This window comes from Vogesella sp. XCS3 (assembly GCF_020616155.1).
GTDB lineage: Bacteria > Pseudomonadota > Gammaproteobacteria > Burkholderiales > Chromobacteriaceae > Vogesella.
The window spans coordinates 2,362,166-2,417,720 of the sequence record NZ_CP085530.1; the positions used below are offsets into that span (position 1 = coordinate 2,362,166).

Here is a 55,555-nt window from a genome sequence, read left to right on the forward strand (position 1 = left end):
TGCCTGGCCGGAATGGCCAGACGCCCTTTGGCATCGAGAGAGATATGACTTACGCCGCCGAACATTTTGGATATTTCACCGCGCTGGAATTAGGAGCCGTCGCCCCACAATTACCCACTTCACCCCACTTTTCGCCACTATAGGGAATCGGCTCTACCCGGTCAACATCGTCATGAGGCAATTCGCCTTTGCCGACAAAGACTTACCGGAATACAACAAAGCAGAAAGCAAGGGAAATCAGCGGCTTACAAAATGATCTGCAGAAAGGATGTGAACTGCGGTCAATATCCGCATTTCGCTACAGAAAAAAACAGCGGCACGCCGCAGGGCGTGCCGCTTTTAGCAAGCTTTATCGAAATTACGCTTGAGTAAGTTTCTGCTTGAGGATGTCTTGCACCTGCGCCGGGTTGGCCTTGCCCTTGGAGGCCTTCATCACCTGACCCGCCAGCGCATTCAACGCCTTTTCCTTGCCGGCACGGAACTCTTCTACCGCCTTGGGGTTGGCCGCAATGGCTTCTTCTACCATTTTTTCGATGGCACCCACATCGGAAACCTGCTTCAAGCCGTCACGCTCGATAATGGCGTCAGCACCCAGATCAGACTCCCACAGCGCATCGAACACCTGCTTGGCCAGCTTGTTGGACAGCGTGCCGTCGGCAATGCGCACGATCAGGCCAGCCAGGCGCTCGGTACCAATAGGGCAGCCAGCGATATCCAGACCATCACGGTTCAGGCGAGCGGCGATTTCGCCATTCACCCAGTTGGCCGCCAGCTTGCCTTGGCCTGTGGCAGCCGCCACGGCTTCGAAGTACTGCGCTTGGGCCAGGCTGCTAGTCAGCAGCGCCGCATCGTAGGCAGACACGCCAAAGGCCTCGACAAAACGGGCTTTCATCTGGCCTGGCAGTTCCGGCATGTCGGCGCGGGTGGCGTCGATCTGCGCCTGGCTGATGCGCACCGGCAGCAAGTCCGGGTCGGGGAAGTAGCGGTAATCGTGCGCGTCTTCCTTGCTGCGCATCATGCGGGTTTCGCCGCTATCGGGGTCGAACAGCACGGTAGCCTGCTGGATCTTGCCGCCATCTTCGATGGTATCGATCTGCCACTGGATCTCGTACTTGATGGCCTGCTCCAGGAAGCGGAACGAGTTCAGGTTCTTGATCTCGCGGCGGGTGCCAAACTCGGCCTGACCAAACGGGCGCACCGATACGTTGGCATCTACACGGAAGCTGCCTTCCTGCATATTACCGTCGCAGATACCCAGCCAGGTCACCAGCGTGTGCAGCGCCTTGGCGTAGGCTACCGCCTCTTCCGGCGAGCGCATATCCGGCTCGGACACCACTTCCAGCAGCGGGGTGCCGGCGCGGTTCAGGTCGATACCGGACAGACCGTGGAAGTCTTCGTGCAGCGATTTGCCGGCATCTTCTTCCATATGCGCACGGGTAACGCGAATAACCTTCTCTTCTTCACCCACCAGAATGGTCAGCTTGCCATGCTCGATGATGGGCAGCTCCATCTGGCTAATCTGGTAGCCCTTGGGCAAGTCGGGGTAGAAGTAGTTTTTACGGGCAAAAATGTTCTTCTGGTTGATGGTGGCGTCCAGCGCCAGGCCCAGGCGGATGGATTTATCCACCACGGCCTTGTTCATTACCGGCAACACGCCCGGCAGCGCCAGCTCTACCAGCGAGGCCTGGGTGTTCGGCTCGGCGCCAAAAGCGGTGCTGGCGCCGGAAAAAATCTTGGAGACAGTGTTGAGCTGCACATGCACCTCAAGACCGATGACGACTTCCCATTTCATGGTCGGAAAATCCTTCTGTTTTTAGCCACGAAATCCACTAGCAGACACGAAAATTGAAGACAGGATCAAGCTGATTCATGTCGCAGGTCATTAAAAAACAAACTGATTTCGTATTTTTCGCGGATTCCGTGGCCAATTGATCGTTTTACAGAGCCGGCGCTTTGCTGTGCCAGTCGGTGACCTGCTGGAACTGGTGCGCCACGTTCAGCATTTTGGCTTCGCCAAAGTAGTTGCCGATGATCTGCAGGCCTACCGGGCGGCCGTTGTCGGCAAAACCGGCCGGCACGCTCATGGCCGGCAAGCCAGCCAGATTCACCGACAGCGTGTAAATGTCGGACAGGTACATCTGCACCGGGTCGCCGGATTTTTCACCCAGGTTAAACGCGGCGGTCGGCGCTACCGGGCCCAGGATCACGTCGCAGCCGGCAAAGGCAGCGGCAAAATCATTAGCGATCAGGCGGCGGATTTTCTGCGCCTTGATGTAGTAAGCGTCGTAGTAGCCATGGCTCAGTACGTAGGTACCCACCATGATGCGGCGCTTCACTTCGCTGCCAAAGCCCTCGGCACGAGACTTCTCGTACATGTCCACCAGGTCTTTGTACTCGTCGGCGCGGTGGCCGTAGCGCACGCCGTCAAAGCGCGACAGGTTGGCCGAAGCCTCTGCCGGGGCGATCACGTAATAGGCCGGGATGGACAGCTGGGTATTGGGCAGGCTCACTTCCACCACCTCTGCACCCAGCTTTTTCAGCTCGGCCACGGCGTTGTCGATGATGCGGCCAACGTCGGCCGCCAGGCCGTCGGCAAAGTACTCGCGCGGCAGGCCCACACGCAGGCCGGCCAGCGGCTGCGCCAGGTCGCGGGCGTAGTCTTCGCGGGCACGCTCCAGGCTGGTGGAGTCACGCTCGTCAAAGCCGGCCATCACGTTCAGCATCAGCGCGCAGTCTTCGGCAGTCTGCGCCATCACGCCACCCTGATCCAGCGAGCTGGCGTAGGCCACCATGCCAAAACGCGATACCACGCCGTAGGTAGGTTTGATGCCGGTCACGCCGCAGTGGCTGGCCGGCTGACGAATGGAACCACCGGTATCGGTGGCAGTGGCTACCGGTGCCAGACGCGCAGCGACGGCGGCAGCAGAACCACCGGACGAGCCGCCCGGAATGGCGTTCACATCCCACGGGTTTTTCACGGCGCCGTAGAAGCTGTTCTCGTTGGAAGAGCCCATGGCGAACTCGTCCATATTGGCGCGGCCCAGTGTTACCAGGCCGGCGGCCTGACACTGTTCGATCACGTGCGCGTTGTACGGCGAAATGAAGTTATCCAGCATTTTCGAGCCGCAGCTGGTCTTCCAGCCTTGCTGGCAGAAGATGTCCTTGTGCGCGATCGGCACGCCGGTCAGCAGGCCGGCCTGGCCGGCAGCGCGGCGCGCGTCGGCAGCCAGCGCTTCGGCCAGGGTTTTTTCACGGTCTACGGTGATAAAAGCATTCAGCGCCGGGTTCAGCGCCTCGATGCGGTCCAGATAGGCAGTGGCCAGCTCCACGGCAGAAACCTGCCCGGCTGTCAGCTGCTGCGATAATTGTTTGAGCGTGGCGTTAATCATCTTGTCTTGATGTCCGTCCAGAATGGCCACCCGTTGCGGGTAGCTGCGACCAACGTTGGCCGCGTTATTCGATGACCTTGGGAACCAGGAACAGGCCTTTTTCCACCTGCGGCGCCACCGCCTGACAGGCGTCGCGGCGGTTGGGTTCGGTCACCGCGTCCTCGCGCAGGCGCAGGGAAACATCCTGCGGGTGCGCCATCGGTTCGATACCGTCGGTATTTACTGCCTGCATCTGTTCGATAAGGCCAAGAATATTATTGAGCTGGCTGCCGACCGCCTCGATTTCAGCGTCGGTCACGGCGATGCGGGAGAGTCGCGCAATTCGCGCAACATCCTGATGGGTCAGCGACATGGCGTCCTCGTCAAAACCTTTAATAATTCAAGCGTTGTAGGGTATCATAACTGGTTTGTTTCGCCCAAGAATACAAGGGCATCGCGCTATAAAAATGCCAGCGGTTTTACTGAAAAATATAGTGAACCTTTTGCCTGCGCGGTGTCCAAAACCGCCACCATTGCGATGCGGTAAACTCATACCGCCGCACAAATACCATTCTCAGGACTGCCATATGTTTCGCTCGCTCACCGGCTACTTTTCCAATGATCTGGCCATCGACCTTGGCACGGCCAACACCCTGATTTACATGCGCGGCAAGGGCATCGTCCTTGACGAGCCTTCGGTAGTAGCCATCCACAGCGATGCGCCAACCAACAAGAAGTCCATCCTGGCCGTGGGCCTGGAAGCCAAAAAAATGCTGGGCCGCACCCCGGGCAGCATTCAAGCCATCCGCCCGATGAAAGACGGCGTCATCGCCGATTTCACCGTAACCGAGCAGATGCTGAAGCAGTTCATCAAGAAAGTGACCCCCAGCCGTTTCTTCTCGGCCAGCCCGCGCATCGTTATCTGCGTACCATGCGGTTCTACCCAGGTAGAACGCCGTGCGATCAAGGATTCGGCTCTGGCTGCCGGTGCCCGTCGTGTCGAGCTGATCGAAGAGCCGATGGCTGCGGCCATCGGTGCCGGCCTGCCGGTAGAAGAGCCGACCGGCTCCATGGTGGTGGATATCGGTGGCGGCACCACCGAAGTCGGCGTGATTTCGCTGGGTGGCGTGGTGTATTCCAACTCGGTACGCGTAGGTGGCGACAAGTTTGACGAAGCCATCATCAACTACATCCGCCGCAACTACGGCATGCTGATCGGCGAGACCACCGCCGAAGAAATCAAGAAGACCATCGGCTCTGCCTTCCCTGGGGCAGAAGTGCGCGAGATGGAAGTAAAAGGCCGCAACCTGGCCGAGGGCATTCCGCGCGCCTTCACGGTGTCCAGCAACGAGATCCTGGAAGCGCTGACCGAGCCGCTGAACCAGATCGTGTCTGCGGTAAAAATCGCGCTGGAACAAACCCCGCCAGAGCTGGGCGCCGACATTGCCGACAAGGGCATGGTACTGACCGGTGGCGGCGCACTGCTGAAGGACATCGACCGCCTGCTGGCCGAAGAAACCGGCCTGCCGGTATTCGTAGCCGAAGAGCCGCTGACCTGCGTGGTACGCGGCTCCGGCAAGGCGCTGGACAAGATGGACAAGACTGGCACCATCTTCACCAACGTACCGTAATTCACCGCTTCTTCAGGCGCCACTCTGCAAGGGGGGGCGCACGGCTGCATGAACTTCGCCAATACCCCCAGATTTTCCAACCAGGGCCTGCGCCCCGGCTCGCAGTTGCTGCTGTGCACGCTTACCTCGCTGGCCTTGCTGGTGGGAGACAGCCAGTTCGGCCTGATGGATCGTACCCGTGACGCCCTGTCGGTGGTGCTTTACCCGATACAGCGTGCGGTGAACATGCCCATGGCGGCCGCAGCGCATATTGGCGAATTTTTTATTACCCAAACCGCGCTCAAGCAGGAAAACGCCGAGCTGCGCAGCCGCGAGCTGGCGCAGTCTGCCAGGCTGGCGCGGCTGACTTCGCTGGAGCAGGAAGTCCAGCAGCTCAAGGCATTGAATGGCCTGCGCACCAATAGCCTGCAGGCCGGGCAGCTGGGCGAAGTACTGTATACCGCACGCGACCCTTTTTCTTACAAAATCATCATCGATAAAGGCCTGGACGCCAAGTTGGCCGCAGGTCTGCCGGTAGTGGACGAGCGAGGCCTGGTGGGCCAGGTCACCCGCGTGCAGCCACTCACCGCCGAAGTCACGCTGATTATCGACAAGAACCAGATGGTGCCGGTAGTCAACCAGCGTACCGGCCAGCGCTCGCTGCTATACGGCTATGGTGGTGGTGTGGAAGTGCGCTACCTGCCTGCTGCCGCCGACATCCAGCAAGGCGACCTGCTGGTGACATCGGGCATAGATGGCTTGTACAGCGAAGGTATCCCCGTAGCACGCGTTACCCGGGTAGACCGCCCGGCGGGTGCCTCGTTTGCCCGCGTGCTGTGCCAGAGTATTGCCGGTGTGCAGTCCAGCCGCTACGTACTGGTGCTGCCACCCCGCGCGGCCATGCCACCACGCCCGGCACCCGCACCACAGCCCGCCAAGCCCAAAAAGAAAAAAGACACCGAGGATGAAGGCTGATTCATGAGCTACGACCGCCCGCAAGAGCTGCTCAAACCGGTGAAGCGCCGCTTCATCACCCTGACCTTCGCCCTGGCACTGATGATGGAGCTGTTACCCCTACCGGTAGGCTCTACCCGCTGGCTGCCGGACTTCGTCGGCCTGCTTATCTTGTACTGGGCCATCAACCAGCCGCGCCGCATCGGCATCGGCATGGGTTTCCTGATTGGCCTCGTCGTGGATGTCAGCACCAATAGCCTGTTTGGCCAGCACGCGCTGGCCTATTCGGTAACCACCTATCTGGTGATGCTGCGCCAGCGCCAGCTGGTGATGTTCAATCTGGGCCAGCAAGCCCTGGTGGTGCTGACCCTGATGGTGGCCAACCAGCTGATCATGGCGCTGGTTCGCCTGGCGCTGGGCTCGGCCTTTGTCGGCGCCGGCTACTTCCTGCCCCCGCTGATGGGCGCACTGCTGTGGCCGCTGCTAACCAAGCTGCTGCTGCTGCCTTACCGCCACCACACCCTCTAAGCATGCACCGCCCTACCCGACTGAAAGACGCACAGGCCGAAGAAAGCCAGTTCCAGCTGCGCCTGGTAATTGCTTACGGCTTTATGGTGCTGATGCTGCTGACCCTGGCCGCCCGCTTTATCTGGCTGCAGGTCATGCAGTACGAGCACTTTGCCACCCTAGCGCAAAACAACAGTATTTCGCTGGTGCCGGTGCAGCCTAACCGTGGCCTGATCATGGACCGCAACGGCGTAGTACTGGCGCAGAACCACGCCGCCTATACGCTGGAAATCACCCCGGCCAAAATGGACGACATGGAGGCCACCATCAAGGCGCTGGGCGGCCTGGTGGAGATTACGCCGCGCGATGACCGCCGTTTCCGCAAGTTTCTTGCCGAAAGCAAGGAGTTCGAGCCGGTACCGCTCAAACTGAAGCTATCCGAGGATGAAGCAGCCCGCATTGCGGCCAACGCCTGGCGCTTTCCCGGCGTAGAAGTCAAAGCCAGGCTGTTTCGCGATTACCCGTACAAAGAGCTCACCAGCCATGTGCTGGGCTATATCGGCCGCATCAACCAGCGCGACCAGCAAAAGCTGGAAGAAGACGACAAGCTAGCCAACTACCGCGGTGCCACCCATATCGGCAAGCTGGGGCTGGAGGCAGTCTACGAGGCCGAACTGCACGGCACCAACGGCTTTGAAGAAGTGGAAACCGATGCCGGCGGGCGCGCCGTGCGTAGCCTGCGCCGTACGCCGCCGGTACACGGCAATAACCTGAAGCTGGCACTGGATATCCGCCTGCAAGAAGTGGCCGACAAACTGTTTGGCCAGCGTCGTGGCGCGCTGGTGGCCATCGACCCGCAAACTGGTGGCGTGCTGGCCTTTGTGTCCAAACCCGGCTTCGACCCCAACCTGTTTATCGATGGCATCGACAGCGCCACCTGGAAAAGCCTGAACGAAGACTGGCAGAAACCGCTGGTCAACCGTGCCGTGCGCGGCTTGTACCCGCCGGGCTCCACCTTTAAACCCTTCATGGCCATGGCTGCACTGCAGTCTGGCGCCATCGGCCCCTACGATCTGCGCCCGGCGCCAGGCTTCTTTACCCTGCCAGGCTCCAGCCACCAGTTCCGCGACTCCAACCCGCGCGGCAACGGCATGGTCAACATCAGCAAGGCCATCGCCGTTTCCAGTGACACCTTCTTTTACCGCGTGGCCTGGGATATGGGCATAGACCGCATCCACCCGCTGGTGGGGCAGTTTGGCCTGGGGCAGAAAACCGGCATTGACCTGGATGGCGAAGCCAGCGGCGTACTGCCCTCGAAAGAGTGGAAAGAAAAACGCTTTGCCCGCTTCAAACCCGAGGTTCGCCGCTGGTACCCCGCCGACGTGGTGAGTGTAGGTATCGGCCAGGGTTTTAACGCCTATACCCCGCTGCAAATGGCCAACGCCACCGCCATTCTGGCGGCCGACGGCAAGGTGTTCAAACCGCACCTGGTACAAGAAATCACCCAGGCCGGCAGCGGCAAGGTAAGACTGGTAGAGCCGCGCCCGGTACGCACCCTGGCCTTCCGCCCCGAGCTGTACGCCCACGTGAAAGACGGCATGCAGGCGGTGATGCGCCCAGGTGGCACCGCAGCGCGCATCGCCACCGGCCTGACTTATAACATGGCCGGCAAAACCGGCACCGCCCAGGTGGTACAGATCAAGCAGGGCGCCAAGTACAACGCGGCGGCGCTGGCAGAGCAGTACCGTGACCACTCCTGGTTTATTGCTTTTGCCCCGGTAGAAGCGCCACGCATTGCCATTGCCGTGATTGTGGAAAACGCCGGTTTCGGTGCTGCTAGCGCTGCGCCGATTGCCCGTGCGGTCAGCGACTTTGCCCTCACCGGCAAAGTACCGGCCGAGCTGCAAGGCAAACTGATTACCATGCCGCAGCCGGCACAGGCAGGAGACAAGCAAGATGCAAGCGCCGCTCGCTAAACGAATCTGGGATGCCATTGCCGCCCCGTTTGACGGCTGGCTGATGGCGTTCCTGGCCGGCATTTTCGTGATGAGCATGCTGGTGCTGTTCTCGGCGTCCAACCAGAGCTGGCACAAGATAGACAACAAGCTGGTTTATACCGTGATGGCGCTTACCGTGATGTGGATCATGGCCAATGCCCGCCCGCAAACGGTGATGAACTTTGCCCCGCCGCTATACGCAGCCGGCGTGTTGCTACTGGTAGGCGTGGAGCTATTCGGCATTACCGTCAACGGTTCTACCCGCTGGCTGAACCTGGGCATTGTGCGCATCCAGCCATCCGAGATCATGAAAACCGCGCTGCCGATGATGGTGGCCTGGTATTTCCAGAAGTATGAAAGCACGCTGAACTGGCGGCATTATCTGGTGGCGGTAGCGCTGATTGCCGTCCCTGGCGCGCTGGTGCTGAAGCAGCCGGATTTGGGGACCGCCGTGCTCATCATGGGCGCAGGCTTCTTTGTGCTGTTCTTTGCCGGCCTGTCGTGGAGGATCATCATCGGCGGCCTGGTAGCTTTTCTGGCCAGCCTGCCGGTGGTGTGGAACCTGCTGCACGACTACCAGCGCCGCCGTGTGCTGACGCTGATCGACCCCATGCAAGACCCGCTGGGCGACGGCTACCACATTATCCAGTCCATGATCGCCATCGGCTCCGGCGGGCCGTGGGGCAAGGGCTGGCTGAACGGCAGCCAGACGCACCTGGACTACATCCCCGAGCGCACCACAGACTTTATCTTTGCCGTGTATTCGGAAGAATTCGGCCTGGCCGGCAACCTGCTGCTGCTGGTCCTGTATCTGGGGGTGATTACCCGCGGCATGCTGATTACGGCCCGTGCCCAGACGCTGTACGGCCGCCTGCTGGCCGGTGCCATCACGCTGTCGTTCTTCGTCTACGTGTTCGTCAACATGGGCATGGTGGCCGGCATCCTGCCGGTGGTAGGCGTACCACTGCCGTTCATGTCCTACGGCGGTACCGCCACGGTGTCGCTGGCGGTGGCGCTGGGCATGCTGATGAGCATCGGCAATACCAAGCGCTGAACCGGCTCAATAGCGCCGTGGCTGGGCGCCGGCGATCTCCTCGATACGCCAGCCTTCGCCACGGCCATCCACAAAGTGGATGATCGAATCAACCGACACGGTACGGATACGGTTGCCGTAACGCAGTGCATCCGGGTGATCGTCAAACGCGATATTGGCTTTGAACATGCGCCCGCCCAGGCGCGTAAGCGGGCCCAGATCCAGCTCGCTGGGCTGGTAGCCCTGCTGTTGCAACCAGGCTTGTGACTGTTCGCGGGTATACAACTGGCGGCCATCTGCCATGGCGGCGGCCATGTTTTCCAGCACCCAGGTATTGGAATTCTGGTAACGCGTATTAAACGGGTAAGCCACCATGTTGTAACGGGTACTAAACAGCGTATGCAGTAGTGGGCCATCCTGCAGCCTGGCATGCAGCTTGGCGGCGACCGCCGGCGGCGGCACCACGGCCACGGCATCGTAAGAGAACATGTCGTCCAGGAAGAAATTGCCCAGCCCCTCGTACCACAAGTCCGACTCCGCCGAACCGCAACGGTTCAGCAGATGGGCCACCCGCCAGTGGCCATCCGGCTGCCGGTAAACCAGGCCTGCATGGGTATAGCGCAAACCGTATTTGCCCAGATCCTGCCCCATGCGCCCCAGCACCACCACCGGGCTTGCGATTTCGTTCAGCAGCTGCTGCACCTTGGCAGCCGTCGCCAACGCCAGGCGATAGGTTTCTACTGTCAGCGTCTTCTCGCTACAGCCCTGCCCGGCCATCGCCAAGGCTGGCAGGCATGACAGCAGTAGCGGCCACAGCCAGTCAGGACGGGACACGGCTATGCTCCAGCAGCGCCTTGCCCAGGGTATCCGGGATAAAGGCCAGCACCTTGCCGGACAACACCAGCAGGCGGCCCCCCGTCACCGCACTGACTTGCAGCGTCTGGCCCACCGCAGCACCCGAAGCGCGGAACGCGCCGCTGCTCATTTCCAGCGACCATTTGGCCCCCTGGCTAGCCGACTCCAGTATGAGCTTGACGGTATCCGCGCTGCCTTCTGCCACACCGGTAATGACCAGGCCAGAGCCCATCAGCGGCGCCAGCATCATCTCGCCGTTGCCTTCGGCACTGCCGGCCACGCTGATGGCAGGCGACAGCACAATGGACAAGGTACCCACCACCACTTGGTCGGACGGGGTCAGCTTCGACTCGGCGTAAACCGGCTGGCCGCCCAGCAGGGTGGCGCTCAGTAACAGTGCAGGCAGCAATTTCATAGTGTGCTTTCAGATGGCAATGCCATACAGATTGCCAGTTTCACGCGCACTTGCCAAATTACCGCAAGCCACAGCGGCACACTGCGGCCAACCTGGCCAGCGCGCCGCATTCTATACGTGGTGCTTTGGTCACAATACGGTGGCTTGATATGGCCTTCATTCAAACGGTCGTTGCAAAAACAAGCCCACCCTCCGCAATATAGAGCCTCGACTCTAGAATGAGTCATAACACGGACCGCACCGCCACGACGGCGCGGCCATGACACGAGGAGGCATGATGGATTTCAATATCGAGCTGCTGCTACTGGCGCTGGCACCCGTTTTTCTGGGCTGCGTGGCGTGGGAGGCATGGTACTGGGCCAAACGCGGGCGGGCCGACGTCTACAGCTGGCGCGACACACTGTGCAACGCAGCATTGGCCCTGCTGCACCAGGGCGCGGATAAATTGGCCTGGCTGGCAGTGATTCCGCTATACCAGTACCTATACCAGCAGCACCGGCTGTTCGACCTGGGCCACAACTGGAGCCATTTTGTGCTGCTGTTTCTGGCACAGGACTTTCTGTACTACTGGTTCCACCGCGCCAGCCACCGCGTACGCTGGCTGTGGGCTGCCCACAGTGTGCACCACAGCTCCACCCGCATGAACCTGTCCACCGCCTTTCGCCAGAGCCTGATGTACCCGCTGGCCGGCATGTGGGCATTCTGGCTGCCGCTGGCCTGGCTGGGTTTTGCCCCGCAGCTGGTGGTGGGCGTGGTACTGCTGAACCTGGCGTTCCAGTTTTTCGTCCACACCCAGGCCATCCCCAAGCTGGGCTGGCTGGAGTACATGTTCAACACACCGTCCATCCACCGCAGCCACCACGCGCGCAACCCCTGCTATGTCGACCGCAATTATGCTGGCGTGCTGGTGATCTGGGACCGCCTGTTCGGCAGCTACGTGGCCGAGCGCGACGACACCCCATGCGACTACGGCACCATCAAGCCGGTAAACAGCTACAACCCGCTTTGGGTCAGCGTGGTGGAGTGGCGCGACATGCTGCGCGAAACCTTGGCCGCACGCAGCTGGCGCCAGCGGCTGACACTGTTGTTTGGCCCGCCCGAAATGGCCGAGCGCGTGGCCGCGCAACTAACCACTCAGAACAGCCAGCGCCACACGCCGTAAGCCACAAACCCCAGCACGATGGCCGGCAGCGTCTGCCGGCTGAAAAAAGCTACCGCCGCAGCTACCAGCGTACCCGGCAGGTAAGCATTGGCCAGGCTCAGGTCGATGTCGCCCTGTGGTGCCAGCGCCATCGGCACGATCAGCGCGGTCAGCACCGCCGCCGGCACGTAGCGCAGCGCCCGCTGCAAAGCCGGCGGAAACGCCAGCTTGTGGCCGAATACCAGAAAGCTCAGCCGGATCCCGTACGTCACCACCACCATCCCAAGGATGGCCAACCACAATGACTGCGTCATGCTGGCTCCCCCTGCGTAGCGCCTGCGGCCATCCTTTCGGCCAACATCCCCGCCCCTACCCCGGCCAACGCCGCCAGCATCAGCCCCAGCTTGTAGGGCAGATGGCGCGCCAACAGCGCCACCGCACCCGCCGCCAGCGCAGCCGCCAGCACCGGGTATTGCCGCAGTTGCGGCGCCACGATGGCGGCAAACGTGGCCACCATGGCAAAGTCCAGCCCCAGGCTAGCCAGGCCCGGCACACTCTGCCCCAGCAACACCCCGGCTACCGTCCACAGCTGCCAGTTCAGGTACATCGCCAGCGACGAGCCCAGCCAGTACCACACGCCGCCTTGCGCGGTGCCGTGCTCGCGCAAATGGTGCTCCACCACGGCGTAGGTTTCGTCAGTGAGCCAGAACGCCAGCGGCCAGCGCCAGCGCGCCGGCAAGTCGCGCACGTAGGGCAGCAGGCTGGCGCTGTATAGCGCGTGGCGCAGGTTCACCACAAAGGTGGTGAACCAGATCACCGGCAGCGCGGCGGCGCCGCCAATCAGGCTGACCGCCACAAACTGCGACGAGCCGGCAAACACCAGCGCCGACAGCGCCAGCACCGCCCAGGCAGGGATGCCGCTGGCAATGGCCAGCGTGCCGAAGATCACGCCAAACGGCGCCGCGCCCACCAGCATGGGTACCGTGTCGCGCACGCCCGCCAGCAAGGCGGAACGGGTAGGGTTCATGTCACACTCCACAAGTTTCAGGGTTGGCCGCAGTATCGCTGTGATAGCGCCTGCTGTTTGGTGACTACTTTGCAGTAGCGGCGGTGTACTGGCTTGAACGATCTTGCGCAGCGGGCGGCTAAGGGCCGCGTACCGTGCGCTGGTAGGCGGCGGGGGTGATGCCCAGCGCGGCGCGGAAAGCCCGCGTCAGCTGCGGCTGGTCGGCAAAACCCAGCTGCGCCGCCACCTGTACCGGTGCCATACCTTGCGCCAGCAGGCTGCGGGCCCGCGCCACGCGCAGCTGGTTGCGCCAGGCCACCGGCGGCAGGCCGAACTGCTGGCGAAAGCGGCGGTTGAGGTGCCACGGCGACAGTCCGGCCTCGTCGGCAAGCGCCTGCAGCGACAGGTTGTCGGCCAGCCGGTCGGCGAGCAGGCTGCGTACCCGCAGCAAGGCCGGCGCGGCGTCGGGCAAGGCCGCCTCGCGCACGCCCATGTGGCGGGTCAGCACGTCGGCAAAAATGCCCTGCTGTACGCTCTCGCGCAGCAGGCGGTCGTGACTGTCGCGCAGCAAGGGCTGCAGCTGCCACAGGCGCTGCCATAGCTCGGGGTCGTACACCACGGTATCGCGGAAATAAGGCTGTACCGCGCGGCCAGCCATCTGGCTGGCCAGTCCCTGTATCAGTTGTGCCGACGGGTAGTAACCGTGGTAGCCCCAGCCGGCGTCGTGCGCCGAGCGGCCGGTGTGTACCTCGCCGGGGTTGATCAGGATCAGCGCCCCCGGCCCGGCCACGTGGGTACCACCGCGCCAGTGATAAGACTGCGCGCCCCAGTGCAGGGTGTTCACCACGTACTCCTCGTGGAAGTGCGGGGCAAATACCTGACGGGTGTAGAAGGCGTCCAGCAGCTCCAGCGGCGCGATATCGTCGGCGCGGAAGAAGCGGGCGTGTTCGGGGCGGGCGGCGGTCATGCTGCATTCTGGCACAGCGCTGCCGCGCCGTTTTGAACGATCTTGTCAGGAACCGGCCATGAAGGTGCGGATGCCGGAGCCAATAAACTGCACGCCGACACAAATCAGCAAAAAGCCCATCAGCCGCCCCAGCACCTCGGTACCGGCACGGCCGATGCGCTGCGCGATCCAGCCAGCGGAACGCAGCAGCAGGAAAATACCGGCGCAGGTGGCAAAAATGGCCAGCGTGGTCATGCCCAGCGCCAGCAGGCGCGCGGTATGGTTATCCAGCTCGGCGATTTCGGTGGCCATGCCGATCACCACCGCGATAGTGCCCGGCCCGCTAATGCCCGGCATCGCCAGCGGAAAGAAGGAGTAATCCTCGCGCCGCTTGGTACTGGGCGCCATGCCGGGGTCTTGCGACAAAAACAGCATGCGGTAACCCAGCGTGGCCACCACGAAACCGCCGGCAATACGCAGCGCACCGTAGCTGATGCCAAACGCGCCCAGGATGACGTTACCGGCCAGCAGCGACACCAGCATGATGGCCGCCGCGTACACGCAGGCCATGCGCGCCTGGTGCGCACGGCGCAGCTCGCTCATGCCCTGGGTCAGGCTGACGAACAGCGGAATCTTGGACAAGGGGTTGGTAATCACCAGCAGGCTCACCAGCCCGCCAAAGAAGAACTGCAGATACAGCGCCTTGATCATGATGCTCTTCAGCAATAGGTTGGCCGCCATTGTAGCCAGCTGGCGCCCCGCTGCACGCCCATGCGACCAAAGACAATAAAATTGCGGCGCTTGTCCGACATGGCGCACATGTCTGCTACGGGAGCAGGCCTGGCGGGTGCGGCATTTTGCCGCAGGGCAATGTGCCGCAGGCGTGGCAGTGGTAGCCTTGCGGCCAACCTGTCCGCTTTACATTTTGCAAAGGAATCCGTATGCGCAAACTCGCCGTTCTGGCCCTGGCCTCCCTGCTGTCCCTGCCTGCCCTGGCCCACGAATACACCGCCGGTGCGCTGAAAATCGGCCACCCTTGGAGCCGCGCCATGCCGGCCACCAGCCCGACTGCCGGCGTGTTCATGACCATCAACAACACCGGCAAAGACGCCGACAAGCTGGTTTCTGCCACCAGCCCGCAGGCTGGCAAGATCGAGATGCACACCCACGTTAACGACAATGGTGTCATGCGCATGCGCGAAGTGGCTGGCGGTATCGCCGTACCGGCTGGCGACACCACCAAGCTGGCCCCGGGCGGCCTGCACGTGATGCTGTTCGACATCAAACAACAAGCCAAGGTGGGCGATAAATTCCCGCTGGTGCTGAAGTTCGAGAAAGCCGGCGAAGTGAAGGTAGACGTGAAAGTGGAAGACGGCGCCCCGGCTGCCCATGCGCACTAAGCTGCTGCACGGTCAGTAAAAAAAGGCTGCCAGCAGGCAGCCTTTTTTGTTACCCGCCGCACTGCTTATTTTTGCAGCAGGCGACGCGCGGCCACAGCGGTGTCGGTGTAGTCGGTAAACACACCGTCCACGCCCAGGGCAAAGTAGGCGCGGTACTCTTCCAGCGGGCTATCCTGGAAGTTGGCCGCCAGGTGCTTGGACTCGTTGCGGAAAGTGTACGGGTGTACCAGCAGGCCCAGTTTGTGCGCGTTTTTCACTACGTCGCTCGGCTCGGTCAGCGTCATATCGCGCTGGTCGACCACCTTGTCGCCGTCCACGTCGGCAGCCTTGCCGGTTTTCGGGTCTACCATCGCCTGCCAGCTGATCAGGTACGGTTTCCACGGGCCGATACCGTCTGCAAACGATTTGATCTCTTTCAGGCCAGCCGGGGTCAACATGTCGGCGTAGGTGCGCTTGTCGCCGGATACCACGTGGTCGTACGGTACGTTGGCATCGATGGTGCCATCCGGGCGCACATCATTGGCGTCCAGCAGGTACACCAGCTTGTTGGCGGTAAGCTTGCGCAGCTGTTTCAGGTTGGCCGCTTCGAACGACTGGATAAATACCGGCGCATCCTTGCGGTTCAGTTTGTACTTCTGCAGCAGCGCCACCAGCGGTTTTTCCAGGCTCAAACCCAGTTGCTGGTGGTAGGTCGGGTGCTTGGTTTCCGGGTAGATGCCGATCTGGCGCCCGGTTTCCTTCGATTTGGCTTCGCGCAGTGCCAGGACTTCTTCGAAAGTCGGCACCTGGAACTGGCCGTCAAAGGCCTTGCTGCGGTCGCCGCGCGGCTGGATGGCGCGCAGGGTCTTGATCTCGGCCAGGGTAAAGTCGCTGGCAAACCAGCCTTCTTCATCGTTGCCGTCTACCTTCATGGTGCGCTTGCGGCTGGCAAACTCGGGGCGCTTGGCCACGTCGGTGGTGTCTTTCAGGTTGGGCTCGTGGCGGGCAATCAACACGCCGTCCTTGGTGGCTACCAGGTCCGGCTCGATGAAGTCGGCGCCCAGCTCGATAGCCTTGGCGTAGCCTTCCAGCGTGTGGTCGGGCATGTAGCCGGACGCGCCACGGTGGGCAATCACCAGCGGGGCCTTGCCATTAAGCGTCGGGAAAACCGGTTTGTCTGCAGCCCAGGCCGGTGCGGCCAACGTAGCGGACACAGCCATGGCGATGATGATTTTCTTGTTCATTGCTACCCCCTGAGTAATACACGTGTCGATGAAAGCCAGCAGTCTGGCACACGCATGTGATGCTTTTTTGACAAGGCCACGGCTTTGCCTGCAAGGGCGGGGTGCAAACTGCTATGCTTTGTCTCTGTCCGATGCTGCCTGCCGCCATGAGCCCGTTCCTGCATAAACCCTTTCGCCCTGCCCTGCTGCTGGTACTGATTTTCCTGTCCGGCACCCTGGGCATCTGGTGGCTGGCGGCCTCTGCTGCCCGTGATGTGGATGACGAAGCCCGGCGTATCAGCCAGCTGGCACTGAGCCAGGAGCTGGCACGCGAGCGCCGCCGGCTGGCCAATACGCTGCAGGACTACGCCAACTGGGACGAGATGAACGACAAGATCAACCGCGCCCAACCAGATCTGGCGTGGCTGAACGAGAACCTTACCGCGTCGGTGTACCACAACCTGAACGTACACCTGGCGCTGCTGGTAGATGCCGGCGAAGGCGTGCTGCAGGCAAGGCAGAACGGCATACTGGTGAACCCGCCAGAACGCGCACTGCCACTACCCGACCACCAATGGCTGGCGCTCTTGCGCCATACCGACCGCTATAGCCAGGCCAGCCCCGGCGCCATGCCCAGCCAGCTGTTGCGCATCGACACAGTGAACCCGTTAAGCGGCCACCCCGAGCCGCGCATCCTGATGCTGTCCATCCAGCGCATTACGCCGGAGCTGAGCAAGACCCCACGCAGCCCGCAGCAGCGCTATCTGGTGTTTGCACGCTATATGGACCAGCCAAGCCTGCAGCAGCTCAGTGCGGACTTTCTGCTGCCGCAGATACGGCTGTATTTCACCCCGCAAAGCCCGCCGGATCTGACGGCCCTGCCGCTGCAGGACAACAACGGCCAGACACTGGCCTGGCTGGCGTGGCCAAACCGTGCGCCAGGCAACAATATGCTGGAGCGCATCCTGCCACAAAGCCTGTTCCTGCTCTGCGTGATACTGCTGCTGGGCGCCGCCATCGTGCGCATGGCCGAGCGTTGGCAGCGCCATAGCCTGCGACAGGCCGAGCGGCTGCAGCAGCAAGGCGAAGCCCTGCAAAACCTGGTCACCAGCCGCCGCGATGACCAGCAAGAACTGCGCGAGTACCTGGAAGAAGTCATACCGCTACTGAGCCAGACCCTGCGCGTTAACCGCATCAGCGTCTGGCAATTCAGCCCGGACGGCAAAGAGCTGCTCTGTCTGGCCAGCCTGAATGCCATCAGCGGGCAGTTCAGCCACGGCGAACAGCTGGAGCAGAGCAGCCACGCAGATTACTTCCAGGCCATGCGCCAACACCGCTATCTGGCCAGCCACCATGCACAGCAGGACGACCGCCTGGCTTCGCTGCGTACCTATCTGGTGGCGCGTGACGTCAGCGCCATGCTGGATGCGGCCATTGTGGTAGGCGGGCTGCATCAGGGCATTTTGTGTGCCGAGTCGCAAACGCCGCACCGTCAATGGCAGCAAGACGAGATCAATTTTGTCTGCTCTGCGGCCGATATCCTAGCGCTGGTGATGGAGTCACGCGCGCGCCTGCACGCCGAAGGCGAGCTATACCGCCAGTTCTACTACGACCGCTTTACCGGCCTGCCCAACCGCAGCCGCCTGCTGATGCAACTGGACGAGTTGATCCAGCAGAAAGAAAGCCAGAGCCCGCAAAACAGCGAGCCGCTAGGCTGCCTGATGCTGGCCGTAGAAGGCCTGACCAATATCAACGAGCTGTACGGCCGCGATAACGGCGACCAGGTCATACGCGAGCTGGGCAAGCGGCTGGAAAGCATCATCGGCCATGGCGAAATGGTGGCGCGCAACGCCGATAACCGTTTTGCCCTGCTCATCCTCAGCCGTGACGAAGAAAGCCTGTGCCAGCGGGTAGACCACCTCAGCACCCTGCTGGCACGGCCGCTGGATATCCAGGGGCAGCAGCTGTACATCCGCCTGAGCATTGGCCTGGCGCTCTACCCGCACGACACCAACGACGCCGAATCACTGCTGGAGCACGCCGAAATGGCACTGCAGATGTCGCGCGAAGGCCCGGGTGACTGGGTACGTTTCCACCCCGACATCAACAGCAACTGGCGGCGGCGTAACCGCCTGCAAACCGAGCTGCGCCAGGCTATTGCCAGAGATGAGCTGGTACTGAACTACCAACCGTACATCTCGCTGAAAAGCGGCAAAGTCGCCGGTGCCGAAGCGCTGGTACGCTGGCAGCACAGCGAAATGGGGCTGGTATCCCCTGCCGACTTTATCCCCATGGCCGAAGAAACCGGTGTCATCCACGCCATTGGCGCCTGGGTGCTGGAAGAAGGCATCCGCCATGCGGCCAGCTGGCGCCTGCGCTTTCTGGAAAACTTCACCATCTCCATCAACGTGTCGCTACTACAGCTGGAAGACCCGCACTTTGCCGAAAGCGTGGCCGCCTTGCTGGCGACCCACCACCTGCCTGGCGAAGCGCTGGAATTAGAGGTAACCGAAGGCCTGGCGCTGCGCAACACGCCGGAAATCGACAGCAATCTGCACAAGCTGCGCGCACAGGGCATTGCCATTGCCATTGATGACTTTGGTACCGGTTACGCCTCGTTCAGCTACTTGCGGCGCTTCCCGGTAGAGAAACTGAAAATCGACAAGCTATTCCTGGACCGCGTGCCCGATAGCGAGGCCGGTAGCAACCTGGTGCGCATGATCGTGTCCATGGGCCACACCCTGGGCGCATCCGTCACCGGTGAAGGCATCGAAAATATCGAACAAGCCCGTTTTCTGGCACACCATGGCTGCGACTACGCCCAGGGCTACCTGATCAGCAAACCGCTACCCGCCGTGGCACTGGAACGTTTCCTGGCCGATGCCCAGCCGCTGCCATTACGGTAATTGCATCGCCCTTGTCATAATCAGGACTTATTGAAACCAAATTGCGAACAATAGCTAACCAAACGTTGCTTGGATGTAACATGATGCAGCGCAATATTGTCCGACAAGCAAGCACTACGCTGGCCTGACATGCCAACTTGATGCACACTGGCCTCCACGTTGCACCCTGCCTCCCAAAGCATTGCGCCAGGTTTCCAAAGAAGACCGGGTGATGGAGGAGAGACGAGCTCCACAGGAGCCACAACACATACAACACAGAAAGTAGCGGATCAAGGCGGCGGTGCAACGTCCCCCACCCTGCAGTTTGCAAGCCCTCGCGTCGGCATTACCATGGCCCTCTTTACCCCTGCGGCCAACCCCAGATGACTACCCCTGCCCTGCCCCGTATTGCCATTCGTTATTGCACCGGTTGCCGCTGGATGTTGCGTGCCGCCTGGATGGCACAAGAGCTGCTCACCACCTTTGAAAAAGACCTGGGCGAAGTCGCGCTGCAACCCGGCAGCGGCGGTGTGTTCACCGTGCACGTCGACGGTGTGCAGATCTGGGACCGCGCCACCGACGGCGGTTTCCCCGACATCAAGCTGCTGAAACAGCGCGTGCGCGACCGCATCGCCCCCGAGCGCCACCTAGGCCACAGCGACCACAGCGCCGCCGACAGCGGGCAGTAAGGCCGCACCTTGAGCGTGCAACGCAAGATCATCCACATCGACTGCGACTGCTTTTTTGCCGCGGTGGAAATGCGCGACCGCCCGGAATGGCGTGGTATCCCGCTGGCGGTAGGCGGCCAGCCCGGCCAGCGCGGCGTGATCGCCACCTGCAACTACGAAGCACGCCGCTTCGGCGTACGCAGCGCCATGCCCTCGTCGCTGGCGCTACGGCAATGCCCGCAGCTGCTGATCGTCCCGCCCGATTTTGCCCGCTACCGCGACGCCAGCCAGGCGGTCAACGCCATCTACCAGCGCTATACAGCGCTGATCGAGCCGCTGTCACTGGACGAAGCCTATCTGGACGTGAGCGGCCAACCCCACTGTCAGGGCAGCGCCAGCCTGATGGCGCAGGCCATCCGTGACGCCATCCGCAACGAGGTGGGCATTACCGCCTCGGCCGGCATCGCGCCCAACAAGTTTCTGGCCAAAATCGCCAGCGACTGGCGCAAGCCGGACGGGCAGTTTCTGGTACGCCCGGATGAAGTCGCCGAGTTTGTGCGCGTGCTGCCGGTAGAAAAAATCTGGGGCGTGGGCGAAGTCACCGCCACCAAACTGCGCCAGCAGGGCTTTTACACCTGTGGCGACCTGCAACAGCTGCCGCTGGCCGACATGCTGCGCCGCTTCGGCAAGCTGGGCAAAACGCTGTACGAGCTGTCACGCGGCCAGGACAGCCGCGCGGTAGAGCCGGAACGCGAGCGCAAATCGGTAAGCGTGGAAGAAACCTACACCCGCGACCTGCCCGACCTGGCCAGCTGCGAAGCCGAGCTGCCGGGCCTGCTAGCCACGCTGGCACAGCGGCTCGAGCGCGTCGGCAGCCCGCGTTTTCGCGGGCTCACCGTCAAGATCAAGTTTGCCGACTTCACCCAGACCACGGTGGAATGCACCGGCCACAGCCTGGATGCGGCCAACTACTGCCAGTTGCTGCACACCGGCTACGCCCGCGGCGGCAAGGCCGTGCGCCTGCTGGGCGTAGGGGTGCGGCTGCAAGAAGCCGACCCCACCATGCTGCAGCTGGAGCTACCGCTGCAGCATGGCCACTCGCCCGGCTAAGGGTGGCCGCTACTGGCCAGCCCCAGGGTTGGCCGCATCGCCATCGCCATCGCTAGCCGCAACAGCCAAGGCATCGGGCTGGTTACCGCCGCCCAGGCTGCACCAGTCGATACCGCGGGTAAAGTACATGGTGAGCGCCAGCAGGGCGAACAGGCTCAGGCTACCCATCAGCAAAGCCATGTCCTGCGACTGCAGAATCATGAACATCAAGCCGTACAGCGCACCCAGCATGGCGGCAAACACGCCGCCGCCACGCCAGCTGCCCAGCACGCTGCTGCCGTAGCTGCCCAGCAAGGCCACCGACGCCAGCGCCGCCAGCCAGTAGGCAGCATTGAAGCCCAGATGCTCGGATAGCGACAGTGTCAGCAGGAAGAACAGCGCCAGCCCCAGCATCAGCAAGGTGTACTGCACCGGGTGCACCGACACGCGGTGCATCACCTCCAGCAGGAACACGCCACCCATCATCAGCAGCACAAACAGCTCGGCGTACTTCATGGTGCGCTCGTTCAGCACGTAGCGGTCTACCGGGTCCAGCAGGCGCAGGCCGACACGATTGGGTTCGCAGCCGCTCTTGGCCTGCAGGCAGGCGTTGCCGCCGGTGGCCAGCTCGGTAGTCTGCCAGCGCGCGCGAAAACCCTGCGCGTCCACGCTACGGCTTTGTGGCGCAAAATTGCCGGCAAAGCTCGGGTGCGGCCAGTTGCCGGCCAGGTTGACGGTGGTGCTGTCGCCGGTCGGCTCTACCAGTAGCGCGCTACTGCCGGCCAGCTGCAAGCCCAGGCGAAAGCCCAGCGTCTGCCCCTGGCTTAGCAGTGGTTCGGCCGCCGCCAGCGCCAGCGGCGCGTGTACGCCACGCGGGCTGTGCGCCAGACGCGCGCCCGGCACAAAGGCCAGCGTCTGGCTGCCGACCTGGCCTTGCAGCTGCTGGATACCGCGCACATCGTCCACCCCCAGCGCCAGATACGGCGTACCCCAGCGCGTGCTGCGCCGCTCGCTATCGCTGCTGGCTTTCTCTTCGTACCCGGCCAGCGCGGGGATGCGGAACTGCCCGGCCAGCTGCAGCTGGCTACGGTACACCGGCGCCTCGAACAAGCCGCGTTTGAGAAGCTCCACCGCCAGCTTGCCGTCCACCGTCAGCTGCGCCGGGCTGAGCAACAGCTGCTTGCTCTGCTGGCTTTCCACCCAGCGCCCGCCCTTGCCGCTGTCAGCCGGTTGCCACTTGCCCACCGTCACGGTGTAGGGCAGCACCAGATAGGGGCCGCCCAGCGCCTGCTCGCCGGCGCTGAACTGGGCAATTTCTTGCTGAACTTCCTGTGCCCGGCTCTGCCGCTCGTCCAGCAGGCTGCGCACCAGGCCCAGCGCCAACAGCATCAACAAGGCTATGCCGGCCAATGCCAGCGCTTTCCATCCCATTTTCATCGTGTTCTCCCTCAAGCCGTCATGGTGTCGCCAGCTTGCCGCCGCCACGTGGAGGGAAAATGGGCGCTATGTGGAGATTGTGTGGAGACGGCCGCTCAGCCCAGCACCCGCGCCAAGGGGTTGGCCGCATCGATGGCAGGCAGGCGCAGCGTGACGCACACGCCTGGCGGCTGGTTGGCCAGCGCAATGTCGCCACCGTGCAGCTGCACGATGGTGCGCGTCAGCGCCAGGCCCAGGCCGCTGCTCTTCGGCCCGTGCGGGCGCGGCAACGAATAGAAACGGTCGAACAACCGCCCCAGCGCGTAGTCCGGCACCGGCGGCCCGTCATTGGCGATCCGCAGCTGCCAGCTATCAGCAACGGGCTGTAACTGCAGGCTGATGCAGCCATCGCCAGCGGTAAAGTCGATGGCGTTCTGCAGGATGTTGCGCAGTGCCTGGCGCAGCAGGAAGGCATCGCCCGCCACCATGGCCTGCGGCAGCGTGGCCACTGGCGTGAGGTGGCGCGCGCCCAGCTGCGGCGCCAGCGCCTGTAGCTCGCCGGCCAGCAGCGCGGTAAGCGACAAGGGCTGTGGCTGCTTCAGGCGGCCGGCGGCTTCCAGCGACGCCAGCTGCAAGAGGTGGTCCACGATCTGCTGCAAACGCACGCTTTCGCTGTCGATGTGCTGCAAAAAGCGCGCGCGGTCGGCCGGCGGCAAGTCGTCCTGCAGCAGCTCGGCCGAGGCGCGCAGGCCGGCCAGCGGCGACTTCAGCTCGTGGGTGAGGTCGTGCACGTAGTGTTCCACGTAGGCCTTGCCGTCCAGCTCGCTGCGCATGCGGCCCAGCGCCTGCGCCAGCGTGTCCAGCTCGCGGTTGGCGGCAAAATGCGGCACCGGCTCGCTGCCCCCGGCGCTGACGCTGTCGGCAAAGCGCGTGAGGCGGGTAATGCCGCGGCTGAGCCACCACGAAAACAGCGCCCCCAGCAGCAGTGCGGCCAACAGCACCACGCCAATCAGCCGCCCCAGCTTGGCCTCGCTGCGCTCGATATGCGGCTGCATCGCCAGATTGGGCCGGCTGACGGTGAGCACGCCGATAATGCGCTGGCCGTCGCGCACCGGCGCCGCCACGTACATCACGGTAGATAAAGGGTTGGCTGCGTCGGCCAGCGTGCTGCGCGCGCCGTACTGGCCGCGCAGCGTCAGCGCCACGTCGCGCCAGCGGCTGTAGTCCTGACCCACAGCCTGGCCGGCGGAATCCAGCAACACCACGCCACGGGCGTCGGTCAGATAGACGCGCAGCTGGGTGTGATCCTGTCGCACGCCCCACACCTCGGCCTGCGGCTGGCGCGCGGCAAAGCGCTGCAGCGTGGCCGCCAGGCGGCCATCGTCCAGCCTACCGGCCACCATGTCCGGCTGCACCATCTCGGCCAGCAGGTTGGCGGTGTCCAGCAGTACCGCTTCGGCCGAGCGCCGCATCGCCGGTTTGATCTCGTCGCGCACCACGCTCACCACGTAGGCGGCCAACAGCCCCAGCAGCAGGAAGTAGCCGGCAAAAATGCGCCAGGAAAAGCGCATCAGCCCTGCTCCAGCGCGTAGCCGAAGCCACGGTGGGTCACAATGGGGTCGAGGTCGGCGCGCACCTGGCGCAGCTTGGCGCGCAGGGTCTTGATGTGGCTGTCGATGGTGCGCTCGAAACTGTCTTCGGCTGCCTCACCCAGCGCGTCCAGCAGCTGGCTGCGGCTGAATACTTGCCCCGGCCGTGCCAGCAGCGTGGCCAGCAAGCGGTATTCGGACGGCGTCAGCGCCAGCACCTGGCCGGCAAAGCGGATGCGGCGCGCCGCCGCCTCGTGGCAAAACAGGCTGCCAGAGTTGGCCGCATGCGCCTGCGGCGGCTGGCTGCGTTTGAGGATGGCACGCACCCGCGCCACCACCTCGCGCGGGCTGAACGGCTTCACCACGTAGTCGTCGGCGCCCAGCTCCAGCCCCAGCACGCGGTCCACTTCGTCGGCGCGGGCAGTCAGCAGCATCACCGGCAGCTCGCTGTGGCGGCGTAAACGGCCCAGCAGCGCCAGGCCGCTATCGTCCGGCAGGCCGATGTCGAGGATCAGCAGCTGCGGCGGCTCGGCCGCCAGCGCCGCTTCGGCGTCGCGCGCCAGCGTGCAGTGCCGCACCTGCCAGCCCTCGCGTTGCAGGGCATACAGCAAAGTATCGGCGATAGCCGGCTCGTCTTCGGCCAGCAGGATGCGGTAAGCAGACATGGTAACGGCATGCAGCAAGGAAAACGGCAGCTTGCCCGAGCACGCTGCCGCCGTAAAGCCCGCGCCTTAACGCTGCCGCTGCAGCCAGGCGGCGATGATGCGGCGGATGGCGGGGATGCCCTGTTTGCCGACGCGCTCGCCTTCGCGGATGGCGCGGCTGCGCTGGTCGAAGTCGGCAGCGCCCAGGCCCAGCACCTGCGGGCGCAGGATGACGTCGGCGCCTTTGAGCTCGTTGGCCAGCGCGGCCTGGGTCATGATGGACAGGCTTTGGTCGAAGGTGCCCAGCACGCCGCTTTTGCGCTGCGCCGGCTTGGCGGTGATATCGACGGCGATCACGATGTCGGCGCCCAGCTCGCGCGCGGCGCTGACCGGTACCGGGCTCACCAGGCCGCCGTCCACGTAGCGGCGGCCACGGATGGTCACAGGCTGGAACACATTGGGAATGGCGGCGGAGGCGCGCACGGCGGTGCCGGTGTCGCCGCTACGGAAGACCACGCGCGCGCCGCTGTCAAAGTCGGTGGCCACCGCGGCGAAGGTGCGCGGCAGCTGTTCGATGCGCTTGCGGCCAACCTCGCGGTTGACCATCGCCGCCAGTTTGTCGCCTTTCAGGAAGCCGCCACCGGACAGGCTAAAGTCTTTCAGCTCGTCTTCGTTCAGCGCCAGCGCGCGGCGGCGCAGCTTGTCAGCGCTCATACCCGTGGCGTAGATAGCCCCCACCACGCTGCCGGCGCTGGTGCCGGTGATGATGTCCGGCACGATGCCCTGCTGCTCCAACACACGGATCACCCCCACGTGGGCAAAACCCTTGGCTGCACCGCCGCCCAGCGCCAGCGCGATACGCGGCTGGCGCACGACTTTTGGCGCGGCGGGCTTGGCCGCAGCGGGTTTGGCCGGTGGCGGCGCAACGGGCACCGGTGCCTCGGCGACCGGCGTGCTGGCCGGGGTAGCGGGCAGCGTTACCGCAGGTGGCTGGGCTGGCGGCGTGACGCTGGTACACGCGGCCAACAGCAGCGGGGCGAGGGCGCGCAGGCTGCGCGGCAGCGGCTTAGGCGGCACGTTTGCGTTTCACCCAGTTATCGATGGCGGCTTTTACTTGCGGCAACATCGCTTTGGCCACTTTCTCGCCTTCGGCGATGGCGCTGGCGCGTTCGTCAAAGTCGGCCGCGCCGATATGCAGCACCGCCGGGCGCAGCACCACGTCGGCCTGCTTCAGCTCCAGATTCAGCGCGGTGAGGTTCATGATGTTCAGGCTGCGGTCCAGCAGGCTCAAAAAGCCGCTGCTGGCTTTGCCGGTGGGCTTGGCCGAGATGTCCACGGCGATCACGATGTCGGCGCCCATTTCACGGGCGGCCATCACCGGCACCGGGCTCACCAGGCCGCCATCTACATAGCGGCGGCCATTGATGGAGACCGGCTGGAACACATTGGGGATGGCGGCCGAGGCGCGGGCGGCGGTGCCGGTATCGCCGCTTTTCAGCACCACGCGGGCGCCGCTATCCAGGTCAGTGACCACCGCGCCGAATTTGCGCGGCAGCTGTTCGATGCGCTTGCCGTCCACCTGCTGGTTCACCAGCGCGGCCAGCTTCTCGCCCTTCAGGAAACCGCTGGTGGAGAAGGTGAAGTCCTTCAGGTCGTCTTCGTTGATGCGCATGGCGCGGTAGCGCAGCGCTTCGCCGTCCACGCCGCTGGCGTAGATGGCACCGACAATACTACCGGCGCTGGTGCCGGTGACGATGTCGGCCTTGATGCCGTTTTGCTCCAGCACGCGAATTACCCCCACGTGGGCAAAGCCCTTGGCGGCACCGCCCCCCAGGGCAAAAGCCAGCTTGGGCTTGGGCAGCGGCTGCTGCACTACCGGGGCAGAGGTGGGGGTGGTGCAGGCGGCCAGGCCTGCCAGCAGGGACAGGGCGGCAAAACGGCGAACAGACAACATAAAGGCTTTTCTCAGCGCTTGGGCGCGTTACGGGTAAATTCGATAACCTGCCTGCCGTCGGGCAGGATGGTCGGTTTTTTCTTCGGCTCGCCTTTCCAGGCGTGGCCGTACAGCACTTCGTAGGTGGCCGGCAGCTGGCCGTTGTGACGGCGCTGCTCGTAGGCGTCTACCACGCGTTGCCAGGCGTGCTTGCCCATCAGGCCGCGGCCACGGCCGGCGGTGGCGTTATGGGCACCGATGGCTTTCAGGTCCTGCATCACTTCGCGGGCGTGCTCGTAGGTAAGCACGATTTTTTCCATATCCATCACCGGCTCGCTGAACTGCGCCGCCATCAGCGCGTCGCCCAGGTCGTGCATGTCGATGAACTGGTTCACGTGGGTGGCGCCGTCGGCGTGGCCAAAAGCCTCGCGCAGCTCGAACAGCGTGTCCGGCCCCATGGTAGCGAACATCAGCATGCCGCCTGGCTTGAGCACGCGCTGGAACTCGGCAAACACCTGGTCCGGCACGTTCACCCACTGGATGGTGAGGCTGGACCAGATCATGTCCACGCTGTTGTCGGCCAACGGCAGGCGCTCGACGTCGGCGCACAGCTGCCACGGCTGCTGCGGCTTGAACAGCCGCGACAGCATGCCCTGCCCGGCGCGCTGCTTTTCGCGCGAGGCGGCCAGCATGGCGTGCGCCAGGTCCAGCTCCAGCACGCGCGCGTCCGGGTAGCGCTGGCGCAGCGCGGCGCTGCCGTAACCGGTGCCGCTGCCGGCGTCCAGGATCACTTGCGGCTGCAGCTTGATGTAGTCCAGGCGCTCGGCCATGCGGTCGCACACTTCGCGTTGCAGCACGGCGGCCGAATCGTAGCTAGCGGCAGCGCGCTCGAACGAGGCGCGGACGCGGGATTTGTCGGTGTAAAACGCTTCGCTCATGCGTGTTGTTCCAGGTGGTGGCGCAGGTGGTCGATAAACACGTTCTCGTGTGACAAGAACGGCGCATGCGAAGCCTGGGCAAATTCGTACAGGGTAGCATCCGGCAGGGCATCGGCCAGCCAGCGGCCAGCGCCTATCGGCGTAATCGCGTCACGCGCACCGAAGAACAGCCCTACAGGACAATGGATATCGGCGGCAAGTTCCCGCGCGTCGGCGGCCAGCAGGCATTCCAGCGCGGGCAATAACCCTTGCGGGCGGCCGTGCGAAAACAGCTGCGCCTTGAGGTCGGCCAGCGTTTGCCGCGCCGCCGGGGCACCCAGCATCTGTAGCGCCAGAAAACGCTCCAGCGTGAGCTCGAACTGGCTGTCCAGGCTGGCCCCCACGCCCTCGATGGCGCTGCGCTGCTGCGCGTGCGGCCAACTATCGTCGCGCACAAAGCGCGGGCTGGTGGCGATCAGCGCCAGGCTTTTCACCAGCGACGGGTAGCGCGCCGCCCAGTGCTGGGCAATGAGGCCACCCAGCGACCAGCCCACCACGTGCACCGGCAGGGGAAAGCGCTCGGCCAGGGTGGCGGCGATCGGGTCGGGATGGAAAATATCGACAGCGGCACTGGCGCCGTGGCCGGGCAGGTCGACGCGATGCACGCAAAAGTCGGCGGCCAGGTTGGCCGCAACGCGGTCGAACACGCCGCCGTGCAGGCCCCAGCCGTGCAGCAGCACCACATCCGGGCCGCGACCGTGGGTTTCAATGAAAAGGCTCATGGAACAGCCATATGGGGGCAAAGCGGCATTTTCGCAATAAAGGCGGCGGAAAGATACCGCCCCGCCCGGCAGGCGTGGCGCGATCAGGCGCTGCGGGCCAGCTCGGCGGGCATGCCGGCCAGGCGCAGCCAGTCCAGCTCGGCAGCCGGGGCCGGGCGGGCAAAGTAATAACCCTGCAGGCGCGGGCAGCCCAGCTCGCGCAGGGCGCGTACTTGCACCTCGGTTTCCACGCCTTCGGCCACCACTTCCATGCCCAGCGCCTCGGCCAAGGCTACGATGGCGCGCACGATGGCGATGGACTCCTCCTGGCAGTGCACTTCGCGCACAAAGGCCTGGTCGATCTTGAGCACATCGAAATGGTAGCGGTGCAGGTAGGACAGCGCCGAGTAGCCAGTGCCAAAGTCGTCCAGCGCCAGGCAGATGCCGTGGGTCTTGAGCTGGCGCATCACTTCGATGGCCACGTCGGGCACGTCGATCAGCGCGCTCTCGGTCACTTCCAGGTGCAAGGTACCCGGCGGCAGCTGATGCTGCTGAATCAGGCGCAGCATCCAGTCCACCAGCTTGGTATCGTGGAAATGGGCACTGGACAGGTTGATGTGCAGGCACACTTCGTGGGTAATGGTGCCGTCGGCGTACCACTGGGCCAGCTGGGCGCAGGCACGCTCTATCATGTAGCGGTCCAGCTTGAGGATCAGCCCGCTTTCCTCGGCCATGGGCAGGAACACACCCGGCGCGATCATGCCCAGCTCTGGGTGATGCCAGCGTACCAGCGTCTCGAAACCGGCCAGGCGGCCGCTGTGGCTATCGACAATGGCCTGGTAGTAAGGCACCAGCTCGCTGTCGTTGGACAGCGCGTGGCGCAGCTCGGCTTCCAGCGCCAGCTGGTCGGCCTGGTTGCAGCGCAGCGCATGGTTGAACAGGGTATAGCCGTGGCGGCCGTTCTGCTTGGTGCGGTACATGGCGTGGTCGGCGTCGCGCAGCAGGTCTTCGGCGCGGCTGTAGTGCTCTTTGCTGGCCAGTACCACGCCCACGCTGACGGTGGAAAACACCTCGCGGCCAGACAACACAAAGGGGCGCTCGAAGGCTGCCACCAGGTCACGGGCGACCTGTTCGCACTCGGCCATATCGTCTACCGAGGCCAGCAGTACGGCGTATTCGTCGCCGCCCAGGCGCGCCATGAAGTCGCCAAAGCGCAGGCTCTGGCGGATGCGCTGGCCGGCTTCGACCAGCAGCTGGTCGCCAATCAGGTGGCCCAGCGTATCGTTTACCAGCTTGAAGCGGTCCAGGTCGATCAGCAGTACGGCAAAGCGCTGCTCGGGGGCCAGCTGGAAGTGGTCCCAGCTGCGCTTGAGCACGCGCGAGAAATGGTTGCGGTTGGGCAGCTTGGTCACCGGGTCGTGCAGGCTGTCGTGCTGCAGCTGGGCGTTGGCCGCATCCAGCGCGTCACTGCGCTCGCGAACACGCTGCTCCAGGTCCATATAAGCCCGCTGCAGGTCATCCAGTGCCTGCACGCGCGCCAGCGCGCTGCCGATATGGTTGGCCACAAACTCCAGGATTTCCTGATCGCGCCAGCTGTAGCGCGTGTCTTCCTGGTAGCTCTGTACCGACAGCACGCCGCGCAGCATATTGCCGCTGTACAGCGGCACGCCCAGCCAGCTGTGTGGCGGTGTGCCGTTATCGTTTTGCATGCCGAACAAGGGGTGGCTGTGCATGTCGGCCAGTAGCAAGGGGCGGCCGCTATGCAGCACCTGCTCTACCGGGCCACGCCCGGGCGCGCGCGGCGACAACTCGGCCAGGCGCAGGTCGGAGCAATACGGGAAGCTCAGCTCGTCGCGGCTCTGGTCGTACAGCGCCACCATGCAATTGCTGGCGTCGATGAATTCGGACAGCAAACGGTGCAGGCCGACAAAGAAGGCTTCCATCGACAGGCTGGTATTGGACAGCTCGGCAATGCGGAACAGCATGTGCTGCAGCTGCTCGCTGCGCTGGCGCTCGACGACTTCGGCACGCAGGCGCGCATTGATGCCCTCCAGCTCGCTGGTACGCTGCCACACCTGCTGTTCCAGGTGCGCGCGGTACAGCAGGCGGTCCAGCGCGCAGGAAATATGGTGGCCCACGTACAGAAAGGTGGATTCGTCCGCCAGGGCGGGCGTATAGCCGGTGTCGTAACCCTGGATAACCACGGCGCCCATCACCTTGCCGGCGCCGCTCACCAGCGGCATGCCCATCCACCAGTGCGGCTGCACACCCATAAAGCGGATGCGCTCGCGCTGGCACAGCACGGCCAACTCATCGCCCTTGAGCAGCAAGAAATGGTTTTCGCGGATCAGCCACGCGGTCAGCGACGCGCTGGGGCCACGTAGCGGGTAGGCACGGCCAAGGTCTGGCGGCTCGGGCTCATGCTGGTCAACAAAATAGGGAAAGCGGATCTGCCCGGCTTCTTCGTCAAACAGGGCGATATAGAAATTGTCGGCCGGCATCAGGCGGCTGACGGCACGGTGCATGCGCGGCAGGAAGTCGTCCACGCTGTCGGCGTGGTTGGCCAGGCGGCTGATTTCCAGCAAGGCTTCGTGGGTGGTACGGGCGATGGCCAGCTCGCCCCGCATGCTGCCTGCTACCAGGTGGCCGGACAATAATACCGCCAGGCGCCGGGTCAGCTCGTCGGCCTGGCGTGCGCCATGCCATAACAGCCAGCCTAGCGGCTGGCCCGGGCTACCCAAGGGGTGGCACTGCACCGGCGCTTGCCAGGACAGCTCGCCCGACAATGCGGTAGGCACTGGCAAGCCAGTGCAATCGCCCCGGCTGGCAAGGCATTGCCAGACGGTTCCCGGTTTCCCCCAAACTGCTGCACCCTCAGGAGCCTGCAAGCGGAACAAAAAGTCCAGTGCCGCTTCGGCAGCTTCTTCTGGTGTAAACAGAAAATCAGCCGTACTGTTCATACAGTCTTTATTGACCCACTCGTCATCATTAGCGCGCGGTGGCTATTATTCTCGTGTGGTCTTACTGCTTGGCGTTTCGGGCGGCCGCCTTATCGCGCTACCTGCTGTAGCGCAGCCAACAACGCCGCCAGATCACCTGCGGTATGACCCGCCGACAAGGAAACGCGCAGTCTTGCCGTTCCTGCCGGTACCGTGGGAGGCCGAATGGCTGGTATCCACACACCCTGCTCGCGCAGGGCGGCAGCCATTCCTACCGCAGCCTCGTTACTGCCAATAATAATCGCTTGAATTGGCGAACGGGAAGAGAGCAATCGCAAAGATTTATCCTGCATAAATTGCCGTAATGTCAAAATATGCTGCTGCACTCGTTCCCGCCGCCAGCCCTCCTGCTGCATCACCTGCAAGCTGGCCAGAATAGCCGCCGCTTGTGCCGGGGGATGCGCGGTGGTGAAAATATACGTCCTGGCGGTGTTCACCAGCCACTGCACCAAAGCATGGCTCCCCGCCACAAAGGCGCCGGCCACCCCGGCAGCCTTGCCCAGCGTGGCCATGTACACCACGCGCGGGTGATGCAAGGCGTACTCCACCAGCGCACCGCGCCCTTCGCCCAGCAGGCCGAAACCATGGGCATCGTCCAGATAAAGCCAGGCATCGTAGCGTTCGGCCAGCGCCAGCAGCTCGCGTAGCGGCGCTTCGTCGCCGTCCATGCTGTACACCGCATCTACCGCAATAAGCCGCGTACGGGCCGGGGTTTTTTGCAACAGTGCTTCCAGATGCGCCAGGTCACTGTGGCGAAAGCGTTGAAAATCTGCCCGCGACAGCACGCAGGCGTCGTTCAGCGAGGCATGGTTGAGCTTGTCGGCAAATACCGCGTCGCCGCGCCCCACCAAGCTGGTAATCACCCCCAGGTTGGCCGCATAGCCGGAACCAAATACCAGCGCCGCCTCGCAGCCTACCCAGTCGGCCAGGGCGGCTTCGGCCTGCTGCTGGATAGCAAAATGGCCGGCCACCAGCTCGGATGCACCGGCGCCCACGCCCCAATCGGCAATAGCCTGCTGCATGGCGGCTTTCAGCGCCGGGTGGTTAGCGAGACCCAGGTAATCGTTACTGGCAAAAGCCAGGTAGTCGCGGCCATCAATCGTGACGTGCGGGCCTTGCGGGCTGTGCAGCGCGTGGCGCTGGCGCAGGCGATGCTCGGCCGCCAGCGCGGCCAGGGCGGGTTCTAGCTGATCCGGGTGCATGCGGCCAACCTTTCTGGCAGTACATAAAAAAAGCACCTGGGCAAAGCAGGTGCTCGGAACATTCTTTAGGGCAAGGCGCTGCTTATAAAGGCTGCAGGCCCAGCTTGTCCATCAGCGCGCGGTCGGCGTCCACATCCGGGTTACCGGTGGTGAGCAGCTTGTCGCCGTAGAAAATGGAGTTGGCACCGGCCAGGAAGCACAGCGCCTGCATGGCTTCCGGCATCTCGCGGCGGCCGGCCGACAGGCGGACATAGCTCTTGGGCATGGTCAGGCGCGCCACAGCGATGGTGCGCACAAATTCGGTCCAGTCCAGCGCGTCGGCATCGTCCAGCGGCGTGCCGCTGACCTTGACCAGATTATTGACCGGCACCGACTCCGGCTGCGGTTCCAGGTTGGCCAGCTGAAGAATCAGCCCGGCGCGCTGCTCGCGGGTTTCGTTCAGGCCCACAATGCCGCCACAGCATACCGACAAGCCGGCACCGCGTACCTTGCCCAGGGTGTCCAGGCGGTCTTCGTACTCGCGGGTCTGGATGATGTCGGCGTACTTGTCCGGCGCGGTATCCAGGTTGTGGTTATAGAAGTCCAGGCCGGCGTCTTTCAGCTTTTCCGCCTGACCGTCTTTCAGCAAGCCAAAGGTAGCGCAGGTCTGCAGACCCAGCGCTTTCACCTGCTGCACCATGTCCAGGGTTTTTTCCAGGTCGGCATCTTTCGGGCCACGCCAGGCGGCGCCCATGCAGAAGCGGCCGGCACCGTTGGCCTTGGCGTTGCGCGCGGCTTCCACCACCTCGTCCACCGTCATCATCGGCTGGTTTTCTACCGGGGTATCGTGGTGTACCGACTGCGGGCAATAGCCGCAGTCCTCCGGACAGCCGCCGGTCTTGATGGAAACCAGGGTGGACAGCTGCACGCGGCTAGGGTCGAAATGCTGGCGGTGCACCTCGGCGGCACGAAATACCAGCTCCATGAACGGCAGGTCGTACAGCGCCTCGATCTCGGCCTGCGACCACAGCATGGTTTCCGCGTGCGGCGTAGCAGGGCGGGTAAATTGGATGGTGGCCTGGCTCATGGTGGGCAATCGCTCGTCATTAGAGTAAAAACATGAAACGAATCTTGCGGGAGCCGACCGATGCTGTCAAACCTGTGCAGATACATAATTGACAATTGCCCATTATTTGAACAGCACTGCCAGTTATGCGGCCAACGTGCCACCCGCCATGGGCTATGCCAGCCCTGCCGCCAGCAGCTGCCATGGCGCCTGGGCCATCGCTGCCCCATTTGCCAGGCCCCCGCCGCCAGTGCCCAGGCACCGTGCGGCGACTGTCAGGGCAAGCACCCCGCCTTTAGCCACCTGTACAGTGCCTACGATTACGACTACCCGCTGGAAGGCCTGATCACACGCTGCAAGTACGCCCCTTCACCCGCGCTGCAGGGCGTACTGGCCAGCCTGATGCCGCAAGCGCTGCAGCACGCACAAAGCGGTGACGGCTACCGGCTGCCCGACCTGATTATCCCCGTGCCGCTGGCCGCGGCGCGGCTGCGCGAGCGGGGCTTTAACCTGCCCGATGCCCTGGCGCGCGCGCTGGCTGATACAATGCGCGTCCGATTTGACGACCAGCTGTGTTGGCGCAAACGCAACACGGACAGCCAGGCCGCCCTGAACCGCCGCGAAAGGCTGAGAAATGTGCGCGATGCCTTCGGCGTAAAACGCCGCTGCGACGGGCTCCATATTGCCATTGTGGACGATGTTGCCAGCACCGGCGCCACCCTGCATTCCCTGGCCAAAACCCTGAGAAAATCAGGGGCAAAACAGGTAGATGCCTGGGTGCTGGCCAGGGCCATTGCTCGTCAAGCTTGACCAACCTGTTGATTCATTGGAATATTCGACCCGCAACGATGTTTACCGTTGTTCTCTACCAGCCGGAAATACCGCCTAATACAGGCAATATTATTCGACTCTGTGCCAACACCGGCTGTGAATTGCACTTGGTCAAACCGCTGGGTTTTCCGCTTGAGGACGCCAAACTGAAGCGTGCCGGGCTCGATTATCACGAGTACGCACGCATGGTGGTTCACGAGAACTGGGAAGCCTGTCTGGCCCACCTGGCTGGCCGCAGAATCTTTGCAGCCACCACCAAAGGTGCCACGCGGCACGACCACATCGCCTTCCAACCCGGCGATGTATTGCTTTTCGGCCCCGAATCCCGCGGCTTGCCAGCAGATATTGTGGCAACCCTGCCGACGGAACAGCGGGTTAGGCTGCCCATGCAGCCCGAATCGCGCAGCTTGAATCTCTCCAACGCCGTCGCCGTGCTCGTATTCGAAGCCTGGCGTCAGCATGGTTTTGCCGGAGGGATTTAGCAATTCACGGTTGGCACAACAGCATAAGGAGAGGTCATGAAACCTTTTTACCGATGGCTGTGGCTCGTGTGTGCCAGCATTTTTCTGGTAGCTTGTACCACTGTCAGGCCGGCAACTGCGACGCAGTCTGCCAAGGCCAATGTGAAGAAACCGGGCAGTAATACTGGGGCTTTTTTCCAGAACGACGGCCCGGCAGACCGGATTCCGGTCAATCTGGACCTGGTGCCAGATGCCATCCCGCAATCGGAACCACTGATTGCTTCGGCCAACAAACCGTACTCGGCGCTGGGCATGAGTTTCCGCCCGGACCCCTCCGAGAAGCCTTATCGCCAGACTGGCAAGGCCTCGTGGTACGGCAAGCAGTTTCACGGTCGCAAGACCAGCTCTGGCGAGCGCTACGACATGTTCGCCATGACGGCGGCGCACCCGACGCTACCCATCCCGAGCTATGCCCGGGTAACCAATGTGAAAAATGGCGAATCTGTCATTGTGCGCATTAACGACCGCGGCCCGTTTCATAAAAGCCGCCTGATGGACCTGAGCTACGCCGCAGCCCACAAGCTGAATATCGTACGCAGCGGTTCTGGCAGCGTAGTCGTAGAGCGCGTGTTTCCGGTGGAAGGCAGTGACCGCATTGCCACCAAGCCGGCCGCACTGCAAAAGCCGGATAACAACGGCGAGCCCTACTTTCTGCAACTGGGCGCTTACGACCGCCTGGCCACCGCAGAAGCACAGCTCAAGCAGCTGATGCGCGAGGAAGCCAGCAGTTATAACGACAAGCTGGCCATTGTGAACCAGCAGGGTCTGTACCGTGTCCGCATCGGCCCCTTCCACGAAGACGACGATGCCATCCAGGCCGCACTGGCACTGGATGTGCCACCGGTGATCACCCGCTAGCCTGCGCGCAGGCCAAAACAAAACGCGAGGCATCTGCCTCGCGTTTTTCATTTCTACCCAGGCTTATCTACCCAGGCTTATCTACCCAGGCTTAGTCTTGCTTGGGCGGCAGCTTGCAGGTGTTGATGCCAAAAATGGCATACGGCGGGCACCAGCCCATCAGGCCGGTAGCCAGCGGCACCAGGCCCAGCAGTGCCCACGGCGTTTGCGGGCCGACAAAGGCCAGAGCGGTAATAGCCAGCCCGGCGACGATGCGGATGACACGTTCGGTACTGCCGATATTGCGTTGGAACATGATGGTCACCTTTTGATGAGATACACACATCAATATATACATTAATATATTGTAAAACAATATCAAGCAGCCTTTGATGCCGTAAAACCATGGTGCTGTACCCTGCTTGCCACATGGATACCGCAGCGCATCCTGCACGCTGCACACCACGCAAAACAAAACACCCCTGTGCGCCGGGCGCAAAGGGGTGTTTTTTATTGCTGCAGCCTGTTGGCCGCAGGGTCTTACTCTGCCAGCTGGGCCAGCAGCTCGGCCTGTTGCTCGGCCACCAGCGCGTCGGTCAGCTCGTACAGGTCGCCGTCCATGGCGTAATCCAGCTTGTACAGCGTCAGGTTGATGCGGTGGTCGGTAATGCGGCCTTGCGGGTAGTTGTAGGTGCGGATGCGCTCGGAACGGTCACCGGAGCCGATCAGGCTCTTGCGCTCGGCCGCTTCTTTCTGGTTTTTCTCGCGCAGCTGGATATCGTAGATACGCGCGGCCAACACCTGCATGGCGCTGGCTTTGTTGGCGTGCTGCGAGCGGCCGTCCTGGCACTCGGCCACAATGCCGGTGGGCAAGTGGGTGATGCGCACGGCGGAGTCGGTTTTGTTGATGTGCTGGCCACCGGCACCGCTGGCGCGGTAGGTATCGATACGCAGGTCGGCCGGGTTCAGCACCACCTCGGCAATTTCGTCGGCTTCCGGCATCACCGCCACGGTGCAGGCACTGGTGTGGATGCGGCCCTGGGTTTCGGTAGCGGGCACGCGCTGCACGCGGTGGCCGCCGGACTCGAACTTCAGGCGCGAGTACGCGCCCTGGCCGATCAGGCGCACGATCACCTCTTTGTAGCCGCCCAGGTCAGACTCGCTGGCGGACACAATCTCGGCCTGCCAGCGGTTACGCTCGGCAAAGCGGGTGTACATGCGCAGCAGGTCGCCGGCAAACAGCGCCGCCTCATCGCCGCCGGTACCGGCGCGAATCTCCAGGAAAATGTTCTTGTCGTCGTTCGGGTCTTTGGGCAGCAGCAGCTTTTGCAGCTCCATGTCCAGCGCGGCCAGCTTGTCTTTGGCGGCGGCGATTTCTTCCTGGGCGAACTCTTTCATGTCCGGGTCGTCCAGCAGCTCGCTGGCGGTGGCCACGTCGGCCTCGCACTGGCGGTAGGCGTTGAACGCTTCTACCACCGGGGTCAGCTCGGCGTGCTCGCGCGTCAGCTTGCGGAAGGCGTCCATATTGGAGGTGGCGTTTTCTGCTGCCAGCAGGTGGGTAACCTCTTCCAGCCGTTCTACCAGCTGGGCGAGTTTGGCCGCGATCGACGGTTTCATTACTGCTCCGGGTGTAAGCGATACAAACGCGCGATCAGCTCGACCTGCGCGTCGTGCGCCGTGCCGCTGCCGCTAGACAGCGCCTGCGTCGGCGGGTGCATCAGTTTGTTGGTGAGCTGGACGGACAGCGCCTCCAGCACTTTTTCGGCGTCGTCGCCACGGGCCAGCTGCTTCATGGCCGCCTCCAGCGCGTGGCGGCGGATGCGCTCGCTTTCGTCGCGCAGGGCGCGGATCAGCGGCACCGACTCGCGGCGTTTGAGCCAGTCGGTAAACTCGGCCACGCGGTGGCCGATAATCAGCTCGGCCTCTTCTGCCGCCTGGTTACGCGCCTGGTGGCCTACCTCTACAATGCCGGCGATGTCGTCTACCGTGTACAGGTACACATCGTCCATGCGGCCAACCTCGGCCTCGATATCGCGCGGCACAGCCAGGTCCAGCATGAACATGGGGCGGTGGCGGCGCGCCTTGATGGCACGCTCTACCATGCCCTTGCCGATAATCGGCAGCTGGCTGGCGGTGGAGCTCACCACCACATCGTAGCGCTGCAGCTGGTCTGGCAGCTCGGACAGGGTAATGGCATTGCCGCCAAACTGCTCGGCCAGACGTTGGCCGCGCTCCAGCGTACGGTTGGCCACGGTAATCTGTGCCGGCTGTCGCGCGGCAAAGTGGGTGGCCACCAGCTCGATCATCTCGCCGGCACCGATGAACAGCACGTTCAGCCCGCCCACGCTGGCAAAAATCTGCTCCGCCAGCTTCACCCCGGCAGCGGCCATGGACACCGAGCTGGCGCCTACCGCCGTCTGGCTGCGTACATCTTTCGCCACCGAGAAGGTTTTCTGGAACAGGCCGTTGAGCAGGCTGCCGAGCGTGCCGGCGCGCTCGGCGGTACGCACCGCGTCCTTGATCTGGCCCAGGATCTGCGTTTCGCCCAGCACCATGGAGTCCAGCCCCGAGGCCACGCGGAAAGCATGGCGCGCGGTTTCCGGCGCGTCCAGCAGGTACAGGTAGGGGCGCACCTCGTCCAGCGTCAGCCCGTGGTAGCCGGCCAGCCAGCGCAGGGCGTCTTCCGGGTGCTGCGTGGCACAGTACAGTTCGGTGCGGTTACAGGTGGACACAATGGTGGCTTCCCGCGCGGCGTGCGAATCCACCAGCTGCGCCAGCGCGTCCGGCAGGGTTTCTGCAGGAAAGGCCAGCCGCTCGCGTATCGACAAGGGCGCGGTATGGTGGTTGAGTCCGATGGCTACCAGCTGCATGGTGGCGAAGGAAAATCCGCTTTGGGAAACGGGCTATTCTAGCCGAAAACCCGGCGCGGGGCAGCGCGGCTGGCCACGATCAGCGTTGATCGTGGCCAAAACATGGCAGGAAAACTCAGGCACGCGCCAGATGGGCTGCATGAAAGCGCAGCTGTGCCTCGATAAAGCTGGCCACAAAGTAGTAGCTGTGGTCGTAGCCCTCGTGGCGGTGCAGCTGCAGCGGGTAGCCGCTGTGGGCCGCGGCCGCTTCCAGCGCCTGCGGCTGCAGCTGGCTATCGATAAAGCCATCGTCCAGCCCCACGTCTACCCGGCACGGCAGCGCCGTGTCAGGGTTGGCCGCAGCCATCAGCACGCTGGCGTCCCACGCCTGCCAGGCGGCGGTATCGTCGCCCAGGTAGGCGGCAAACGCCTTCTGCCCCCACGGTACGTTCACCGGGTTGGCAATGGGGCTGAATGCCGATACCGATACGTAATCCTGCGGCCGTTTCAGCGCGCACAGCAGCGCGCCGTGGCCGCCCATGCTGTGGCCGGCAATTGCCGCGGGGCCAAAATCAAAGTGGGCCGCCAGCAAGGCCGGCAGCTCCTGGCTGACGTAGTCGTACATGCGGTAGTGCGCCGCCCAGGGTGCCTGGGTGGCGTTCAGGTAAAAGCCCGCGCCCTGCCCCAGGTCGTAGGCCGGGTCGTCGGCCACCGCCGTGCCGCGCGGGCTGGTATCCGGCGCTACGATGGCCATGCCCAGCTCGGCGGCCACGCGCTGGGCGCCGGCTTTCTGCATGAAGTTTTCGTCGCTGCAGGTCAGGCCGGACAGCCAGTACAGCAGCGGCACGCGCGCGCCGGCCAGGGCCGCCGGCGGCAGGTAGACGGCAAAGCGCATGCTGCAGCCGAGCACGGCCGAGGCGTGGGTGTACTGGCGGTGCTCGCCGCCAAAGCTGCGGTTGCAGCTGATCTGTTCCAGCGTCATGGTGGGTTCCTGGCTGCGGCCAACCCCGGGTTGGCCGCAAGGCGGTGGTTTACTGGTAATGCACTACGCTGCGGATGCTCTTGCCTTCGTGCATCAGGTCGAAGGCGGTGTTGATGTCGTCCAGCGCCATGGTGTGGGTGATGAAGTCGTCGAGGCGGAACTCGCCTTTCAGGTAGCGTTCCACAAAGTGCGGCAGCTCGGAGCGGCCACGCACGCCGCCAAAGGCCGAGCCTCGCCACACGCGGCCAGTCACCAGCTGGAACGGGCGGGTGCTGATTTCCTGCCCCGCGCCAGCCACGCCGATGATCACCGACTCGCCCCAGCCCTTGTGGCAGCATTCCAGCGCCGAGCGCATCACGTTCACGTTACCGATGCACTCGAACGAGAAGTCCACGCCGCCGTCGGTCATCTCCACGATCACGTCCTGGATAGGCTTGGCAAAGTGCTGCGGGTTGATCACGTCGGTAGCGCCCAGCTTCTGCGCTAGCGCGAACTTGCTCTCGTTGATGTCGATGCCGATGATGCGGCTGGCACCGGCCATGCGCGCGCCGATGATGGCCGACAGGCCGATACCGCCCAGGCCGAAGATGGCTACGGTGTCACCCGCCTTCACTTTGGCGGTGTTCATCACCGCGCCCATGCCGGTGGTGACGCCGCAGCCTAGCAGGCACACTTCTTCCAGCGGCGCCGTCGGGTTTACCTTGGCCAGCGAGATTTCCGGCAGCACGGTGTACTCGGCAAAGGTGGAGGTGCCCATATAGTGGTAAATCGGCTGGCCGTCTTTGGAAAAGCGCGTGGTGCCGTCCGGCATCAGGCCCTTGCCCTGGGTAGCGCGAATCTTCTGGCACAGATTGGTCTTGCCCGACTTGCAGAACTTGCACTCGCCGCATTCCGGCGTGTACAGCGGAATCACGTGGTCGCCCACCGCCACGCTGGTGACGCCCTCGCCCACCGACTCCACAATACCGGCGCCTTCGTGGCCCAGGATGCAGGGGAAGATGCCTTCCGGGTCGTCGCCGGACAGCGTAAACGCGTCGGTGTGGCACACGCCGGTGGCCACCAGCTTGACGCGCACTTCGCCAGCTTGCGGCGGCATCACCTGCACGTCTTCGATAGTCAGCGGCTGGCCGGCAGCCCAGGCAACGGCGGCTTTACAGGTAATGGTGGTGGCAGTCATGGTGGTTTTCCGTCAGTAAAAAGGTTGGCCGCATTGTATTGGGCTTTGATTGCGGGATAATCCACGCTATCGGCAAATGATTTTTTACAGGGTGCAATAATGCTGGCATGGGAAGGAATGTGCGAATTTGCCGCCGTGGCGGAACACGGCAGCTTTACCCGCGCCGCGCAGGCGCTGGGGCTGTCGGTATCGCAGGTGAGCCGCCAGCTGGCGCGGCTGGAGGCGCGGCTGGGCACCCAGCTGCTGTACCGCAGTACCCGCCACGTCACGCTCACCGACACCGGCCAGCTCTACCTGCAGCACTGCCGCCAGTTGCTGGACTCGCTGGGCGAGGCCGAGCGCGCGGTGTCGCAGCACCTGTCGACGCCGCAAGGCAGCCTGAAAGTCACCGCGCCGCTGGCCTACGGCGAAAGCCATATCGCGCCGCTACTGCTGCAGTTCGGCCAGCGCTACCCGGCGCTGGACATCAAGCTGCAGCTGAGTAACGAGGTGCTGGACCTGGTGCACGACGGCTACGACCTGGCCATCCGCATCGGCCAGCTGCCCGACTCCAGCCTGATCGCGCGCCGGCTGGCCGGCCGCCATCTGCACATCTGCGCCGCGCCAGCCTACCTGGCCGCGCACGGTACGCCACAAACGTTGGCCGCGCTGGAGCAGCACAACTGCCTGCTGGGCAGCCACGAGCACTGGTTTATCGGCGAACACGGCAAGCGCCGCCCGCTGCGGGTACACGGCCGCCTGCGCTGCAACAGCGGCCACGCGCTCACGCAGGCGGCGCTGGCCGGCCACGGCATCGTGCAGCTGCCCGATTACTACGTGGCCGCGCACATGGCCAGTGGCGCGCTGCAAGCCTTGCTCACCGCCTGGCAGCCACCGGAAGAAGGCATCTGGGCGCTGTACCCGCACAACCGCCAGCTGTCGCCCAAGATCCGCATGCTGGTGGATTTCCTGGCCGACAGGCTGGGCCAGCCGGCGGCCACCGGCGTATGATGGCGGCCAACCCCGTGCGGCGCCTGTGCCGCCCTACTGTCTGTGGAGCCCGACCATGTCGCTGAACCTCGCCGATATCCGCCTCGAATACAGCAAGAAAGAACTGTCGCCCGACGATTGCCTGCCGGACGCAGTAGCCCAGTTTGAAGTGTGGCTGAACGAAGCCATCGCCTCGCAGGTGCACGAGCCTACCGCCATGCACATCGCCACCGTAGACGACAGCGGCCGCCCGTCGGCGCGCATCGTGCTGCTCAAGGGCGTGGAAAACGGCCAACTGGTGTTCTACACCAACTACCTCAGCCGCAAGGGTCGCCAGCTGGCGGCCAACCCGTATATTGCGGTGACCTTTTTCTGGCCGGAGCTGGAGCGCCAGGTGCGCATCGAAGGCCGTGTGACACAAGTGGCGCCCGAGGTATCGGACGCCTACTTCGCCAGCCGCCCCTACACCAGCCGCATCGGTGCCTGGGCCAGCGAGCAGAGTACCGAGATCGACAGCAAGACCGTGCTGGTGACCCGTGCCGCCAGCTTTGGCCTGAAGCACCCGCTGTCGGTACCGCGCCCGCCGCACTGGGGCGGTTACGCCATCGTGCCGGACCGCATCGAGTTCTGGCAGGGCCGCCCCAGCCGCCTGCACGACCGCGTGCTGTACACGCTGGCCAGCGACGCCAGCTGGGCACGCAGCCGCCTGGCACCCTGAGCTGCTATCGGCCCGCCACCACAAGCCGCCCATGGGCGGCTTGTGGCATTTTTAAGTCAAGAACAATAAAAAACGCTTTCATTTCAAACAAAATCTAAAAGCGTAAATTATTCATTTTGGCTACACATTGTCCTGAACCAAAGTGCAGCTTTCGCAGCAGCCACCTAGCAGACGCTTGAATGCCACATCGACACAGCGGATAACAGCAACACCAAGCCATTGACCTGCAAAGGAAATACCTGCCCGCAGAGGCAGGCCACCAGCAGGCCGTGGCTGGGCAACTCGCACAATCCAACACAGGAGTCCGATGTGAAAACACGCAACCTTCCGCTGCACGCGCTGGCGCTGGCCACCGCCCTGGCCTTCCCGGCTGCCGCCCAGGCCGCCACCGTCATTGATCTGTCCGCACCGCAGGCACGCAGCCTGGCCAGCGGCAGCGCCGCCTCGCTGCAAAGCCTGACCGGCGCCCAGGCCGGCGACCTGAAAGTGCTGCGCAGCCTGACCTTGCCCAATGGCAAAACCGTGACCCGCTACCAGCAATACTTCCAGGGCGTACCGGTGTGGGGCGAAGCCATCGTGGAAGAGGCCGATAGCAACGCCCGCAGCCTCGCCGGTGCCAGCAGCCGCAGCGGCCGCTACATTGCCGACATCCAGCAAGACCTGGCCAGCGCCCGCCCCACCCTGAGCGCACAGCAAGTACTGGCGCAGGCCAAGAGCCTGAAAGCCGCCGGCCGCACCACCCGTAACGACAAGGCCGAGCTGGTGGTGCAACTGGGCGCCAACAACGTAGCGCAGCTGGTTTACCTGGTGTCGTTCTTTGTCGGCGGCCAGCAGCCCAGCCGCCCGCACTTCGTTATCGATGCCAATAACGGCACCGTGCTGCAGCAGTGGGAAGGCCTGGCGCACGCCGACGCTACCGGCCCCGGCGGCAATAAGAAAACCGGCCAGTACGAGTACGGCACCCAGTACGGCCCGCTGAAAGTGAGCAGCGATTGCAAGATGGATAGCGGCACCGTGGTCACCGTCGACCTGCAGCACAGCGCCGACGAAAACAACCCCAAGACCACCCCGTTCCAGTTTGCCTGCCCGCGCAACACCTACAAGGCTATCAACGGTGCCTACTCGCCGATGAACGACGCGCACTTCTTTGGCGGCGTCATCTACAACATGTACCAGCAATGGCTGGGCGTGGCGCCGATCAAGGGCAAGCTGCACATGCGCGTGCACTTTGGCAGTGGCTATGAAAACGCGTTCTGGGACGGTGCCTACATGAACTTTGGCGACGGCGCGTCCACCTTCTACCCGCTGGTTTCGCTGGACGTGTCCTCACACGAGGTCAGCCACGGCTTTACCGAGCAGAACTCTGGCCTGGTGTACCAGAACCAGTCCGGCGGCATGAACGAGGCCTACTCCGACATCGCCGGCGAAGCCGCCGAGTACTTCGCCCGCGGCAAGAACGACTGGCTGGTGGGCAGCGAGATCTTCAAGGCCAGCGGCGCGCTGCGCTATATGGCCACCCCCACCAAGGACGGCCGCTCTATCGACAACGCCAAAAACTACCGCGCCGGCATGGACCCGCACCTGTCCAGCGGCGTGTACAACAAGGCGTTCTACCTGCTGGCCACCAAGACCGGCTGGAACACCCGCAAGGCGTTTGAAGTGTTTGCCGACGCCAACCGCTTTTACTGGACCGCCAACGCCACCTACAACAGCGGCGCGTGCGGCGTAGTGAAAGCCGCACAAAACCGCGGCTACACCGCCACCGACGTCACCGCCGCGTTCAAGAGCGTGGGCGTGGCGTGCAGCAAACCGCTGTAAACCGCCACACAGGCCGGTACCGCCCAGCGCGGTGCCGGCTTTTTTTGCGCCCATGCCAAGGGACACACCATGGGTTGTGCCGCCACCGCCTGGTGGCACCAGCAGGGCTACGCGGCAACATTGCCGTTCGAATCGCGCTTTAACGATTACAATCCCCCTATTCACACCAGCGGCGACACGCTGGCCAATATGGGCAAGCAGGCCGCGCACGCGCTGCAGTTTGCCTGCCTGGCCCTGTCTTACGCTGTCGAACTGGGGCAGGACGGCCGCACCGCCGCCCGCTGACGCCGCAAGGTTGGCCGCACGCCACCTGCGGCCAACCTTGATTGCGATACCACCATGCTTAACAACGACATCCTGCGCAGCGTGCGCTTTATCCTGAACATCAGCGACAAGCGCATGCTGGCCATCCTGCAGCACGTGGAGCCATACGCCGACGACGACTTTGCTGCCCTGCTGAAAAAAGACGAAGAAGACGGCTTTGCCGGCTGCAGCGACGAGCTGCTGTCGTCCTTTCTGGATGGCCTGATCATCGAACGCCGCGGCCGCCGCGACGACGCGCCGCTGCCGCCACCGGCGCTGCGCCTGAACAATAACGACATCCTGAAAAAGCTGCGCGTGGCGTTCGAGCTGAAGCAGGAAGACATCGAAGCGCTGATCGCGCGCACCGGTTTCAGCGTCTCCAGCGCCGAAGTCGGCGCGCTGTTCCGCAAGCCCGGCCACAAAAACTACCGTGTCTGCGGCGACCAGTTCCTGCGCTACCTGCTCAAGGGCCTGGCCATGAAGCACCGCCCGGATATGGCACACAAGACGGGGGCATGATGCTGCCACTGCGTTGCCTGTTTGCCTTCCACGGCGCCACCGGCAGCCTGCTGGAAATCAAGCGGCAGGACCTGCCGGCGCAGTTCCGCCGCTTCGCCCAGGGCAAGCCAGACAGCTGGCACGCCAGCGTCAGCGCGTGGCTGGCCACACAAGGCTGACACCCGCCCGCAACGCGCAAGCGTCGGCTCCGGCCGCTCACCCCCCTCGTCAGCACGCCAGGGCTGCGGCATGATGCGGCCAACCTGCCAGGAGCCCGCCATGTCCACCTTGCCGCTGTATATCTTTCGTAGCCTGCAACGCCAGCGCCTGGCGCGCGTGCCGGTGCTGTCCACCTTGCTGGTGGCGGTGGAGCACGGCGAAAAACAGCTGCTCACCCGCCACGGCAGCTGGCATTGCCCGCCCGGCAGCTGGCTGGTGATTCCCGGCGGCCAGGAGGTGGACATCATCAACCAGCCCGGCCGCCACGGTTACCGCGCCTGGACGCTGGTGCAGCCGCAGCACTGGCTGCAACGCCTGCTGGCGCAGTACGGCAGCCAGCTGCCCGCGCCGCCGTGGCAGGACTCGCCCCCGGTATTCCAGCCCCACCCCGACGCCGCCGCAGCACTGCAACAATTACAAACCCTGCTGCCGCAGGCCGAAGCCGGTACGCTGGGCGAGGCACGCGCCGAGCACGCCTGGCAGGGGCTGATGCTGGCGCTGGCCGCCGCAAGGCAGGGCGCCGACCTGTTCCGCCAGCCGCGCCAGGACGTGCGGGCACAAATCCAGAGCCTGCTGGCTTTCGACCCGGCGCGTGACTGGCAAGCCACCGATATCGCCCGCCACCTGGCCATGAGCCCGGCCACGCTGCGGCGCAGGTTGGCCGCAGAGCACACCTCGTTCTCCACCCTGCTGGGCGAAGTGCGCATGGAGCGGGCGCTGGGCCTGGTCAACAGCGGCAGCCAGCCGCTAAGCGATGTAGCCGCCGCCTGCGGCTACCTGTCGCCGTCGCGCTTTACTGCCGCCTTCCGCCAGCGCTTTGGCGTGACACCCAGCCAGCTGCGCCAGCAGCGCGATGTGGCGGCCTGAGCTGCTGAGCATTCCGGCACATCGGCTGGCGTCCAGCGGCGCGCCAGCATCAGGCAGGCCTGCCACACTGGGTACACCCTTCCCAACTTGGAGACGCCTGATGAAAACCCTGTTACTCGCCACCCTGCTGGCCTGCGCCAGCCTGCCCGCCATGGCTTTTGAACTGAGCAGCCCGCAGCTGCAAGACGGCCAAGCCATGAGCAAAGCGCAGGAGTTCAATGGTTTTGGCTGCGACGGCGGCAATGTATCGCCCGCACTGGCATGGAAAAATGCCCCCGCCGGCACGCAAAGCTACGCCGTTACCGTGTACGACCCGGATGCCCCCACCGGTAGCGGCTGGTGGCACTGGCTGGTTTTCAACCTGCCAGCCGCCACCCAAGGCCTGCCGACCGCTGCCGGTAATGACGCCAAGCTGCTACCTGCCGGTGCCATGCAAAGCCGCACCGACTTTGGCCAGCCCGGTTTCGGCGGTGCCTGCCCACCACCAGGCCACGGCCAACACCGCTATGTATTTACCGTGCACGCATTGAAAGTCCCGCGTCTGGATTTGCCTGCTGACGCCAGCCCGGCACTGGTGGGCTATATGCTGTGGGCCAATGGCCTGGGCAAGGCCAGCCTGACTGCCACCTACCAGCGCTAGGCAACCCGGGGCGGGTGGCGGGGCTGACACGGTAGCGGCCACAGCCTTGCCGGCCGCGGCCAAGCCAGGCAACGCCACACAAGCCTGCACATCCACAGCACGCCCGCTTGCAAGACCAAGGCTGTTTGCGGTGCAAACAGCCTTGGTCATCCCTATCCAGCCCGTCAGCGCAGACTTGACAGTGCCGCCACCGGCCACGCAGCATGCCGCATGTTTGCGCCCGGAGCTGCCATGACCCGCCCCACCCTGCACCCCGATACGCTGGCCGTCCGCGCTGGCGAAGACCCGTTCCGCCCGCACGACGCCCTGGCCGTACCCGTGGAGTTTGCCATCGCCCACGGCTACCCCGACGTGGCCAGCTGGGAGCAAGTGGCCCGCGGCGACGCACCCGGCCCGCTGTACAGCCGCAACACCGCGCAACCGGCCACGCTGGCGCTGGAAGCCAGGTTGGCCGCACTGGAAGGCGCGGAAGCCGCCGTCGCTTTTAGCAGCGGGATGGCGGCCATCAGCAGCACACTGATGGCGCTGTTGCGCCCCGGCGCCCGCGTGGTAGCCGGCAAGGACACCTACGGCGGCAGCCATTACCTGTTCCAGCACACGCTGCCGCACTGGGGCGTACAGGTAACGCTGTGCGATACCACCGACGCCGACGCTTTTGCCGCCGCCATGGCGCAGGGCTGCGACCTGTTGTATCTGGAATCGCCCACCAACCCGATGCTGAAGGTGCAGGACATCCGCCGTCTGGCAGCCGCCGGCCACGCGGCGGGAGCGCTGGTAGTGATCGACAATACCTTTGCCACACCGGTGAACCAGCAACCGCTGGCACTGGGCGCCGACCTGGTGCTGCACAGCGCCACCAAGTTTCTGGGCGGCCACGCCGACGCCATGGGCGGCATCGCCTGCGGCAGCCGGGAGCTTACCGACAAGCTGCGCCACTATCGCGAGATCCACGGTGCCTGCCTGGACCCGATGAGCGCGTTTTTGATATTGCGCGGCATCAAGACGCTGGCGCTGCGCATGCGCCAGCACAACGCCAACGCGCTGGCACTGGCGCAATGGCTGCAAGCCCACCCCGCCGTGGCACGGGTCAATTACCCCGGCCTGCCGGATCTCCCGCAGCACGCGCTGGCGGCCAGCCAGATGCAGGGCTTTGGCGGCGTGCTGAGCTTCGAGCTGGCCGGCGGTTTTGCCGCGGTGCAGGCCATGCTGCCGCGCTGCCAGCTGCTGATACGCGCCGCTACGCTGGGCTCGGTGGATACGCTGCTTGGCATCCCCAGCACCACCAGCCACGTAGAATGCAGCCAGGCAGAGCGCGTGGCACTGGGCATTCCGGGCGGGCTGGTGCGCTGTTCGGTGGGCATAGAAGACGTGCGCGACCTGATAGCCGACCTGGCGCTGGCGCTGGCGTGAGCGAGGCGGCACTTGCGGCCAACCCTGGCCGCCCCTGGTTCTTGTACGTACTGCACTGCCGTGGCGGCAGCCTGTACACCGGCATTACCACCGATGTAAACAAACGCTACGCCGCGCACGCCGCCGGCAAAGGCGCACGCTACACGCGCAGCTTTCCGCCACTCGGTATTGCCCTGGTGCTGCAATTTGCCAGCAAGGGGGAAGCGTTGGCCGCAGAACACGCGGTAAAGGCGATGGGGGCGGCGCAGAAGCGCGCCTGGCTGGCGGCAACGGCGCCTGACGGTGCGGTTACCGTGCCGACGGTGGGGCCGTTGCCGGGGTAAGCGTCGTCATGCCCGCCGTGGCATGGCGGGCGCTACGCGTAGCTGACCTACGGTGACTGGCGGCGGCTACAACGCCACGGGCCCGATGCGGCCAACCATAAGCTGGCCAACATCCGTACCCGCGCCAGATGCGACTGCCTGCCTTAGTAGGCGAAGCGTTCGCGCAGCTCTTCCAGATTCAGCTCGCGCAGGATGGATTCCTGGCGCTCGCGGGCGCTCTTCTTGCCGCCGCCCACTTTCTTGGCAATGATCAGCTCGTTTTTCATCGAGTGTTCCCAGCCCACCAGCTCGGTGACCGTGACCTGGTAGCCGCGCGCCTCCAGCTGCAGGCAACGCAGCACATTGGTGAGCTGGCTACCGAACTCGCGGGTATGGATGGGGTGGCGCCACAGCTCGGACAGCGGCGTCTTGCCAAAAGTCTCGTTCTTTTTCTGGCGCAATACGGACGCCACCTCGGCCTGGCAGCACGGCACCAGCACGATGTAGCGGGCGTCCTTGGCCAGCGCAAAGCGGATGGCGTCGTCGGTGGCGGTATTGCAGGCGTGCAGCGCGGTAATGATGTCGACCTGGGCCGGCAGCGCGTCCGAGGTAATGGACTGCTCGACGGTCAAGTTCAGGAACTGCATGCCGGCAAAGCCCAGCCGGTTAGCCAGCTCCACCGACTTGTCCACCAGATCCTGCCGCGTTTCCACGCCGTACACGGTGGCGTCGGCTTTGTCTTTCAGAAACAGGTCGTACAGGATGAAACCCAGATAGGACTTGCCGGCGCCATGGTCGGCCAGGCTCAGGCTGTCCTTTTGCGCCAGCACGTCGGCCATCAGCGGCTCGATGAACTGATACAGGTGGTACACCTGCTTCAGTTTGCGGCGGGTATCCTGGTTGATCTTGCCGTCGCGGGTAAGGATGTGCAGCTCTTTCAGCAGTTCGATCGACTGCTGCGGTTTGATTTCGGGGATCAGGCTCATGACGGCCTCCGCAGATTGGGTTGCCGTTATTGTAGCAGTGCCGTCAATCTGCCCACTCGGTACGATTACGCCCCATCTCCTTGGCGCGGTACAGTGCGCGGTCGGTACGCTGCTGCAGCTGCTCCAGCGTTTCACCCAGCCGCAGCCGCCCCACGCCAACGCTGGTGGTCAGCTGCAGGCTGCCGTTCACACGCATCGCGGCTACCGCCAGGCGGATCTGCTCGGCGATATCCTGCAAACGGCCATCCGGCATGTCGGGCAACAGTACGGCAAACTCCTCGCCGCCCAGCCTTGCGGCCACCCCCTCGGGTGGGCACTGTAGCGCCAGAATACGCCCCAGCTCGCGCAATGCCGCATCACCCACGCTATGGCCGTAAGTGTCGTTCACCGACTTGAAATGATCCAGATCGAGCAGCAGCAGGCCGATGCCGGCAGGCTGCATATCGGCGCCCAGCAGGTTGAAATGGCGGCGATTACACAGGCCGGTCAGCTCGTCGGTATTGGCCAGGCTATTCAATTGCTGATGCACGCGGCGGGCATGGCGCATCAGGCTGAACACGCCACAGGCCACCAGTGCCATGCCGAAGACCCGCATCAGGTCTTCGCCAAACGCCGATAGCCAGCGCGGCTGCTGCACAACCTCGTCCATCACATCGGCTACCGCACTCACCAGCCACAAGCTCAGCCCGCTGGTCAGCCAGTTATAAGCCGTACCCGACAACTCGTTACGCTGCACCCCCCACAGCATGACGACGATGATCAATAGCACGGTAAGCTCGGCAATCCCCCCGATGCTGAACAGCCAGATGGTCGGTAATGCAGGTAGCCACAGCAGATGAAAAGCAACCTCCAATAACAGCAATACGGCCAGCATCAGCATGAAACGGCGACGATGTTGGTGCAGATAGGGCTTTTTGGCGGGAAATTCGGGCATGATAGTGACAAAAGCGGTGTTTGCTGAGTGGTAGCATCGCCGTTTCTGCGCAGGCCGGCAAGCAGCAAAAGTACTTTTATCGCTACCACTCGGCTGTCAGAATTGAAACCATTAAATTAACTGAAGGATTCTATAGCCATGTCTTTACAGCTAAAGGTCATTCCCGTTACCCCCTTCCAGCAAAACTGCTCAGTCATCTGGTGCGATGAAACCGGCCAGGCCGCCGTGGTGGATGCCGGTGGCGATATCGGCCGTATTCGCGCCTTTCTCGATGCACAGGGATTGACCGTAGAAAAGCTCCTGCTCACCCACGGCCATATCGACCACGCCGGCGGGGCACGCGAGCTGGCCGACGCGCTAGGCGTGGCCATCGAAGGCCCGCACCCGGCCGAAAGCTTCTGGCTGGACCAGCTGCCCAGCCAGGGCACCATGTTCGGCTTTCCGCGGGCCGAGCCGCTCACGCCGGAACGCTGGCTGCACGAGGGCGATACCGTCAGCGTGGGCAATCAGGTGCTGGACGTGCTGCACTGCCCCGGCCACACGCCAGGCCACGTGGTGTTTGTCAGCCATTCGGCCAACGTCTGTATCGTCGGCGACGTGCTGTTCCAGGGCAGTATCGGCCGTACCGACTTCCCCATGGGCGATCACGAGCAGCTGATCGACGCCATCCGCAGCAAGCTGTTCGCGCTGCCGGACGACATGACAGTGGTGCCTGGCCATGGCCCGTTTACCACCATAGGGGACGAGCGCCGCAGCAACCCCTTCGTGGCCGACCGCCGCTACGGCTGATGGACGCCGGCTTCGAACGCGCCGTGCTGGCGCAGCTGCTGGCCATTCCACCAGGGCGCGTCAGCAGCTACGGTGTGCTGGCTGCGCTGGCGGGCTACCCGCGCCACGCCCGCCACGTGGGCAAGCTGCTGGCCAGCGCACCCGAAGGCGCGGGCTGGCCATGGTTCCGCGTGGTTAGCAGCAGCGGGCGTATTGCCCGCCCGGGCACCCCGCAGGCCGACTACCAGCGCCTGCTGCTGGAAGAAGACGGTATCGAGGTTGGCCGCAACGGCCGCATCGACTTGCGCCGCTACGGCTGGCCAGCCGACTTCATGCGTTAATCATGCGCCATCGTCATCTTATGACGGCAAACGTGCAGGAATAACACAGCATTTATGCTAAACAGCCGTTTGACTGCGCATTTATCGCTATTTCTGCTATTCTCCGCGTCCCCGTTTTCCGGCCTGGTGTCGCCATGCTCGGCAAGCGGGTGTTTTTTTAACGCACGCAGCAGAATCACTCATGAAAACTCGCACTACCCTGATCGCTCTGGCGCTGGCCTCCTGTGCCGGCTTTGCCCACGCCGACTACACTTTCTCCAACGTAAGCGCCAACTGGCTGGACTGGTCGTCCAACACCCAGGACCGTACCAATAAAGGCCCGTTCGGCGGCAAGGCAGACTTTGCCTACCTGGAAGCCGAAGGCGGCATGGGCGGTAACTGGGGCGAACTGTACGGCTTTGCCGACGTAGAAAACGCCGACCAGAACACCCGCGAAAACGGCGGCCAGAACCGTCGCTACGCTACGAAGGCAGTGGCCCGCGTGAACGTGGCACAAATCGGCAACCTGCCGGTACAGGCTTACGCCCACGTGTACGACTTCCGTGAAGGCAAGTTCTACGACCAGAACCGCGTTCTGGGCCTGGGCACCAGCTTCTCCGCCGGCAGCCTGTGGGTAAAACCGTTCCTGGGCGCGCATCAGGAATTCAAACAAGGTGTAGGCGCACACCGCAACGGCATGATGGCCGGCTGGGTGCTGGGCTTCCCGTTCAAGGCCGCCGGTCAGGACCTGATGGTGACCCAGTGGCACGAGATCGAATTCGACCGTGAAAACCGCTACCTGGCCATGGGCAAGGACGGCAAAGTGGCCAACGGCCGCAAACTGGCCAATAACGGCGCCGTATCGCTGTGGTGGAACGCCACCAAGAGCGTAACCGGTGGCCTGACCTACCGCTACGCCGACCAGAAACTGGGCTCCGCTACCTACCAGCGCGCCCTGATCACCACCATCAAGTACAACTTCTGATACGCGTACCGCCTGCCGCGTCAGGCTGGCAGCCAGCGGTGCAGCGCCAGGGCGCTACCGGCTGGCTGGCCACCTGGCGGGCAGCGGCAGTGCCGTAACAGCGTGTACCCCGACGGATGGCTGCACTGCCTTGCAGCCTGCCATTTGTCAACAATATCCAACGCCAGTGCGCCCGCACTGGCGTTTTTTCATCATCAAACATTCGTTTATGACAAGGTGAAGTTGCCGCCGTCGCCGGAAATATGTTAAAGACTCAGGGTAATTTTCGATTCCGAACTTGCCACCCCATGAGCCGATCCCCAAGACACGACAAAATCCTGCAGCTGGTACGCGAGAATGGCTTTATGCCTATCGAAGAGCTGGCGCGCATTCTGGACGTGACGCCACAGACCATCCGCCGCGACATCAACCAGCTGTGCGAAGCCAATCTGCTGCGCCGTTACCACGGCGGTGCGGCGCTGGGGAACAGCGTCGAAAACGAGGATTACTTCTCGCGCAAGGGCAAGCTGCAAAGCGAGAAAGCCCACATTGCCGACATGATCGCGGAAAACATTCCCGACCATGCCTCGCTGTTCATGAGCATCGGCACCACCATCGAAGCCGTTGCCCAGGCGCTGACCGCTAGCCACAAAGGCTTGCGCGTCATCACCAACAACATCCACGTGGCGTCCATCATGTCGGCCAACCCCGACTTTACCGTGATGATTACCTCGGGCGTGGTACGCGCCTCCGACGGTGGCATTACCGGCGTGGCCACACTGGATTTCATCAACCAGTTCAAGGTGGACTACGCCGTCATCGGTGTGTCGGGGATAGAGACCGACGGCTCGCTGCTGGATTTCGACTACCGCGAAGTACGCGTGGCGCAGGCCATGATGAACAACGCCCGCCACCGTTTCCTGGCGGCAGACCACAGCAAGTTCGGCCGCAATGCGCTGGTGCGCATGGGCCATATCAGCGAGTTCAACGCCATCTTTACCGACGCCATGCCGCCGGAAAGCCTGAAAAAGCTGCTGGACGACCACAACGTGCGCATGTACCTGGCCGACCCGGTATAAGGTTGGCCGCAGTACACAGCACAAGGGCGCCGCAGGCGCCCTTGTGCGTATGGCTGGCTAAAGCTGCGGCGGCAAATGCGCCCCGGCTTCGGCACTCCACGCCACCACCAGGTTACGCCCCAGCTCCTTGGCGCGGTACAGCATGGCATCGGCGCGCTGCACCAGTGCCACCACGTCGGTGACGCCCTCGGCACCACACAGGCCGGCACTGAAGGTCTGGCGGAAACGCCCGCGCGGCGACTGCTGGTCCAGCAGCTCGAAATCGCCACGAATCGCCTCTATCAAACGGTACGCTTGGTCTACCGTCATGCCGGGCAACACCAGCGCAAACTCCTCGCCACCGTAACGGCCGATCAGGTCGCTGCGGCGCAGGCGCTCGCGCAGGAAGCGCGCCAGGTTCACCAGCACTTCGTCGCCAGCCTGGTGGCCGTAGTTGTCGTTAATACGTTTGAAGTGGTCCAGATCCAGCATCACCATCGCCAGCGGCAGCCGTTCGCGCTGGGCGCGGGCAAATTCGTACTCCAGCCGCGCAAACAGGTGGGTATGGTTCAGCAGGCCGGTGAGGCTGTCGGTGCTGATATAAGACCGCAGCTTGCGGTAGCGGCGGGCGCGGGTGGTCACGGTGACCACCAGCTCGTCGCTGGATACCGGCTTGGTCAGGTAGCCGTCCACCCCCAGCGCGAGGGTGTCCAGCTGAATGTCCTGCCGCTTTTCCATCGACAGGAAAATGATCGGGATACCGTCCATCAGCCCCTGCTGGCGGATGATGCGCGCCAACTCCTTGCCGTCGCACTCCGGCATATACATATCCATCAGGATGAGGTCGGGGCGGAAGCGCTCGATCGCCTCCAGCGCGCGGCTGGGGCGGGTGACTTCTTCGGTGAGGATGCCGTGCTGGTTCAGTACTGCCGAGTACAGGCCGGCCAGCGAACCCATGTCTTCGATCAGCAGCACGCGTAGCGGGTTGCGGCGGTCCTGCTGCTGCGGCACCGCCAGGGCATCCAGCAGCTCGCGCACCTGCAGGGGCCAGCCCAGAAAGCCCTGCCCGCCACTGCGTACCGCCTTGAGCCTGGCTTCGAAGTCGCGACGCGGGCTGGCGTACAACACCGGGCACGGCATGGGCATGCCTGGCGGGAACAGGCTGGCCTCCCCCACGAAATCGCTATACACCACCAGCGCGCCCGGCGTGTGCTGGCGCAGCGCCTGCTGCAGCAGCAAAGCATCGCGGAATACGTCCATCTGGTAGCCAAAGCACGCCAGCTGCTCGATCAGGTAGTGATCCACATCACGCTCGCCCGCCCACAGGAACAGCCTGTGGTTCTGGCGCAGCGCCACGGCGCTGGTGGTGTGCTTCACCGGCGCCGGCATGCTGGCCAGCTGGGTCACCAGCGATAGCTGCTGGCGCAGGCCCAGGATGTCGTCTGGCGCACGGCGCCGTTTCAACCATGCGCGCAGCTGGGCGGCCAGCTCGTCATTGGCACGCAGCAGCTCGTCGGCCCCGCCTTGCTCGGCCACACCCTGCAAACACTGGCTCAACGCGGTGAAGCGCCGGGCGAGCTCGGGGTCCCAACGGTCTAGCAGCTGGCGGCCAACATGGTCCATTTCCTGGGAAAGGCCCAGCAGTGTTTGGGGAATGGTCTGCGCTGACATGGCTAAATTAAACAAACATTTATACAAAGAAGCGCAGTATACCGGCAGTAAAGCGGTGTGACGCAGCCTGCTGCTATAATCTTCCGTTTCATTCATAGCACGGGGCAGACTAGGTCCCGCCAGAGGCAGTATGAACGTCTTTTACGAAGAAAGCGGCAGCTTCAAGGTAGGCAGCGTGGTGTCGCGCGCTGACGCCAGTCTGCAAATCGATACCCAGCACGGCAAGCGCACCAAACTGAAAGCGGCCAACGTGTTTCTGGAGTTCAGCAGCGCGCTGCCAGACTTTCTGCCCGCCGCAGAGGCGATTGCTGCCGATATAGACGTGGACTTC

57 protein-coding genes and 1 pseudogene (2 of these 58 cut by a window edge) are annotated in these 55,555 nt (G+C 63.6%); 29 read left to right on the forward strand and 29 right to left on the reverse strand.

What is annotated here, in order from left to right; all coding sequences use genetic code 11:
* From mraZ to gatC, 4 genes are all read right to left on the reverse strand, one after another.
* Positions 1-65, reverse strand: the start of a protein-coding gene (gene mraZ / locus LCH97_RS11305) for a division/cell wall cluster transcriptional repressor MraZ (protein ID WP_017507469.1). Its footprint begins 382 nt before the window's first position; 65 of the gene's 447 nt are visible here — the first part of the coding sequence; its start codon is at positions 63-65; its stop codon lies beyond the left edge, outside the window.
* Positions 66-358: 293 nt separating this feature from the next.
* Positions 359-1,792 (reverse strand): Asp-tRNA(Asn)/Glu-tRNA(Gln) amidotransferase subunit GatB, encoded by a 1,434-nt coding sequence (gene gatB / locus LCH97_RS11310; RefSeq protein ID WP_227301776.1) that lies wholly within the window; start codon positions 1,790-1,792, stop codon positions 359-361.
* 145 nt (positions 1,793-1,937) lie between these two features.
* Positions 1,938-3,389, reverse strand: coding sequence for an Asp-tRNA(Asn)/Glu-tRNA(Gln) amidotransferase subunit GatA (gene gatA, locus LCH97_RS11315; protein WP_227301777.1), 1,452 nt, complete (start codon positions 3,387-3,389; stop codon positions 1,938-1,940).
* Positions 3,390-3,453: 64 nt separating this feature from the next.
* Entirely contained in the window at positions 3,454-3,741 is a 288-nt protein-coding gene (gene gatC, locus LCH97_RS11320; RefSeq protein WP_026107698.1) for an Asp-tRNA(Asn)/Glu-tRNA(Gln) amidotransferase subunit GatC, read from the reverse strand.
* Positions 3,742-3,955: 214 nt separating this feature from the next.
* Between gatC and LCH97_RS11325 the strand changes: the two genes are divergently transcribed.
* The 5 genes from LCH97_RS11325 to rodA are packed head-to-tail and all read left to right on the forward strand — an operon-like array spanning position 3,956 to position 9,490.
* Entirely contained in the window at positions 3,956-4,999 is a 1,044-nt protein-coding gene (locus tag LCH97_RS11325) for a rod shape-determining protein (protein ID WP_017507473.1), read from the forward strand.
* Between the two features lie 48 nt (positions 5,000-5,047).
* Complete coding sequence (gene mreC, locus LCH97_RS11330) at positions 5,048-5,953, forward strand: rod shape-determining protein MreC (protein WP_227301778.1); 906 nt, start codon at positions 5,048-5,050, stop codon at positions 5,951-5,953.
* A gap of 3 nt (positions 5,954-5,956) precedes the next feature.
* The gene (gene mreD / locus LCH97_RS11335) at positions 5,957-6,460 is read left to right on the forward strand and encodes a rod shape-determining protein MreD (RefSeq protein WP_227301779.1); all 504 of its coding nucleotides are present in this window, start codon (positions 5,957-5,959) and stop codon (positions 6,458-6,460) included.
* A 2-nt stretch (positions 6,461-6,462) separates the two neighbouring features.
* Positions 6,463-8,415, forward strand: coding sequence for a penicillin-binding protein 2 (gene mrdA, locus LCH97_RS11340; protein ID WP_227301780.1), 1,953 nt, complete (start codon positions 6,463-6,465; stop codon positions 8,413-8,415).
* Positions 8,396-9,490, forward strand: a complete 1,095-nt coding sequence (rodA, locus tag LCH97_RS11345; protein WP_227301781.1) for a rod shape-determining protein RodA — start codon at positions 8,396-8,398, stop codon at positions 9,488-9,490. The genes mrdA and rodA overlap by 20 nt, the downstream gene beginning before the upstream one ends.
* 6 nt (positions 9,491-9,496) lie before the next feature.
* Here the strand turns inward: rodA and LCH97_RS11350 are convergent, their stop codons facing one another.
* Both LCH97_RS11350 and LCH97_RS11355 read right to left on the reverse strand, forming a co-directional pair.
* Complete coding sequence (locus LCH97_RS11350; protein ID WP_227301782.1) at positions 9,497-10,303, reverse strand: DUF2145 domain-containing protein; 807 nt, start codon at positions 10,301-10,303, stop codon at positions 9,497-9,499.
* Entirely contained in the window at positions 10,290-10,739 is a 450-nt protein-coding gene (locus tag LCH97_RS11355; protein ID WP_227301783.1) for a hypothetical protein, read from the reverse strand. The genes LCH97_RS11350 and LCH97_RS11355 overlap by 14 nt, the downstream gene beginning before the upstream one ends.
* A 259-nt stretch (positions 10,740-10,998) precedes the next feature.
* Between LCH97_RS11355 and LCH97_RS11360 the strand changes: the two genes are divergently transcribed.
* On the forward strand, positions 10,999-11,901 hold the full coding sequence (locus LCH97_RS11360; protein WP_227301784.1) for a sterol desaturase family protein: 903 nt from the start codon (positions 10,999-11,001) through the stop codon (positions 11,899-11,901).
* Here the strand turns inward: LCH97_RS11360 and LCH97_RS11365 are convergent.
* The 4 genes from LCH97_RS11365 to LCH97_RS11380 form a co-directional block, all read right to left on the reverse strand.
* Complete coding sequence (locus tag LCH97_RS11365) at positions 11,874-12,194, reverse strand: AzlD domain-containing protein (protein WP_227301785.1); 321 nt, start codon at positions 12,192-12,194, stop codon at positions 11,874-11,876. The genes LCH97_RS11360 and LCH97_RS11365 overlap by 28 nt on opposite strands.
* Positions 12,191-12,907 (reverse strand): AzlC family ABC transporter permease, encoded by a 717-nt coding sequence (locus tag LCH97_RS11370; RefSeq protein ID WP_227301786.1) that lies wholly within the window; start codon positions 12,905-12,907, stop codon positions 12,191-12,193. Before LCH97_RS11370 ends, LCH97_RS11365 begins: the two co-directional genes overlap by 4 nt.
* Before the next feature lie 118 nt (positions 12,908-13,025).
* Positions 13,026-13,853 carry an AraC family transcriptional regulator gene (locus LCH97_RS11375; protein ID WP_227301787.1) on the reverse strand — a complete coding sequence of 276 codons (828 nt, stop codon included), beginning with the start codon at positions 13,851-13,853 and terminating at the stop codon, positions 13,026-13,028.
* A 45-nt stretch (positions 13,854-13,898) separates the two neighbouring features.
* Positions 13,899-14,543, reverse strand: a complete 645-nt coding sequence (locus LCH97_RS11380) for a MarC family NAAT transporter (RefSeq protein WP_227301788.1) — start codon at positions 14,541-14,543, stop codon at positions 13,899-13,901.
* Between the two features lie 230 nt (positions 14,544-14,773).
* Between LCH97_RS11380 and LCH97_RS11385 the strand changes: the two genes are divergently transcribed.
* The gene (locus tag LCH97_RS11385; RefSeq protein WP_227301789.1) at positions 14,774-15,232 is read left to right on the forward strand and encodes a copper chaperone PCu(A)C; all 459 of its coding nucleotides are present in this window, start codon (positions 14,774-14,776) and stop codon (positions 15,230-15,232) included.
* Between the two features lie 65 nt (positions 15,233-15,297).
* Here LCH97_RS11385 and LCH97_RS11390 read toward each other — a convergent pair whose 3' ends face one another.
* Positions 15,298-16,455: a glycerophosphodiester phosphodiesterase gene (locus LCH97_RS11390; RefSeq protein ID WP_227301790.1), complete on the reverse strand. Its 1,158-nt coding sequence runs from the start codon at positions 16,453-16,455 to the stop codon at positions 15,298-15,300.
* 146 nt (positions 16,456-16,601) lie between these two features.
* Here LCH97_RS11390 and LCH97_RS11395 point away from each other — a divergent pair, with 146 nt between their 5' ends.
* The 3 genes from LCH97_RS11395 (at position 16,602) to dinB (ending at position 21,097) form a co-directional block, all read left to right on the forward strand.
* Positions 16,602-19,340, forward strand: coding sequence for an EAL domain-containing protein (locus LCH97_RS11395; protein WP_227301791.1), 2,739 nt, complete (start codon positions 16,602-16,604; stop codon positions 19,338-19,340).
* Between the two features lie 362 nt (positions 19,341-19,702).
* The gene (locus LCH97_RS11400; protein ID WP_227301792.1) at positions 19,703-20,008 is read left to right on the forward strand and encodes a SelT/SelW/SelH family protein; all 306 of its coding nucleotides are present in this window, start codon (positions 19,703-19,705) and stop codon (positions 20,006-20,008) included.
* A gap of 15 nt (positions 20,009-20,023) precedes the next feature.
* On the forward strand, positions 20,024-21,097 hold the full coding sequence (gene dinB, locus LCH97_RS11405; protein WP_370630731.1) for a DNA polymerase IV: 1,074 nt from the start codon (positions 20,024-20,026) through the stop codon (positions 21,095-21,097).
* Between the two features lie 9 nt (positions 21,098-21,106).
* Here dinB and creD read toward each other — a convergent pair whose 3' ends face one another.
* The 10 genes from creD to bioB all read right to left on the reverse strand — a co-directional run bounded on the left by creD (position 21,107) and on the right by bioB (position 33,549).
* Positions 21,107-22,513 (reverse strand): cell envelope integrity protein CreD, encoded by a 1,407-nt coding sequence (creD, locus tag LCH97_RS11410; RefSeq protein ID WP_227301794.1) that lies wholly within the window; start codon positions 22,511-22,513, stop codon positions 21,107-21,109.
* Positions 22,514-22,608: 95 nt separating this feature from the next.
* Entirely contained in the window at positions 22,609-24,063 is a 1,455-nt protein-coding gene (gene creC / locus LCH97_RS11415; RefSeq protein WP_227301795.1) for a two-component system sensor histidine kinase CreC, read from the reverse strand.
* Positions 24,063-24,746, reverse strand: a complete 684-nt coding sequence (gene creB, locus LCH97_RS11420) for a two-component system response regulator CreB (RefSeq protein ID WP_227301796.1) — start codon at positions 24,744-24,746, stop codon at positions 24,063-24,065. The genes creC and creB overlap by 1 nt, the downstream gene beginning before the upstream one ends.
* 66 nt (positions 24,747-24,812) lie before the next feature.
* On the reverse strand, positions 24,813-25,802 hold the full coding sequence (locus LCH97_RS11425; RefSeq protein WP_304956711.1) for a patatin-like phospholipase family protein: 990 nt from the start codon (positions 25,800-25,802) through the stop codon (positions 24,813-24,815).
* Positions 25,792-26,679: a patatin-like phospholipase family protein gene (locus LCH97_RS11430; RefSeq protein WP_227301797.1), complete on the reverse strand. Its 888-nt coding sequence runs from the start codon at positions 26,677-26,679 to the stop codon at positions 25,792-25,794. The genes LCH97_RS11425 and LCH97_RS11430 overlap by 11 nt, the downstream gene beginning before the upstream one ends.
* 11 nt (positions 26,680-26,690) lie before the next feature.
* Positions 26,691-27,596: a malonyl-ACP O-methyltransferase BioC gene (gene bioC / locus LCH97_RS11435; protein ID WP_227301798.1), complete on the reverse strand. Its 906-nt coding sequence runs from the start codon at positions 27,594-27,596 to the stop codon at positions 26,691-26,693.
* A complete protein-coding gene (gene bioH, locus LCH97_RS11440) occupies positions 27,593-28,357 on the reverse strand; it encodes a pimeloyl-ACP methyl ester esterase BioH (protein ID WP_227301799.1) in 765 nt (254 codons plus the stop codon). The genes bioC and bioH overlap by 4 nt, the downstream gene beginning before the upstream one ends.
* An 83-nt stretch (positions 28,358-28,440) precedes the next feature.
* Entirely contained in the window at positions 28,441-31,134 is a 2,694-nt protein-coding gene (locus tag LCH97_RS11445) for a bifunctional diguanylate cyclase/phosphodiesterase (protein WP_227301800.1), read from the reverse strand.
* 251 nt (positions 31,135-31,385) lie between these two features.
* Positions 31,386-32,537: an 8-amino-7-oxononanoate synthase gene (gene bioF, locus LCH97_RS11450; RefSeq protein WP_227301801.1), complete on the reverse strand. Its 1,152-nt coding sequence runs from the start codon at positions 32,535-32,537 to the stop codon at positions 31,386-31,388.
* A gap of 82 nt (positions 32,538-32,619) precedes the next feature.
* A complete protein-coding gene (bioB, locus tag LCH97_RS11455; protein ID WP_227305338.1) occupies positions 32,620-33,549 on the reverse strand; it encodes a biotin synthase BioB in 930 nt (309 codons plus the stop codon).
* 114 nt (positions 33,550-33,663) lie between these two features.
* On the opposite strand from bioB, the pseudogene LCH97_RS11460 reads away from it, so the two are divergent.
* The 4 genes and pseudogenes from LCH97_RS11460 to LCH97_RS11475 form a co-directional block, all read left to right on the forward strand.
* Positions 33,664-33,801 (forward strand): annotated as a pseudogene (locus tag LCH97_RS11460) (hypothetical protein); the annotation flags it as partial.
* A 183-nt stretch (positions 33,802-33,984) separates the two neighbouring features.
* The gene (locus LCH97_RS11465; protein ID WP_227305435.1) at positions 33,985-34,392 is read left to right on the forward strand and encodes a ComF family protein; all 408 of its coding nucleotides are present in this window, start codon (positions 33,985-33,987) and stop codon (positions 34,390-34,392) included.
* A gap of 38 nt (positions 34,393-34,430) precedes the next feature.
* Positions 34,431-34,895, forward strand: a complete 465-nt coding sequence (trmL, locus tag LCH97_RS11470; RefSeq protein ID WP_026107703.1) for a tRNA (uridine(34)/cytosine(34)/5-carboxymethylaminomethyluridine(34)-2'-O)-methyltransferase TrmL — start codon at positions 34,431-34,433, stop codon at positions 34,893-34,895.
* 36 nt (positions 34,896-34,931) lie between these two features.
* Positions 34,932-35,792: a septal ring lytic transglycosylase RlpA family protein gene (locus tag LCH97_RS11475; protein ID WP_227301802.1), complete on the forward strand. Its 861-nt coding sequence runs from the start codon at positions 34,932-34,934 to the stop codon at positions 35,790-35,792.
* Positions 35,793-35,883: 91 nt separating this feature from the next.
* Here the strand turns inward: LCH97_RS11475 and LCH97_RS11480 are convergent, their stop codons facing one another.
* The 5 genes from LCH97_RS11480 to LCH97_RS11500 all read right to left on the reverse strand — a co-directional run bounded on the left by LCH97_RS11480 (position 35,884) and on the right by LCH97_RS11500 (position 40,779).
* Positions 35,884-36,087, reverse strand: coding sequence for a DUF2892 domain-containing protein (locus LCH97_RS11480; RefSeq protein WP_227301803.1), 204 nt, complete (start codon positions 36,085-36,087; stop codon positions 35,884-35,886).
* A gap of 224 nt (positions 36,088-36,311) precedes the next feature.
* Positions 36,312-37,388 carry a peptide chain release factor 1 gene (gene prfA / locus LCH97_RS11485; protein ID WP_227301804.1) on the reverse strand — a complete coding sequence of 359 codons (1,077 nt, stop codon included), beginning with the start codon at positions 37,386-37,388 and terminating at the stop codon, positions 36,312-36,314.
* Complete coding sequence (gene hemA, locus LCH97_RS11490) at positions 37,388-38,641, reverse strand: glutamyl-tRNA reductase (protein WP_227301805.1); 1,254 nt, start codon at positions 38,639-38,641, stop codon at positions 37,388-37,390. Before hemA ends, prfA begins: the two co-directional genes overlap by 1 nt.
* A gap of 115 nt (positions 38,642-38,756) precedes the next feature.
* Positions 38,757-39,596, reverse strand: coding sequence for an S-formylglutathione hydrolase (gene fghA / locus LCH97_RS11495; RefSeq protein ID WP_227305341.1), 840 nt, complete (start codon positions 39,594-39,596; stop codon positions 38,757-38,759).
* 55 nt (positions 39,597-39,651) lie between these two features.
* Positions 39,652-40,779: an S-(hydroxymethyl)glutathione dehydrogenase/class III alcohol dehydrogenase gene (locus LCH97_RS11500; RefSeq protein ID WP_370630690.1), complete on the reverse strand. Its 1,128-nt coding sequence runs from the start codon at positions 40,777-40,779 to the stop codon at positions 39,652-39,654.
* 117 nt (positions 40,780-40,896) lie between these two features.
* Here LCH97_RS11500 and LCH97_RS11505 point away from each other — a divergent pair, with 117 nt between their 5' ends.
* The 10 genes from LCH97_RS11505 (at position 40,897) to LCH97_RS11550 (ending at position 48,544) form a co-directional block, all read left to right on the forward strand.
* Positions 40,897-41,769, forward strand: a complete 873-nt coding sequence (locus tag LCH97_RS11505; protein ID WP_227301806.1) for a LysR substrate-binding domain-containing protein — start codon at positions 40,897-40,899, stop codon at positions 41,767-41,769.
* A gap of 55 nt (positions 41,770-41,824) precedes the next feature.
* Positions 41,825-42,466 (forward strand): pyridoxamine 5'-phosphate oxidase, encoded by a 642-nt coding sequence (gene pdxH / locus LCH97_RS11510; RefSeq protein ID WP_227301807.1) that lies wholly within the window; start codon positions 41,825-41,827, stop codon positions 42,464-42,466.
* Between the two features lie 309 nt (positions 42,467-42,775).
* Positions 42,776-44,284 (forward strand): M4 family metallopeptidase, encoded by a 1,509-nt coding sequence (locus LCH97_RS11515; protein WP_304956712.1) that lies wholly within the window; start codon positions 42,776-42,778, stop codon positions 44,282-44,284.
* Positions 44,285-44,353: 69 nt separating this feature from the next.
* Positions 44,354-44,569, forward strand: coding sequence for a hypothetical protein (locus LCH97_RS11520; protein WP_227301808.1), 216 nt, complete (start codon positions 44,354-44,356; stop codon positions 44,567-44,569).
* Positions 44,570-44,623: 54 nt separating this feature from the next.
* Entirely contained in the window at positions 44,624-45,106 is a 483-nt protein-coding gene (locus LCH97_RS11525) for a DUF1456 family protein (RefSeq protein ID WP_227301809.1), read from the forward strand.
* Positions 45,103-45,264, forward strand: a complete 162-nt coding sequence (locus LCH97_RS11530) for a hypothetical protein (RefSeq protein WP_227301810.1) — start codon at positions 45,103-45,105, stop codon at positions 45,262-45,264. The genes LCH97_RS11525 and LCH97_RS11530 overlap by 4 nt, the downstream gene beginning before the upstream one ends.
* A 100-nt stretch (positions 45,265-45,364) precedes the next feature.
* Positions 45,365-46,171: a helix-turn-helix transcriptional regulator gene (locus LCH97_RS11535; RefSeq protein WP_017507514.1), complete on the forward strand. Its 807-nt coding sequence runs from the start codon at positions 45,365-45,367 to the stop codon at positions 46,169-46,171.
* Positions 46,172-46,271: 100 nt separating this feature from the next.
* Positions 46,272-46,811, forward strand: coding sequence for a YbhB/YbcL family Raf kinase inhibitor-like protein (locus LCH97_RS11540; RefSeq protein ID WP_227301811.1), 540 nt, complete (start codon positions 46,272-46,274; stop codon positions 46,809-46,811).
* 231 nt (positions 46,812-47,042) lie between these two features.
* Positions 47,043-48,221: an aminotransferase class I/II-fold pyridoxal phosphate-dependent enzyme gene (locus LCH97_RS11545; RefSeq protein WP_227301812.1), complete on the forward strand. Its 1,179-nt coding sequence runs from the start codon at positions 47,043-47,045 to the stop codon at positions 48,219-48,221.
* A complete protein-coding gene (locus tag LCH97_RS11550) occupies positions 48,218-48,544 on the forward strand; it encodes a GIY-YIG nuclease family protein (protein WP_227301813.1) in 327 nt (108 codons plus the stop codon). Before LCH97_RS11545 ends, LCH97_RS11550 begins: the two co-directional genes overlap by 4 nt.
* 143 nt (positions 48,545-48,687) lie before the next feature.
* On the opposite strand, the gene LCH97_RS11555 is transcribed toward LCH97_RS11550, so the two are convergent.
* Together LCH97_RS11555 and LCH97_RS11560 are read right to left on the reverse strand one after the other, a co-directional pair.
* Positions 48,688-49,509 (reverse strand): SAM-dependent methyltransferase, encoded by an 822-nt coding sequence (locus tag LCH97_RS11555; protein WP_227301814.1) that lies wholly within the window; start codon positions 49,507-49,509, stop codon positions 48,688-48,690.
* A gap of 43 nt (positions 49,510-49,552) precedes the next feature.
* On the reverse strand, positions 49,553-50,443 hold the full coding sequence (locus LCH97_RS11560; protein WP_227301815.1) for a GGDEF domain-containing protein: 891 nt from the start codon (positions 50,441-50,443) through the stop codon (positions 49,553-49,555).
* A 138-nt stretch (positions 50,444-50,581) separates the two neighbouring features.
* On the opposite strand from LCH97_RS11560, the gene LCH97_RS11565 reads away from it, so the two are divergent.
* The 4 genes from LCH97_RS11565 to LCH97_RS11580 all read left to right on the forward strand — a co-directional run bounded on the left by LCH97_RS11565 (position 50,582) and on the right by LCH97_RS11580 (position 53,574).
* The gene (locus LCH97_RS11565) at positions 50,582-51,232 is read left to right on the forward strand and encodes an MBL fold metallo-hydrolase (RefSeq protein ID WP_227301816.1); all 651 of its coding nucleotides are present in this window, start codon (positions 50,582-50,584) and stop codon (positions 51,230-51,232) included.
* On the forward strand, positions 51,232-51,552 hold the full coding sequence (locus LCH97_RS11570) for an MGMT family protein (RefSeq protein ID WP_227301817.1): 321 nt from the start codon (positions 51,232-51,234) through the stop codon (positions 51,550-51,552). The genes LCH97_RS11565 and LCH97_RS11570 overlap by 1 nt, the downstream gene beginning before the upstream one ends.
* Before the next feature lie 181 nt (positions 51,553-51,733).
* Positions 51,734-52,516, forward strand: coding sequence for an outer membrane protein OmpK (locus tag LCH97_RS11575; RefSeq protein WP_227301818.1), 783 nt, complete (start codon positions 51,734-51,736; stop codon positions 52,514-52,516).
* 287 nt (positions 52,517-52,803) lie between these two features.
* Positions 52,804-53,574: a DeoR/GlpR family DNA-binding transcription regulator gene (locus LCH97_RS11580; RefSeq protein ID WP_017507526.1), complete on the forward strand. Its 771-nt coding sequence runs from the start codon at positions 52,804-52,806 to the stop codon at positions 53,572-53,574.
* 57 nt (positions 53,575-53,631) lie between these two features.
* Here LCH97_RS11580 and LCH97_RS11585 read toward each other — a convergent pair whose 3' ends face one another.
* On the reverse strand, positions 53,632-55,224 hold the full coding sequence (locus tag LCH97_RS11585) for a diguanylate cyclase (RefSeq protein WP_227301819.1): 1,593 nt from the start codon (positions 55,222-55,224) through the stop codon (positions 53,632-53,634).
* 130 nt (positions 55,225-55,354) lie between these two features.
* Here LCH97_RS11585 and LCH97_RS11590 point away from each other — a divergent pair, with 130 nt between their 5' ends.
* Positions 55,355-55,555 carry the 5' end (the start) of a ribonuclease catalytic domain-containing protein gene (locus LCH97_RS11590; RefSeq protein WP_227301820.1) on the forward strand. Its footprint extends 1,686 nt past the window's final position, so only the first 201 of its 1,887 coding nucleotides appear in the window; it begins with the start codon at positions 55,355-55,357; its stop codon lies off the right edge, out of view.

Bases quoted from the DNA above. Each gene is read 5' to 3' on its own strand.
- LCH97_RS11355 (WP_227301783.1), bottom strand. From the start codon at position 10,739: ATGAAATTGCTGCCTGCACTGTTACTGAGCGCCACCCTGCTGGGCGGC.
- mrdA (WP_227301780.1), top strand. From the start codon at position 6,463: ATGCACCGCCCTACCCGACTGAAAGACGCACAGGCCGAAGAAAGCCAG.
- LCH97_RS11390 (WP_227301790.1), bottom strand. From the start codon at position 16,455: ATGAACAAGAAAATCATCATCGCCATGGCTGTGTCCGCTACGTTGGCC.
- gatC (WP_026107698.1), bottom strand. From the start codon at position 3,741: ATGTCGCTGACCCATCAGGATGTTGCGCGAATTGCGCGACTCTCCCGC.
- LCH97_RS11540 (WP_227301811.1), top strand. From the start codon at position 46,272: ATGAAAACCCTGTTACTCGCCACCCTGCTGGCCTGCGCCAGCCTGCCC.
- LCH97_RS11430 (WP_227301797.1), bottom strand. From the start codon at position 26,679: ATGTTGTCTGTTCGCCGTTTTGCCGCCCTGTCCCTGCTGGCAGGCCTG.
- LCH97_RS11480 (WP_227301803.1), bottom strand. From the start codon at position 36,087: ATGTTCCAACGCAATATCGGCAGTACCGAACGTGTCATCCGCATCGTC.
- rodA (WP_227301781.1), top strand. From the start codon at position 8,396: ATGCAAGCGCCGCTCGCTAAACGAATCTGGGATGCCATTGCCGCCCCG.
- LCH97_RS11570 (WP_227301817.1), top strand. From the start codon at position 51,232: ATGGACGCCGGCTTCGAACGCGCCGTGCTGGCGCAGCTGCTGGCCATT.
- LCH97_RS11575 (WP_227301818.1), top strand. From the start codon at position 51,734: ATGAAAACTCGCACTACCCTGATCGCTCTGGCGCTGGCCTCCTGTGCC.
- LCH97_RS11385 (WP_227301789.1), top strand. From the start codon at position 14,774: ATGCGCAAACTCGCCGTTCTGGCCCTGGCCTCCCTGCTGTCCCTGCCT.
- LCH97_RS11535 (WP_017507514.1), top strand. From the start codon at position 45,365: ATGTCCACCTTGCCGCTGTATATCTTTCGTAGCCTGCAACGCCAGCGC.
- LCH97_RS11520 (WP_227301808.1), top strand. From the start codon at position 44,354: ATGGGTTGTGCCGCCACCGCCTGGTGGCACCAGCAGGGCTACGCGGCA.
- creC (WP_227301795.1), bottom strand. From the start codon at position 24,063: ATGCGCTTTTCCTGGCGCATTTTTGCCGGCTACTTCCTGCTGCTGGGG.
- LCH97_RS11530 (WP_227301810.1), top strand. From the start codon at position 45,103: ATGATGCTGCCACTGCGTTGCCTGTTTGCCTTCCACGGCGCCACCGGC.
- LCH97_RS11585 (WP_227301819.1), bottom strand. From the start codon at position 55,224: ATGTCAGCGCAGACCATTCCCCAAACACTGCTGGGCCTTTCCCAGGAA.
- LCH97_RS11525 (WP_227301809.1), top strand. From the start codon at position 44,624: ATGCTTAACAACGACATCCTGCGCAGCGTGCGCTTTATCCTGAACATC.
- gatB (WP_227301776.1), bottom strand. From the start codon at position 1,792: ATGAAATGGGAAGTCGTCATCGGTCTTGAGGTGCATGTGCAGCTCAAC.
- bioB (WP_227305338.1), bottom strand. From the start codon at position 33,549: ATGCTGTGGTCGCAGGCCGAGATCGAGGCGCTGTACGACCTGCCGTTC.
- creB (WP_227301796.1), bottom strand. From the start codon at position 24,746: ATGTCTGCTTACCGCATCCTGCTGGCCGAAGACGAGCCGGCTATCGCC.
- bioC (WP_227301798.1), bottom strand. From the start codon at position 27,596: ATGAGCGAAGCGTTTTACACCGACAAATCCCGCGTCCGCGCCTCGTTC.
- LCH97_RS11500 (WP_370630690.1), bottom strand. From the start codon at position 40,779: ATGACTGCCACCACCATTACCTGTAAAGCCGCCGTTGCCTGGGCTGCC.
- LCH97_RS11365 (WP_227301785.1), bottom strand. From the start codon at position 12,194: ATGACGCAGTCATTGTGGTTGGCCATCCTTGGGATGGTGGTGGTGACG.
- prfA (WP_227301804.1), bottom strand. From the start codon at position 37,388: ATGAAACCGTCGATCGCGGCCAAACTCGCCCAGCTGGTAGAACGGCTG.
- LCH97_RS11475 (WP_227301802.1), top strand. From the start codon at position 34,932: ATGAAACCTTTTTACCGATGGCTGTGGCTCGTGTGTGCCAGCATTTTT.
- mreC (WP_227301778.1), top strand. From the start codon at position 5,048: ATGAACTTCGCCAATACCCCCAGATTTTCCAACCAGGGCCTGCGCCCC.
- LCH97_RS11380 (WP_227301788.1), bottom strand. From the start codon at position 14,543: ATGATCAAGGCGCTGTATCTGCAGTTCTTCTTTGGCGGGCTGGTGAGC.
- LCH97_RS11395 (WP_227301791.1), top strand. From the start codon at position 16,602: ATGAGCCCGTTCCTGCATAAACCCTTTCGCCCTGCCCTGCTGCTGGTA.
- LCH97_RS11545 (WP_227301812.1), top strand. From the start codon at position 47,043: ATGACCCGCCCCACCCTGCACCCCGATACGCTGGCCGTCCGCGCTGGC.
- LCH97_RS11375 (WP_227301787.1), bottom strand. From the start codon at position 13,853: ATGACCGCCGCCCGCCCCGAACACGCCCGCTTCTTCCGCGCCGACGAT.
- LCH97_RS11465 (WP_227305435.1), top strand. From the start codon at position 33,985: ATGCCGCAAGCGCTGCAGCACGCACAAAGCGGTGACGGCTACCGGCTG.
- LCH97_RS11325 (WP_017507473.1), top strand. From the start codon at position 3,956: ATGTTTCGCTCGCTCACCGGCTACTTTTCCAATGATCTGGCCATCGAC.
- bioF (WP_227301801.1), bottom strand. From the start codon at position 32,537: ATGCACCCGGATCAGCTAGAACCCGCCCTGGCCGCGCTGGCGGCCGAG.
- LCH97_RS11555 (WP_227301814.1), bottom strand. From the start codon at position 49,509: ATGAGCCTGATCCCCGAAATCAAACCGCAGCAGTCGATCGAACTGCTG.
- gatA (WP_227301777.1), bottom strand. From the start codon at position 3,389: ATGATTAACGCCACGCTCAAACAATTATCGCAGCAGCTGACAGCCGGG.
- hemA (WP_227301805.1), bottom strand. From the start codon at position 38,641: ATGCAGCTGGTAGCCATCGGACTCAACCACCATACCGCGCCCTTGTCG.
- LCH97_RS11565 (WP_227301816.1), top strand. From the start codon at position 50,582: ATGTCTTTACAGCTAAAGGTCATTCCCGTTACCCCCTTCCAGCAAAAC.
- pdxH (WP_227301807.1), top strand. From the start codon at position 41,825: ATGTCGCTGAACCTCGCCGATATCCGCCTCGAATACAGCAAGAAAGAA.
- LCH97_RS11400 (WP_227301792.1), top strand. From the start codon at position 19,703: ATGACTACCCCTGCCCTGCCCCGTATTGCCATTCGTTATTGCACCGGT.
- trmL (WP_026107703.1), top strand. From the start codon at position 34,431: ATGTTTACCGTTGTTCTCTACCAGCCGGAAATACCGCCTAATACAGGC.
- creD (WP_227301794.1), bottom strand. From the start codon at position 22,513: ATGAAAATGGGATGGAAAGCGCTGGCATTGGCCGGCATAGCCTTGTTG.
- mreD (WP_227301779.1), top strand. From the start codon at position 5,957: ATGAGCTACGACCGCCCGCAAGAGCTGCTCAAACCGGTGAAGCGCCGC.
- LCH97_RS11360 (WP_227301784.1), top strand. From the start codon at position 10,999: ATGACACGAGGAGGCATGATGGATTTCAATATCGAGCTGCTGCTACTG.
- LCH97_RS11505 (WP_227301806.1), top strand. From the start codon at position 40,897: ATGTGCGAATTTGCCGCCGTGGCGGAACACGGCAGCTTTACCCGCGCC.
- LCH97_RS11580 (WP_017507526.1), top strand. From the start codon at position 52,804: ATGAGCCGATCCCCAAGACACGACAAAATCCTGCAGCTGGTACGCGAG.
- LCH97_RS11370 (WP_227301786.1), bottom strand. From the start codon at position 12,907: ATGAACCCTACCCGTTCCGCCTTGCTGGCGGGCGTGCGCGACACGGTA.
- bioH (WP_227301799.1), bottom strand. From the start codon at position 28,357: ATGAGCCTTTTCATTGAAACCCACGGTCGCGGCCCGGATGTGGTGCTG.
- LCH97_RS11560 (WP_227301815.1), bottom strand. From the start codon at position 50,443: ATGCCCGAATTTCCCGCCAAAAAGCCCTATCTGCACCAACATCGTCGC.